At 67.6% G+C, this 54,880-nt stretch carries 51 protein-coding genes and 1 tRNA gene (1 of these 52 cut by a window edge); 27 read left to right on the plus strand and 25 right to left on the minus strand.

Going from position 1 to position 54,880, the window contains the following annotated elements:
- Together mgtE and JLDANKMP_RS16420 are read left to right on the plus strand one after the other, a co-directional pair.
- Nucleotides 1-40: the end of a magnesium transporter gene (mgtE, locus tag JLDANKMP_RS16415; protein ID WP_005411590.1), read on the plus strand. The gene continues 1,331 nt to the left of window position 1, outside the view; 40 of the gene's 1,371 nt are visible here — the last part of the coding sequence; its start codon lies beyond the left edge, outside the window; the stop codon is at nt 38-40.
- 178 nt (nt 41-218) lie between these two features.
- The gene (locus JLDANKMP_RS16420; protein ID WP_212561654.1) at nt 219-2,939 is read left to right on the plus strand and encodes a bifunctional acetate--CoA ligase family protein/GNAT family N-acetyltransferase; all 2,721 of its coding nucleotides are present in this window, start codon (nt 219-221) and stop codon (nt 2,937-2,939) included.
- A 62-nt stretch (nt 2,940-3,001) separates the two neighbouring features.
- On the opposite strand, the gene JLDANKMP_RS16425 is transcribed toward JLDANKMP_RS16420, so the two are convergent.
- Nucleotides 3,002-3,382, minus strand: a complete 381-nt coding sequence (locus JLDANKMP_RS16425; RefSeq protein WP_033833807.1) for a YbjQ family protein — start codon at nt 3,380-3,382, stop codon at nt 3,002-3,004.
- 131 nt (nt 3,383-3,513) lie between these two features.
- On the opposite strand from JLDANKMP_RS16425, the gene JLDANKMP_RS16430 reads away from it, so the two are divergent.
- Nucleotides 3,514-4,215, plus strand: coding sequence for an alpha/beta hydrolase (locus tag JLDANKMP_RS16430; protein ID WP_212561655.1), 702 nt, complete (start codon nt 3,514-3,516; stop codon nt 4,213-4,215).
- 119 nt (nt 4,216-4,334) lie between these two features.
- Here JLDANKMP_RS16430 and dkgB read toward each other — a convergent pair whose 3' ends face one another.
- Nucleotides 4,335-5,144, minus strand: a complete 810-nt coding sequence (dkgB, locus tag JLDANKMP_RS16435) for a 2,5-didehydrogluconate reductase DkgB (protein WP_012481584.1) — start codon at nt 5,142-5,144, stop codon at nt 4,335-4,337.
- Between the two features lie 114 nt (nt 5,145-5,258).
- Entirely contained in the window at nt 5,259-6,473 is a 1,215-nt protein-coding gene (locus JLDANKMP_RS16440) for an MFS transporter (RefSeq protein WP_212561656.1), read from the minus strand.
- Nucleotides 6,474-6,578: 105 nt separating this feature from the next.
- On the opposite strand from JLDANKMP_RS16440, the gene JLDANKMP_RS16445 reads away from it, so the two are divergent.
- The gene (locus JLDANKMP_RS16445; RefSeq protein ID WP_212561657.1) at nt 6,579-7,481 is read left to right on the plus strand and encodes a LysR family transcriptional regulator; all 903 of its coding nucleotides are present in this window, start codon (nt 6,579-6,581) and stop codon (nt 7,479-7,481) included.
- 270 nt (nt 7,482-7,751) lie between these two features.
- Here JLDANKMP_RS16445 and JLDANKMP_RS16450 read toward each other — a convergent pair whose 3' ends face one another.
- A complete protein-coding gene (locus tag JLDANKMP_RS16450) occupies nt 7,752-9,872 on the minus strand; it encodes a methyl-accepting chemotaxis protein (protein WP_043034463.1) in 2,121 nt (706 codons plus the stop codon).
- Nucleotides 9,873-10,054: 182 nt separating this feature from the next.
- Between JLDANKMP_RS16450 and JLDANKMP_RS16455 the strand changes: the two genes are divergently transcribed.
- Together JLDANKMP_RS16455 and JLDANKMP_RS16460 are read left to right on the plus strand one after the other, a co-directional pair.
- A complete protein-coding gene (locus JLDANKMP_RS16455) occupies nt 10,055-10,510 on the plus strand; it encodes an Rrf2 family transcriptional regulator (protein WP_024958520.1) in 456 nt (151 codons plus the stop codon).
- Nucleotides 10,500-11,405, plus strand: a complete 906-nt coding sequence (locus JLDANKMP_RS16460) for an NAD(P)/FAD-dependent oxidoreductase (protein ID WP_088429918.1) — start codon at nt 10,500-10,502, stop codon at nt 11,403-11,405. The genes JLDANKMP_RS16455 and JLDANKMP_RS16460 overlap by 11 nt, the downstream gene beginning before the upstream one ends.
- Nucleotides 11,406-11,499: 94 nt before the next feature.
- Here JLDANKMP_RS16460 and JLDANKMP_RS16465 read toward each other — a convergent pair whose 3' ends face one another.
- The 4 genes from JLDANKMP_RS16465 to JLDANKMP_RS16485 form a co-directional block, all read right to left on the minus strand.
- On the minus strand, nt 11,500-12,720 hold the full coding sequence (locus JLDANKMP_RS16465) for an RtcB family protein (RefSeq protein WP_062605382.1): 1,221 nt from the start codon (nt 12,718-12,720) through the stop codon (nt 11,500-11,502).
- Between the two features lie 56 nt (nt 12,721-12,776).
- Nucleotides 12,777-13,901 carry a slipin family protein gene (locus tag JLDANKMP_RS16470; protein ID WP_149501394.1) on the minus strand — a complete coding sequence of 375 codons (1,125 nt, stop codon included), beginning with the start codon at nt 13,899-13,901 and terminating at the stop codon, nt 12,777-12,779.
- A 357-nt stretch (nt 13,902-14,258) separates the two neighbouring features.
- Nucleotides 14,259-14,332 (minus strand) — tRNA-Thr (locus tag JLDANKMP_RS16475).
- Between the two features lie 649 nt (nt 14,333-14,981).
- Complete coding sequence (locus tag JLDANKMP_RS16485) at nt 14,982-15,938, minus strand: aldo/keto reductase (RefSeq protein ID WP_212561658.1); 957 nt, start codon at nt 15,936-15,938, stop codon at nt 14,982-14,984.
- Nucleotides 15,939-16,107: 169 nt separating this feature from the next.
- Here JLDANKMP_RS16485 and JLDANKMP_RS16490 point away from each other — a divergent pair, with 169 nt between their 5' ends.
- The 3 genes from JLDANKMP_RS16490 (at nt 16,108) to JLDANKMP_RS16500 (ending at nt 17,930) form a co-directional block, all read left to right on the plus strand.
- The gene (locus JLDANKMP_RS16490) at nt 16,108-16,965 is read left to right on the plus strand and encodes a class I SAM-dependent methyltransferase (protein ID WP_012481578.1); all 858 of its coding nucleotides are present in this window, start codon (nt 16,108-16,110) and stop codon (nt 16,963-16,965) included.
- A 94-nt stretch (nt 16,966-17,059) separates the two neighbouring features.
- Nucleotides 17,060-17,326, plus strand: coding sequence for a hypothetical protein (locus JLDANKMP_RS16495; RefSeq protein ID WP_012481577.1), 267 nt, complete (start codon nt 17,060-17,062; stop codon nt 17,324-17,326).
- A 64-nt stretch (nt 17,327-17,390) separates the two neighbouring features.
- Nucleotides 17,391-17,930, plus strand: a complete 540-nt coding sequence (locus JLDANKMP_RS16500) for a pseudouridine synthase (protein ID WP_212561689.1) — start codon at nt 17,391-17,393, stop codon at nt 17,928-17,930.
- An 89-nt stretch (nt 17,931-18,019) separates the two neighbouring features.
- On the opposite strand, the gene JLDANKMP_RS16505 is transcribed toward JLDANKMP_RS16500, so the two are convergent.
- The gene (locus JLDANKMP_RS16505) at nt 18,020-18,394 is read right to left on the minus strand and encodes a hypothetical protein (RefSeq protein ID WP_005411574.1); all 375 of its coding nucleotides are present in this window, start codon (nt 18,392-18,394) and stop codon (nt 18,020-18,022) included.
- Between the two features lie 211 nt (nt 18,395-18,605).
- Nucleotides 18,606-21,110 (minus strand): ATP-dependent helicase HrpB, encoded by a 2,505-nt coding sequence (gene hrpB / locus JLDANKMP_RS16510; RefSeq protein ID WP_212561659.1) that lies wholly within the window; start codon nt 21,108-21,110, stop codon nt 18,606-18,608.
- Nucleotides 21,111-21,177: 67 nt separating this feature from the next.
- On the opposite strand from hrpB, the gene JLDANKMP_RS16515 reads away from it, so the two are divergent.
- Nucleotides 21,178-21,975 carry a TatD family hydrolase gene (locus JLDANKMP_RS16515; protein ID WP_212561690.1) on the plus strand — a complete coding sequence of 266 codons (798 nt, stop codon included), beginning with the start codon at nt 21,178-21,180 and terminating at the stop codon, nt 21,973-21,975.
- Nucleotides 21,976-22,030: 55 nt separating this feature from the next.
- Here the strand turns inward: JLDANKMP_RS16515 and JLDANKMP_RS16520 are convergent, their stop codons facing one another.
- From JLDANKMP_RS16520 to JLDANKMP_RS16540, 5 genes are all read right to left on the minus strand, one after another.
- Nucleotides 22,031-22,882: an epimerase gene (locus tag JLDANKMP_RS16520; protein ID WP_212561691.1), complete on the minus strand. Its 852-nt coding sequence runs from the start codon at nt 22,880-22,882 to the stop codon at nt 22,031-22,033.
- A gap of 29 nt (nt 22,883-22,911) precedes the next feature.
- Entirely contained in the window at nt 22,912-23,850 is a 939-nt protein-coding gene (gene panE, locus JLDANKMP_RS16525) for a 2-dehydropantoate 2-reductase (protein WP_212561660.1), read from the minus strand.
- Between the two features lie 294 nt (nt 23,851-24,144).
- A complete protein-coding gene (locus JLDANKMP_RS16530; RefSeq protein ID WP_212561661.1) occupies nt 24,145-24,912 on the minus strand; it encodes a hypothetical protein in 768 nt (255 codons plus the stop codon).
- Nucleotides 24,913-25,235: 323 nt separating this feature from the next.
- Nucleotides 25,236-26,027, minus strand: coding sequence for an ABC transporter permease (locus JLDANKMP_RS16535; protein WP_005411568.1), 792 nt, complete (start codon nt 26,025-26,027; stop codon nt 25,236-25,238).
- The gene (locus JLDANKMP_RS16540) at nt 26,024-26,992 is read right to left on the minus strand and encodes an ABC transporter ATP-binding protein (RefSeq protein WP_005411567.1); all 969 of its coding nucleotides are present in this window, start codon (nt 26,990-26,992) and stop codon (nt 26,024-26,026) included. Before JLDANKMP_RS16540 ends, JLDANKMP_RS16535 begins: the two co-directional genes overlap by 4 nt.
- An 84-nt stretch (nt 26,993-27,076) precedes the next feature.
- Here JLDANKMP_RS16540 and JLDANKMP_RS16545 point away from each other — a divergent pair, with 84 nt between their 5' ends.
- Nucleotides 27,077-27,826, plus strand: a complete 750-nt coding sequence (locus tag JLDANKMP_RS16545) for a ferredoxin--NADP reductase (protein WP_024958208.1) — start codon at nt 27,077-27,079, stop codon at nt 27,824-27,826.
- A 75-nt stretch (nt 27,827-27,901) separates the two neighbouring features.
- On the opposite strand, the gene JLDANKMP_RS16550 is transcribed toward JLDANKMP_RS16545, so the two are convergent.
- The 3 genes from JLDANKMP_RS16550 to JLDANKMP_RS16560 all read right to left on the minus strand — a co-directional run bounded on the left by JLDANKMP_RS16550 (nt 27,902) and on the right by JLDANKMP_RS16560 (nt 31,140).
- Complete coding sequence (locus JLDANKMP_RS16550; RefSeq protein WP_005411565.1) at nt 27,902-29,071, minus strand: lytic polysaccharide monooxygenase; 1,170 nt, start codon at nt 29,069-29,071, stop codon at nt 27,902-27,904.
- A gap of 178 nt (nt 29,072-29,249) precedes the next feature.
- Nucleotides 29,250-30,422, minus strand: a complete 1,173-nt coding sequence (locus JLDANKMP_RS16555; RefSeq protein ID WP_212561662.1) for a lytic polysaccharide monooxygenase — start codon at nt 30,420-30,422, stop codon at nt 29,250-29,252.
- A gap of 232 nt (nt 30,423-30,654) precedes the next feature.
- A complete protein-coding gene (locus tag JLDANKMP_RS16560; RefSeq protein ID WP_049397677.1) occupies nt 30,655-31,140 on the minus strand; it encodes a DUF1203 domain-containing protein in 486 nt (161 codons plus the stop codon).
- Between the two features lie 216 nt (nt 31,141-31,356).
- Between JLDANKMP_RS16560 and JLDANKMP_RS16565 the strand changes: the two genes are divergently transcribed.
- From JLDANKMP_RS16565 to JLDANKMP_RS16580, 4 genes are all read left to right on the plus strand, one after another.
- Nucleotides 31,357-31,740 carry a diguanylate cyclase gene (locus JLDANKMP_RS16565; protein ID WP_283246312.1) on the plus strand — a complete coding sequence of 128 codons (384 nt, stop codon included), beginning with the start codon at nt 31,357-31,359 and terminating at the stop codon, nt 31,738-31,740.
- 68 nt (nt 31,741-31,808) lie between these two features.
- On the plus strand, nt 31,809-33,335 hold the full coding sequence (locus tag JLDANKMP_RS16570) for an alpha/beta fold hydrolase (protein ID WP_212561663.1): 1,527 nt from the start codon (nt 31,809-31,811) through the stop codon (nt 33,333-33,335).
- A complete protein-coding gene (locus JLDANKMP_RS16575; protein ID WP_212561664.1) occupies nt 33,332-34,078 on the plus strand; it encodes an ATP-binding cassette domain-containing protein in 747 nt (248 codons plus the stop codon). The genes JLDANKMP_RS16570 and JLDANKMP_RS16575 overlap by 4 nt, the downstream gene beginning before the upstream one ends.
- Nucleotides 34,075-35,259 (plus strand): ABC transporter permease, encoded by a 1,185-nt coding sequence (locus tag JLDANKMP_RS16580; protein WP_212561665.1) that lies wholly within the window; start codon nt 34,075-34,077, stop codon nt 35,257-35,259. Before JLDANKMP_RS16575 ends, JLDANKMP_RS16580 begins: the two co-directional genes overlap by 4 nt.
- Before the next feature lie 71 nt (nt 35,260-35,330).
- Here the strand turns inward: JLDANKMP_RS16580 and JLDANKMP_RS16585 are convergent, their stop codons facing one another.
- Together JLDANKMP_RS16585 and JLDANKMP_RS16590 are read right to left on the minus strand one after the other, a co-directional pair.
- Entirely contained in the window at nt 35,331-35,759 is a 429-nt protein-coding gene (locus JLDANKMP_RS16585; protein WP_062605400.1) for a hypothetical protein, read from the minus strand.
- Between the two features lie 67 nt (nt 35,760-35,826).
- Nucleotides 35,827-36,612, minus strand: a complete 786-nt coding sequence (locus tag JLDANKMP_RS16590; protein ID WP_212561666.1) for a helix-turn-helix transcriptional regulator — start codon at nt 36,610-36,612, stop codon at nt 35,827-35,829.
- Between the two features lie 77 nt (nt 36,613-36,689).
- On the opposite strand from JLDANKMP_RS16590, the gene JLDANKMP_RS16595 reads away from it, so the two are divergent.
- Nucleotides 36,690-36,944 carry a hypothetical protein gene (locus tag JLDANKMP_RS16595; protein ID WP_059035827.1) on the plus strand — a complete coding sequence of 85 codons (255 nt, stop codon included), beginning with the start codon at nt 36,690-36,692 and terminating at the stop codon, nt 36,942-36,944.
- Between the two features lie 82 nt (nt 36,945-37,026).
- Here the strand turns inward: JLDANKMP_RS16595 and JLDANKMP_RS16600 are convergent, their stop codons facing one another.
- Both JLDANKMP_RS16600 and JLDANKMP_RS16605 read right to left on the minus strand, forming a co-directional pair.
- A complete protein-coding gene (locus tag JLDANKMP_RS16600; RefSeq protein WP_005414830.1) occupies nt 37,027-38,031 on the minus strand; it encodes an energy transducer TonB in 1,005 nt (334 codons plus the stop codon).
- Between the two features lie 202 nt (nt 38,032-38,233).
- A complete protein-coding gene (locus JLDANKMP_RS16605) occupies nt 38,234-38,854 on the minus strand; it encodes a TIGR00645 family protein (RefSeq protein ID WP_012481561.1) in 621 nt (206 codons plus the stop codon).
- A 112-nt stretch (nt 38,855-38,966) separates the two neighbouring features.
- On the opposite strand from JLDANKMP_RS16605, the gene JLDANKMP_RS16610 reads away from it, so the two are divergent.
- From JLDANKMP_RS16610 to JLDANKMP_RS16625, 4 genes are all read left to right on the plus strand, one after another.
- Nucleotides 38,967-39,656 carry a glutathione binding-like protein gene (locus JLDANKMP_RS16610; protein ID WP_005411553.1) on the plus strand — a complete coding sequence of 230 codons (690 nt, stop codon included), beginning with the start codon at nt 38,967-38,969 and terminating at the stop codon, nt 39,654-39,656.
- A 161-nt stretch (nt 39,657-39,817) separates the two neighbouring features.
- Complete coding sequence (locus JLDANKMP_RS16615; protein ID WP_212561667.1) at nt 39,818-42,043, plus strand: S9 family peptidase; 2,226 nt, start codon at nt 39,818-39,820, stop codon at nt 42,041-42,043.
- A 25-nt stretch (nt 42,044-42,068) separates the two neighbouring features.
- Complete coding sequence (locus tag JLDANKMP_RS16620) at nt 42,069-42,584, plus strand: cytochrome c oxidase assembly factor Coa1 family protein (RefSeq protein WP_049403671.1); 516 nt, start codon at nt 42,069-42,071, stop codon at nt 42,582-42,584.
- Between the two features lie 255 nt (nt 42,585-42,839).
- Entirely contained in the window at nt 42,840-44,639 is a 1,800-nt protein-coding gene (locus JLDANKMP_RS16625; RefSeq protein ID WP_212561668.1) for a DUF885 domain-containing protein, read from the plus strand.
- Nucleotides 44,640-44,811: 172 nt separating this feature from the next.
- On the opposite strand, the gene JLDANKMP_RS16630 is transcribed toward JLDANKMP_RS16625, so the two are convergent.
- Entirely contained in the window at nt 44,812-45,270 is a 459-nt protein-coding gene (locus JLDANKMP_RS16630) for a hypothetical protein (RefSeq protein ID WP_005411549.1), read from the minus strand.
- 184 nt (nt 45,271-45,454) lie between these two features.
- Here JLDANKMP_RS16630 and JLDANKMP_RS16635 point away from each other — a divergent pair, with 184 nt between their 5' ends.
- The 4 genes from JLDANKMP_RS16635 to JLDANKMP_RS16650 all read left to right on the plus strand — a co-directional run bounded on the left by JLDANKMP_RS16635 (nt 45,455) and on the right by JLDANKMP_RS16650 (nt 48,054).
- Nucleotides 45,455-45,703 carry a hypothetical protein gene (locus JLDANKMP_RS16635; protein WP_005411548.1) on the plus strand — a complete coding sequence of 83 codons (249 nt, stop codon included), beginning with the start codon at nt 45,455-45,457 and terminating at the stop codon, nt 45,701-45,703.
- Between the two features lie 122 nt (nt 45,704-45,825).
- Nucleotides 45,826-46,743 (plus strand): bestrophin family protein, encoded by a 918-nt coding sequence (locus JLDANKMP_RS16640; RefSeq protein ID WP_212561669.1) that lies wholly within the window; start codon nt 45,826-45,828, stop codon nt 46,741-46,743.
- 19 nt (nt 46,744-46,762) lie between these two features.
- Nucleotides 46,763-47,752, plus strand: a complete 990-nt coding sequence (gene hemB / locus JLDANKMP_RS16645) for a porphobilinogen synthase (RefSeq protein WP_005414824.1) — start codon at nt 46,763-46,765, stop codon at nt 47,750-47,752.
- A gap of 32 nt (nt 47,753-47,784) precedes the next feature.
- Nucleotides 47,785-48,054, plus strand: a complete 270-nt coding sequence (locus tag JLDANKMP_RS16650; protein ID WP_005411545.1) for a hypothetical protein — start codon at nt 47,785-47,787, stop codon at nt 48,052-48,054.
- 103 nt (nt 48,055-48,157) lie between these two features.
- Here the strand turns inward: JLDANKMP_RS16650 and JLDANKMP_RS16655 are convergent, their stop codons facing one another.
- Nucleotides 48,158-49,021, minus strand: coding sequence for a PD40 domain-containing protein (locus JLDANKMP_RS16655; RefSeq protein ID WP_212561670.1), 864 nt, complete (start codon nt 49,019-49,021; stop codon nt 48,158-48,160).
- Nucleotides 49,022-49,069: 48 nt separating this feature from the next.
- Between JLDANKMP_RS16655 and aroE the strand changes: the two genes are divergently transcribed.
- The 3 genes from aroE (at nt 49,070) to dinG (ending at nt 52,542) form a co-directional block, all read left to right on the plus strand.
- Nucleotides 49,070-49,915 (plus strand): shikimate dehydrogenase, encoded by an 846-nt coding sequence (gene aroE / locus JLDANKMP_RS16660; protein ID WP_212561671.1) that lies wholly within the window; start codon nt 49,070-49,072, stop codon nt 49,913-49,915.
- A 3-nt stretch (nt 49,916-49,918) separates the two neighbouring features.
- On the plus strand, nt 49,919-50,272 hold the full coding sequence (locus tag JLDANKMP_RS16665) for a hypothetical protein (RefSeq protein ID WP_005411542.1): 354 nt from the start codon (nt 49,919-49,921) through the stop codon (nt 50,270-50,272).
- Nucleotides 50,273-50,439: 167 nt separating this feature from the next.
- On the plus strand, nt 50,440-52,542 hold the full coding sequence (dinG, locus tag JLDANKMP_RS16670; RefSeq protein WP_005411541.1) for an ATP-dependent DNA helicase DinG: 2,103 nt from the start codon (nt 50,440-50,442) through the stop codon (nt 52,540-52,542).
- Between the two features lie 130 nt (nt 52,543-52,672).
- On the opposite strand, the gene ilvD is transcribed toward dinG, so the two are convergent.
- A complete protein-coding gene (gene ilvD, locus JLDANKMP_RS16675; protein ID WP_076739706.1) occupies nt 52,673-54,511 on the minus strand; it encodes a dihydroxy-acid dehydratase in 1,839 nt (612 codons plus the stop codon).
- Nucleotides 54,512-54,880 lie beyond the last annotated feature (369 nt).

Here is a 54,880-nt window from a genome sequence, read left to right on the forward strand (position 1 = left end):
CAGCATCGCCGCGATGATCCTGCACGGCACACTGTTGTAAACCGGGGTCGGTTACGGGGTCGGATCCCTTCGCGCAGCGAAGGGCTCTGACCCCTGAAGCACCGTGCTCCGGTAGTTGCCGACCTTGGTCGGCACGCAAGGGTCACGCAAGGGTCAGAGCCCTTCCTTGGCGAAAGGGATCTAACCCCATCGTCATGGAATTTGGTTACCGTAGGCGTATGAGTACCTACCACCTGCAGTCCGTGTTCCGTCCGCAGTCGGTCGCGGTGATCGGCGGCAGCCCGCGTCAGCGCTCGGCCGGACGTGCGGTGATGCGCAACCTGCGCGGCACCGGCTTCCCCGGCAAGGTGGCGTGGATCAACCCGCGGCATGCCGAAATCGATGGCATCCGCACCGTGAAGCGGCTGAAGGACCTGGACTGGGTGCCGGATCTGGTGGTGATCACCGCGCCGGCGTCGATCGTGCCGCAGGTGGTGCGCACCGCTGCCGAACGCGGCGTGCAGGCGGCAATCATCCTCACCGCGCACCTGGGTGAAGGCCCGGGCTCGCTGTCGGCGCAGGTGGAGGCGGTGGCGCGCAAGCATGGCCTGCGCATCCTCGGCCCACACTGCCTGGGTGTGATTGCACCGCACGCACGGCTTAATGCCAGCATCGCCGCGCACTTCCCGCAGGCCGGTGATCTTGCGTTGATCTCCGAATCCTCGGCCATTGCCGCCGCGCTGGTGGAGTGGGGCGTGGCGCGCTCGGTCGGGTTTTCCGCGGTGGTCTCGCTGGGCGACACGATGGACGTCGACTTCGGTGACCTGCTCGACTACTTCGCCACCGACTACCGCACCCGCGCCATCCTGCTCTACGTCGAGCAGATCAAGGATGCGCGCAAGTTCATGTCGGCCGCGCGTGCCGCCGCCCGCGCCAAGCCGGTGGTGGTGGTGAAGTCCGGCCGCGCCGAGCGCGTGCAGCCGGGCAGCCGCGATACCCATGTGCAGGCCCTGGCCCGCGCCGACGATGTGTACGGTGCAGCCTTCAACCGCGCCGGCCTGCTGCGCGTGGGCGCGCTGGACGAACTGTTCACGGCTGCCGAATCGCTGGGCCGGTTGGGGACGTTCCCCGGTCGTCGCCTGGCCATTCTCAGCAATGGTGGCGGTGTCGGCCGCCTTGCCGTGGACCAGCTCATTGCATTGCGTGGCACGCTGGCCAAGCTGTCCGACAGCACGGTCGAGAAACTCGACGCCGTGCTGCCGCAGGGCTGGTCGCGCAGCAATCCGGTCGACATCGTGGTCGACGCCGATGGTGATCGCTATGCCGCCGCCATCGAGGCGCTGCTGGCCGACAACGAGAATGATGCGGTGATGGTGGTCAATGTGCCCACCGCATTCACCTCGTCCGCAGACGCTGCGCAGGCGCTGACCCGCACGCTCGGCCTGCGCCCGCGCCATCACCGCGACAAGCCGGTATTCGCGGTGTGGCTGGGCAACGATGACCAGGCCACCGCCACGCTCAACGCGGCACGGGTGCCGACCTATCCGACCGAGGCCGAAGCGGTGCGCGGCTTCCAGCATCTGGTGCGTTACCGCGAAGCGCAGAACGCGCTGATGGAAACGCCACCCAGCCTGCCGCAGGACTTCAGTGTCGACGCGGCGGCCGCACGCGCGCTGGTCGATGCGGCATTGGCCAACGGCCAGCAATGGCTGGACCCGTTGGCCACCCACGAACTGCTCAAGGCCTACGGCGTTCCCTCCGCGCCGGTGATGCACGCGCGCGATGCGCACGAGGCAATGGACCTGGCGCAGCCGTTGCTGGAGCGTGGCGCCAGCGTGGCGCTGAAGATCCTGTCGCCGGACATTCCGCACAAGTCGGAAGTGGACGGCGTGCGCCTCAACCTGTCCACGCTGCCGGCGGTGCAGAGCGCGGCCAACGCGATCCTGTCGCGCGCACGCCAGCTGCGGCCGGATGCGCGCATCGATGGCCTGCTGGTGCAGCCGACCATCGTTCGCCCGAAGGCGCGCGAGTTGATCGTCGGCATTGCCGATGACGCGACGTTCGGCCCGGTGATCGTGGTCGGCCGTGGCGGTACCGCGGTTGAAGTGATCAATGACAAGGCGTTGGCGCTGCCGCCGCTGGACCTGCGCCTGGCCCACGAGCTGATCGGCCAGACCCGCGCCTCGCGCATCCTCAAGGCCTATGGCGATGTGCCTGCCGCCGACGAGCGCGCACTGGCGTTGGCGCTGGTCAAGCTGGCACAACTGGCTGCCGACATCCCCGAAGTGCGTACGCTGGACATCAATCCGTTGCTGGTCGACGGCAAGGGCATCCTCGCCCTCGACGCACGCGTGGCGGTGGCGCCATCGCGCATCCTGCACAAGGGCCGTGGCCATCCGCGTTTTTCGGTGTTCCCGTACCCGAAGGAGTGGGAGCGCACCATCGAACTGTCCGATGGCGGCCGGGCCTTCGTGCGCCCGGTGCGGCCCGAAGACGACGCGCTGTTCCGTGCGTTCTTCGCCCGCGTCAGCGACGAGGACCTGCGCCTGCGCTTCTTCCAGTCGGTGAAGCACTTCAGCCACGAGTTCATCGCGCGCCTGACCCAGCTCGACTACGCACGCTCGATCGCACTGGTGGCGATCGAACCGCGCAGTGGCGAAATGCTCGGCGCGGTGCGCCTGCACGCCGATGCCGATTACCACCGTGGCGAGTACGGCATCCTGATCCGCTCGGACCTGAAGGGGCACGGCATCGGCTGGCGGCTGATGGCGATCATGATCGAATACGCCAAGTGGCTGGGCCTGGACGTGGTCGAAGGCCAGGTACTGCGCGAGAACAGCACCATGCTGGCGATGTGCCAGAGCCTGGGCTTCAAGACGAAGCTGGACCCGGATGACCCGACGGTGATGATGGTGACCCTGCCGGTGCAGCAGGTAGAGGTGCCGGCGGCACCGCTGTAGAGTCGAGCTCGCTCGACTGTTGCCATCGAAAGCAGTCGAGCAAGCTCGACTCTACGACCAGGCTACCGCATCGGTTCCACCACCACTGCCGTGCCGTAGCACAGCACTTCGGTCAGCCCGGTCATCACATCGGTGGCGTCGTAGCGCATGCCGATGATCGCGTTGGCGCCCAGCTGCCGCGCGTGCTTGACCATGTCGCGGTAGGTTTCCTCGCGGGCCTGTTCGCACAGCTCGGTGTAGATGGTGATGTTGCCACCGAACAGGGTCTGGATGCCGCCGAGGAAATTGCCGACGATCGAGCGCGAGCGCACGGTGATGCCGCGCACCACGCCCAGGTTGCGCACCACGCGATGGCCGGGCAACTCGAAGGCGGTGGTGACCAGTGAATCGTCGAAACGTGTCAGCGAGGTCGTCGGGTTGCCGCTGTTGTAGGGGTCTGCCATGGCCGCATCCTTGGAACGGGTAGGGTCGAGGGCTGCATCCTAGCGTGTCGTCGCGCTGCTGGGCCGGTTCTGCAACGCACAGGGCCAGCCACGGCATGTCCTTGCCACCGCACCGGCGCGACAATACCCGCATGACCGACCGTATCCCCCTGCTGCTGCTGCCTGGCCTGCTCAACGATGCCGAACTGTGGCGCGCGCAGTTGGCCGATCTGGCCGACATCGCCGATTGCACGGTAGGCGACCAGACTCGCGGCGAGACCCTGCAGGCGGTGGCCGAGGACGTGCTGGCGCAGGCGCCGGAACGCTTCGCCCTCGCCGGTTTCTCGCTGGGTGGCTTCGTCGCCCAGCAGATCCTGCGCATCGCGCCGGAACGCGTGCTGCAGCTGGCGCTGGTCGATACCTCGATCCACGCCGATTCACCGGAACGTGCCGAACAGCGCCTCAGCCAGCGCGCCAGCGTGCGCCTGCCCGGCAAGTTCCATGGCTTCGGCGATGTGCTGATGCGCAGCTACATCGATGCCTCGCGGCTGGATGATTACGTGCTGGTGCAACGTGTGCGTGACATGACCGCCCGCCTGGGCGCGGACGTGTTCCTGCGCCAGAGTGCGCTGGAACGCCGTGACGGCCATGACGTGCTGGCTGGCTACCGCGATCCGCTGTTGATCATCTGCGGGGCCAACGACCGCATTACGCCACTCGCGGTCAGCGAGGAAATGCACGCCCTGGTGCCGCACTCGCAGCTGGTGGTGGTGCCGGACTGCGGGCACCTGGCCCCGATGGAGAAGCCGGACGAGGTCAGTGTGGCGATGCGCGGGTGGTTGCTGCAGGGCTAGGCCAAAGCCGCTTCTGGTGGGTGCGGACCTTGGTCCGCACGGTGTTTCAATGATCCATCAGAGGTCAGTGCCGACCAAGGGCGGCACCTACCGATTCCGATCCGCAACCGCGGTCGGGATCAATCCCAGGCGGGTGCAATCCCTTCCGGATTCGCCAGGCGATGGCCACGGTCCAGCTTGGCGATCTGCGCCATGTCTTCGTCGGTCAGGCGGATCGCTGCCGCTTCCAGGTTGCTCGACAGGTTCTCGCGCTTGGTCGACGACGGGATCACCGAGAAGCCCTGCTGCAGCGCCCAGGCCAGCGCGATCTGCGCCGGAGTGGCCTGGTGGCGGCCGGCAATGGCCTGGATCACCGGGTCCTTGATCACCTCGCCATAGGCCAGGCTCATGTAGGCGGTGACGTGGATGCCGTTGTCCTGCAGGAACTTCACCAGCAGGCGGTTCTGCAGGTAGGGATGGATCTCGATCTGGTTGGTGGCGATGGCATCGGCGCCAAGGATCTCGATGGCCTTGCGGGTCTGGGCGATGGTGAAGTTGGAGATGCCGATCGCCTTCGTCAGGCCCTGTGCCTTGGCCTCGGCCAGCGCCGGCAGGTACTCCTCCATCGGCACGTCGACCTTGTCGTTCGGCGACGGCCAGTGGATCAGCGTCAGGTCCACATGATCGGTACGCAGCTTTTCCAGACTGGTACGCAGGCTGGCCAGCAGCGCTTCGCGCTTGAACGCGGTGATCCAGACCTTGGTGGTCAGGTAGATCTCTTCGCGCGGCACGCCGGAATCGGCGATGGCCTGGCCGACCTCGGCTTCATTGCCGTAGATCTGCGCGGTATCGATGGCGCGGTAGCCGACATCCAGCGCATTGCGCACCGAGTCGATCACGGTCTGGTCTTTCAGGCGGAAGGTGCCGAGACCGAAGGCGGGGACAGTCATGGGGAGCTCCAGCAGAGGGGAGGGATGCGAATATCCAGCAAAGGGTAGGCCAGTGGCCGCATGCGTGCCGGCAACGGTGCATTGCACCACCGTACCGGCAGGGCATGACCTATCTCAATGCGTGGCCACGGCGATGCCATCGGCGCGGTCATCGATGCCGTCGCTGCGGTCCAGGCGGCCGCTGAGCACGGTCAATGCATACGCACCCACCACCACCAGCGCGCCCAGCCACGGCGTGTGCATCAGGCCGATGTTCTCCACCACCAGGCCGCCGAGCGAGGCGCCCAGCGCGATGCCGATGTTGAAGGCGGCGATGTTCAGCCCCGATGCGACGTCGGTGGCCTGCGGCGCATAGCGCTGAGCCTGCTTGACCACATACACCTGCAGGCCGGGCACGTTGCCGAACGCCACCGCACCCAGTGCCAGTACCGTCAGCAGCATCAGCCAGGTGTTGTAGGCGGTGAAGGTGAGCACGAACAGCACGACGGCCAACAGGGCGAAGATGCGCTTCAATGCGGGCACCGGGCCCATGCGGTCGGCCATGCGCCCGCCCCACAGGTTGCCGATCGCCACCGACACGCCGTACACCAGCAGCACCAGGCTGACTGCGTTTGCCGAGAAACCAGTGACGTCCTGCAGGATCGGCGCCAGATAGGTGAAGGCCAGGAAGGTGCCGCCGTAGCCCAGCGCGGTCATCGCATAGACCAGCAGCAGGCGGGGTTGGGCGAGTACGGCCAGCTGCTGGCGGAAGCTGGCCGGCGCACTCTGCGGCACGCTGCGCGGCACGAACAGCAGCGCGCCGAGCAGGGCGATCACGCCCAGCGCGGCCACCGCCAGGAAGGTGGCGCGCCAGCCCAGGTGCTGGCCGATGAAGGTGCCCAGCGGCACACCGGTCACCAGCGCCACGGTGAGGCCGGTGAACATGATGGCGATCGCGCTGGCGGCCTTCTCCTTCGGCACCACCGCAGTGGCGATGATCGAACCGATCGAGAAGAACACACCGTGGGCGAGGCCGGTGAGGATTCGGGCGACGATCAGCGAGGTGTAGCCCGGCGCCAGGAAGGCGATGACGTTGCCGAGGGTGAACAGCACCATCAGCGCCACCAGCAGCGACTTGCGCGGCACGCGGCCGGTGAGCGCGGTCAGCACCGGCGCACCGATGGCCACGCCGAGGGCATACAGCGAGACCAGCAGGCCGGCCGAGGGCAGGCTGACCTGCAGGTCGGCGGCAATGGTGGGAATCAGGCCGACGATGACGAACTCGGTGGTACCGATGGCGAAGGCACCGAGGGTCAGCGCCAGCAGGGCGAGGGGAATGCCACGGATCATGGCCGGCTCCGGAGGGAAGGAAGGCGCGCAGTGTGCGCGGCGCACCTTTGCCGAAAAACCGGTCTTCACGCCAATCACTATTGTTGCCCAGTCAATAATGGAGGCATGAAGACCACTCTCGATGAAATGCAGGCCTTCCTCGCGGTGATCGACAGCGGGTCGATCAGTGCTGCCGCCGAACAGCTGGGGCAGACGCCGTCGGGCGTGAGCCGGGCGCTGGGGCGGCTGGAAGACAAGCTCGGCACCACCCTGTTGACCCGTACCACCCGCCGCCTGCACCTGACCGCAGAGGGCGAGGCCTACCTGCGCCATGCACGGGCGATCATCGATGCGGTGGAGTCCGCCGAGGAACAGATGGCCGCCCGCCGCGAGCGCCCGGCCGGACGCCTGCGCGTGGATGCGGCGATGCCGTTCGTGCTGCACGTGATCGCGCCGCTGGTGGCCGGGTACCGCGCGCGCTACCCGGAGGTGCAGCTGGAGTTGAACAGCTCCGAGCGCTACATCGACCTGCTGGAACGGCGCACCGACCTGGCGATCCGGATCGGGCCGCTGGCCGACTCCACCCTGCATGCGCGGCCGTTGGGTCGCTGCCAGCTGCGGCTGGTGGCCAGTCCGGCCTACCTGGCGGCACACGGCGAACCGGCCAGCGTCGCCGCGCTGGGCCAGCACACCCTGCTCAGCTTCAACGAACCGGAATCGTTGAATCACTGGCCGCTGCCGGGCGATGCAGATGGCCTGCTGCGGGTGCGTCCGGATATCGCGGTGTCCAGCGGCGAAACACTACGCCGACTGGCGGTGGAAGGCGTGGGCATCACCTGCCTGTCCGACTTCGTGACCGACCGCGACCGCGGCGCCGGCACGTTGGTGCCGGTGCTGGCGACGCAGACGCTGGATGTGTACCAGCCGATCCACGCGGTGTATTACCGCAACACGGCGGTGTCGGCGCGGATCAGCTCGTTCCTGGATTACCTGGGTGAAGCGATGGCGCGGAGCGATTACCTGCGCTGAGGTCGTGGTGGGGTTGCCGGCCAGCGGCCGGCACTACCGCAGGTTACGGTGGGTGCGGACCGTTGGTCCGCACGGCCCCTGCCATCGCCCGACCAACGGTCGGGCGCTACCCATGTGGTGNNGGGGTTGCCGGCCAGCGGCCGGCACTACCGCAGGTTACGGTGGGTGCGGACCGTTGGTCCGCACGGCCCCTGCCATCGCCCGACCAACGGTCGGGCGCTACCCATGTGGTGGCGGGGGTTGCCGGCCGCTGGCCGGCAACCGGATCAATCAGGCCGCGCGCGCCAGCGCGTCCTTCGCTGCGGCGGTGGTCGACAGATCGAACACATCCACCGCGTCGATCAACCGGTTCGCCTGCTGCTCCAGGCTGCGCGCGGCGGCGCTGGCTTCCTCCACCAACGCGGCATTCTGCTGGGTGGTGCCGTCCATCTGGATCACGGTCTGGCTGACCTGTTCGATGCCCGCGCTCTGCTCCTGCGATGCGGCGGAGATCTCGGCCATGATGTCGGTGACGCGCTGCACCGACGCCACGATCTCGGCCATGGTGTCACCGGCCTCGCGCACGCGCCGTGCACCGTGGCCGACCTGTTCCACCGACGCTTCGATCAACGCCTTGATCTCCTTCGCGGCCGCCGCCGAACGCTGTGCCAGGGTGCGCACTTCGCTGGCAACCACCGCGAAGCCGCGGCCCTGCTCGCCGGCGCGTGCCGCTTCCACCGCGGCGTTCAGCGCCAGGATGTTGGTCTGGAACGCGATGCCGTCGATCACGCTGATGATCTCGGCGATCTGCCGCGACGAGGTTTCGATCGCGCCCATCGTCGTCACCACCTGGCCGACCACGCTGCCGCCGTGAGAGGCAACGGTGTGCGCGCCGATCGCCAGCTGGTTGGCCTGGCGCGCATGCTCGGCGTTCTGGCGCACGGTGGAGGTCAGTTCCTCCATCGATGCCGCCGTCTCTTCCAGGTTGGCGGCCTGCTGTTCGGTACGGCGCGACAGATCGTTGTTGCCGGCGGCGATCTCCGCCGCCGCCGTGTGGATGTTGCCGGAGGCGTGCTTGATGTCGGTGACGATGGTTGCCAGCTGCGTAGCGGTGGTGTTGGCGTCGCCGGCGATACGCGCGAACACGCCCTGGAAATCACCGTGCATGCGCGCGCCGAGGCGGCCATCGGCAATCGCGCGCAGCATGCTGGAGACCTCGCCGAGGTTCAGTTCGGTGGTCTGCATCAATCGGTTCAAGCCGTCGACCATTGCGCGGAAATCATGCTCGAAGCGTGCGCTGTCGCCGCGCTGGCCGAAGTCACCGGCGGCGGCGGCTTCGGCCAGGCGGCGGATCTCGCCGTTGATCATGCCGAGATTGGCCTTGGCCGTATCCAACGCGTTGGTGATCACGGCCTTTTCGCCGGGCAGGCGTTCCATGTCCTGGCTGAGGTCACCGACGGCATAGCGGCCCATGATCGAGATCGCGCGCATCTTCACCTGGATGTGCGCGTCAACCAGCGTGTTGCAGTCGGCCACCATGGTGCCGAACGCGCCCGGGAATGCACTGGCATCCATGCGATGGCTGATGGTGCCGGCGTCATGCGCCTGCGCCATCGTCGCCTGTGCGTCCAGTACGCCGCGCAGCGTGGACTGCACCGCCTGCATCGCCTGCGCGAGGCGACCGATCTCGTCGCGGCTGCGCACCTGCACCACGTGCTGCAGATCACCGGCGGCCACGGCACGCGCAGCGGCTTCCACCGCCAGCACCGGCTGCACCACCGCGCGCCGCAGCCACCAGGCCAGGCCCATCAGCAGCAACACGGCGGCCAGCACGGTCAGCGCCGCGCACAGCAGCAGGGTCTGCCGCGCCTGCTGCGACCGCGCCGCTACGGTCGCTTCGGCCACCTGCGTGGCATGCGTGCTCAGCGCATCCAGTGCGGTCGCCACCGGGCGGTCCTTGCCACGCACCAGGTTGTCGCCGGCGGCGGGATCGTAGCCGGCTTCCGCAAACGCCTGCAGGGCGGCGTGGTAGTCCTTCTGCAGCTGCGTGTGCAGGCCGATGAAGGACTGTGCCAGTTCGCGCGTGCGTATGTCCGGGCTGGCTACGAGGCCCCTGGCCAGCTGCTCGACCAGGCGGCCCTCGCTGTCGAAGGCGTCCAGATGGCGCTGGCGCAGCGCGTCGTCGTGGCCGCGCAGCAGCACGTTCTTCCATTCCTGCACCTGGCCGCGGAACTCGCGCTGCAGGCGTTCGGCGTCGCGGCTGTGCGCGACTTCGGGTGGAACCTCGGTGGACAGCTTCAACCAGGCGGAGGCCAGGCCCGCCAATGCGCACAGCAGGACCACGGCCAGACCAACGGAAACCGCGCCGAGCAGCTTGGACTGCAGGCGCGGAGCACGGACAGACGCTTTCATGGAAGGGACTCTCGGGAAGGGGCAATGCGGTATCGACCTGTCCCCACGCGTCTGAAGTGCGACGCTCATCACATTACCGTTTCGTTTAGTGATGTGAAGGGGATGTTTCATAGGACAAATGTGTCCATATGGAACGAAAGAAGACCCTCGACAGAGAATTTAAATGTAACTATCGTTGTTACATGAAATCCGCGAATCCACTGTCCGACGCCCTGCATGTGATGGCGCACCTGGTCGGCCATGCCGCCCCGCGCACGTCCGAGCAGCTGGCGTCCTGCCTGCCGACGCATCCGGTGGTGATCCGTCGCCTGCTGGCGCAGCTGCACAAGGCCGGTCTGGTGCGCAGCACCCGCGGCCACGGCGGCGGCAGCCTGCTGGCACGCGATGCCGCGGCGATCACCCTGCATGACATCTACCTGGCGGTGGGCGCACCACCGCTGGTCCAGGTCGGCGCACGCGACTCCGGCGGTGGCTGCCCGATCCAGCGGCTGGTCAACAGCGCCCTGCTCGAAGGGGCGCGCGAAGCGCAGCGCCTGCTCGAAGCGCGGCTGCAGGCGACCACGCTGGACCAGCTCGGCGCCGACTTCGCCCGCCATCTTGCCCATCACCGTTCCCTGGAAGGTCACCATGAATCCTGATGTGCTCATCGTCGGCGGCAGCTATGCCGGCATTGCCGCCGGACTGATCCTTGCCCGTGCCCGTCGCCCGGTCACCGTCATCGACGCCGGTTCGCCGCGCAACCGTTTTGCCAGTCATTCGCACGGGGTGCTCGGGCTGGATGGCATCAGTGGCGCCGAGCTGCTGAAGACCGCGCGCCAGCAGCTGCTGGACTACCCCACGGTGCGTTGGGTGCATGCCGAAGCCGTGCAGGCCACCGCCCGCGCCGAAGGCGTGGAAGTGCGTACCGCAGATGGCCAGGTGCTGGCCGCGCGCAAGCTGCTGCTGGCCAGCGGCATCGCCGACCAGTTGCCGGCGTTGCCGGGCCTCGCCGAGCGCTGGGGCAGCACCGTGCTGCACTGCCCCTACTGTCATGGCTATGAAGTGGGTGGTGGTGCCATTGGCCTGCTTGGCGGTCATCCGATGTCCGCCAGCAAGGCGCCGCTGTTCGCCGACTGGGGCAATGTCACGTTCTTCAGCATGGGACTGGACATCACGGATGAGGAACGCGCTGCCATGCAGCAGCGCGGCGTGCAGATCGAGACGTCACCCGTGCTGGGCGTGCAGGGCGACCAGCCGACCTGGCTGGAAGTGGAGCTGGCCGACGGCCGCCGAATCGCCCAGCGTGCGTTGTTCGTGCCGGCCACCCAGGCGATGGCCACGCCATTGGTGCAGCAGCTGGGCTGCACGTTGGTCGAGAGCCCGCTGGGCGTGCTGATCGAGGTCGATGCGATGAAGCAGACCTCGGTGCCGAACGTGTATGCCGCAGGCGATGCGACCACGGTGGGCAACATCACCCTGGCCATGGCCGAAGGCGTGCGCGCGGGCATCGGCGTGCACCATGCGCTGGTGGCCGAGGACAGCGTGCCGCGCTGAATGTGCCGGGGTCAGATCCCTTTCGCAGAAGGGATCTGACCCCCGACGCGACGTGCTGCTCTGGTAGAGGCCGGCCTTGGCCGGCACCGCTCCGTTACCCCTTCACGCACAGCACCTGCCGCAGCGTGTGCACCACGTCGACCAGGTCGAGCTGCGCGGCCATCACATCGTCGATCGACTTGTACGCGGCCGGTGACTCGTCCAGCACGCCGCTGTCCTTGCGGCATTCCACGTGCGCGGTGGCCTCGCGGTGCTGGGCCAGCGTGATCTGCTGGCGCGCCGTGCCACGGCTCATCACCCGGCCGGCGCCGTGGCTGCAGCTGTGGAAGCTGTCCGCGTTGCCCTTGCCGCGCACGATATAGCTGCGCGTGCCCATGCTGCCGGGAATGATGCCCAGCTCGCCCTCACGCGCGCTGACCGCGCCCTTGCGTGTTACCAGCAACTCCTGGCCGTTGTGCGTCTCCTTCTGCACGTAGTTGTGGTGGCAGTTCACCGCCATCGCCGCCAGCTGGAACTTCGGCAGCCGGTGGCGCATCTCGGCCAGCACGCGCGACATCATCGCCTCGCGGTTCTGCCGGGCGTAGTCCTGCGCCCACGACACCGCTTCGACGTAGTCATCGAACAGCGGCTCGCCTTCCATGAAGAACGCCAGGTCCTTGTCCGGCAGGTGGAAGCCCAGCACGCGCCGGGCCAGTTCCTCGCGCGCCTTCTCGATGAAGTAGGTGCCGATCAGGTTGCCGGTACCGCGTGAGCCGCTGTGCAGCATCACCCACACCGTGTCCGTCTCGTCCAGGCACAGTTCGATGAAGTGATTGCCGCCGCCAAGCGTACCCAGCTGGCGGTCGAGCTTGTCGGTGCGGATCCTGCGGTGCTTGTCCTTGATCTTCTCCAGGCCGGCGGCCAGCCCGGACTGCACCAGCCGGGTGTGGATGCTGTCGGGCATGCGGTGATGTTCGCCGCCGCGCCCATTGCCGACCGGGATGCTGCGCTCGATGCTGTTGCGCAGCTGCCGCAGGTCATCGGGCAGGTCGTTGGCGCGCAGCGTGGTACGCACCGCCGCCATGCCGCAGCCGATGTCGACGCCGACTGCAGCCGGGATGATCGCCCCGCGGGTCGGGATCACCGAGCCGACGGTCGCGCCCTTGCCCAGGTGCACGTCCGGCATCACGGCCACCCATGGCCCGACGAACGGGATCGCGGCGATGTTGCGCAGCTGCTCATGTGCCTGCGCTTCCAGCGGCACTCCGTTGACCCAGCCCTTGATCGGCGTGGTGCCCTCGGCATGCAGCCATTGATAGTTCTGTTGAGTGTCCATGTCTTCTTTAATGTCCTTGATGGGCCGGCGGCGCGTCCCTGCGCCACCGCTACCCCCTACCTGATCGTCACCAGCTGCTTCAGCACGCCATCCAGGCCGCCGAAAACGGTGAGCGTGTCGATCTTCTCGGTGACCTTCTCCAGTGCCTCCAGCTCCTTCAAGCGCATCAGCACCGGGTTGTCCTCGATCAGCTTTGCGGTGTTGAGCTGCGAACGCGTGGCGTTGGCCTCCTCGCGGCGACGGATCACGCTGGCCTGGGCCTGCTTTTCGGCCAGCACCACGCCGTTGAGGATCTCCTTCATCTCGCCCGGCAGGATCACGTCCTTGATGCCGACGCCGAGCAAGCGCACGCCGTGGCCTTCGATCGCCGCCTGCACATGCGCAGCGATCTCGCCGTCCAGTGCCGCCTTGTCACCCAGCAGCTCGTCCAGACTGCGCGCGGCAATTGCCTGGCGCAGGCCGAACTGCAGCTGCCGGTAGACGAACTCATCGGCATTGCTGAGCGTGCGGTGCGCACGCACCGGGTCGACCACCTGCACGGTCGCGGCCAGGTTCACCCGCAGGGTCACCTTGTCGCGGCTGAGCAGCTCCTGGCCGGACACGTCCAGTGAACGTGCACGCAGTTCCACACGCTCCACCGACACGTTGCCGTTGAAGTTCCAGAACGCGTGCAGGCCGGCGTCCAGCGTCTGCCGCAGCGTGCCATCGATGAACAGCAGGCCGACCGACTCGCTCGGCACCGTGCTGATCACCGCCACACGCGGCAGCACGCCCAGCTGGCCCAGCCGCTGCTGCACGTCGGCCGGAATGCGCGGCTCGTCACCCAACGCCATTACCTGCACCTGGGTATCGACCGAACCGCGCCAGTACAGACGGCGGCTGCCCGGTGGCAGCACTTCATCGATGCGGCCGTTGCGCAGCAACAGGCCGACCTCGCTGGCGCCGACGTTGGCCAGCACGAAGTGCGTGTCCAGCTGTGCGCCCAGCGCTTCGATCAGGCTGTCCTGGTCGCTGCCAGTGTAGGCCGCGCCCTTCGATGCAGTGTGGATGTCCACGTGCGGCTGGCCGCCGAACGGCGACAGGCGGTGCACGCCCGGCAGCAGGATCTGCTGGAAACGACGGTTGCGATACACCAGGCCGCGCTCGCCGTCGCCGATCACGACCTTGATGGTCCAGAACATGGGAGTCTCTCCTTGTATGGCTCTGGTGGTTCGACCCGTTGCGGATGAATCGCCATGACCCGGGTCGATCCGGTCATGGCGAGGCTGCCTGCACATCACGTGCAGGCAGCGGAAGAGGGCGGCCATCGGCGGACGGTCCGCGCGCGGAGCCTTCGGTGCGCCGGCAGTGCTGCCATCGTCGTTCCCGGCAGGCAGCACCGGTGCGGAACGTGGCTGGCAGTGGCGGCGGGCCGGGGCCCGGCGTGCGGTCCGTTGCCTTCCACGTTCCTGCCCGAAGGCGATGTCCGTGGATGGCGCCGATGGCCGCTGGGGCTTGCGCCCCGGGTGTTGCTTCAAGTCATGACGTGACAGGTCATGTGGTTTGGAGTGGGAATCGAACCCACGACAGACGGATTACGGATCCGTTGCTCTGACCAAGCTGAGCTATCCAGTTGGGGACCGCGCGGAATCGAACCGCGTACCGGCGAACCGGCGCCTGCCTCCAGCAGGCGATCCAGGCGATGGCATGTCCGCGACCTCCGGCATACGCCACGGCAACGCCGCGCGCACCAGCCCGTGGTTGAAACGGGACCGTTGGATAATCGAGGGTGCAGGCCACCGACATTATCGGCGAGCGATAATGTTCTGATGCGATGCAGATAATGTCCAGGCGCTGCCAGTCGCGCGAAGTAAATCCTTCGGCGGGGCGGGAAAAGCCTGGGTCAGTGAGCGGCGGGTCGCCGCGCGGGGTGCAGTTCTGGCATCGCGGGTCCTTGTGCCGACGCAAACGAAAACGCCCCCGGGACTTGCGTTCCGAGGGCGTCGTCAGGCCTCGGAGATCGGGGTGGCCGATCTCCGCAGGGCGGGTATCAGGCCGTTGTCAGCTGGTCTTCCTTGCCGAACGCGCGCGCCGGCCCGTCCATGCGCAGGCATGGCAGCAGTTTGGCGATGGCGACGGAATGCGCGTTCAAGGGAAGTTTCCAGTGGTTGTTGAAACGAGGTGCGCACGATAAACCACGATTTAGTCGTGCGCAACCATTTTGTTCAATTATTTTCTTCGGTATGTGTGCAAAGCCGGCCAGCGGCCGGCACTACCGGCCCTCACGCTTCCGCGCTGGCGGCATCCAGCTGCGCGACATCCTGCACGCTCAGCGACACATTGGCCGCCGCCAGCAGATCATGCAGCTGCTCGACGCTGGTGGCGCTGACGATCGGCGCGGTGATCGACGGCCGTGCGATCTGCCATGCCAGTGCGATCTGTGCGGCGCTGGCACTGTGCTTGCTGGCCACGTCATCCAGCGCCTGCAGGATGCGCAGGCCACGCGGATTCAGATAGCGCTTCACCACGTTCTCGCCACGCGCCGGGCTCTTGGCCGCATCGGTCGGCGTGCGGTACTTGCCGCTGAGGAAGCCACTGGCCAGCGCGTAGTAGCCGATCACGCCGATCTGTTCGCGCTGCACCAGCGGTTCCAGTTCCTTTTCGTAGCCGGCGCGGTCATACAGGTTGTACTCCGGCTGCAGGGTTTCGTAACGCGGCAGCTTGTAGTCGGTGGACACCTTCAGCGCATTGGCCAGGCGCGTGGCGCTGTAGTTGGAAGCACCGATCGCACGCACCTTGCCAGCTTCGATCAACCGGCCGAATGCAGCCAGGGTCGCTTCCAGCGGCGTCGACTCGTCATCCTCGTGGGCCTGGTACAGATCGATCACGTCGGTCTGCAGGCGGCGCAGCGAATCCTCGACCGCCGCATTGATGTTGCCCGGGGTCAGGCCGGGGCGTTCGGCCCACTTGGCCACCTTGGTCGCCAGCACCACCTTGTCGCGCTTGCCGCTGCGGGCAAACCACTTGCCGATCAGCGTTTCCGATTCGCCGCCGGCATTGCCCGGCACCCAGGCCGAATACACATCGGCGGTGTCGACCAGGTTGAAGCCGGCGTCGACGAAGGCATCGAGCAGGGCGAAGCTGGCCTTCTCATCGGCGCTCCAGCCGAACACATTGCCACCGAAGGCGAGCGGACGTACATGCAGGCCGGAACGGCCCAGTTCGCGGGTTGCCGTCATGGGCACGGACTCCTTGGGGGAAGTGCTCCAGAATAAAACGCGTAGTGTGACCGTGCTGCGGCGGCGACCACAAAACAGTGTTCCGCGATAGGCACGCAGCTAACGTTTTGTGAACACCTGGGACGCCGCGGCTGCTAGTCTCGCCGCATCTTCCGCTGGAGTCGCTCCGATGATGCCTGCTTCGTCCCTGCGTGGTTGCCGCCTGCTGCTTGCTTCGGCCCTGTTTGCCGCTGTTCCCGCGTTCGCCGCACCGGCCACGGTGGCGCCGGCGAAGATCCAGGTGTCGCCGGCCATCGACGCGGCGGTGAAGGCACCCACCCGTGATGCCAACAACGTCAAGCGCGACGGCTTCCGCCACCCGGCGCAGACGCTGTCGTTCTTCAAGGTGACGCCGGAAAAGACCGTCATCGAGATCACCCCCGGCAACGGCTGGTACTCGGAGATCCTGGCGCCCCTGCTGCACGACAAGGGCCACTACGTTGCCGCCGTTGTCGATCCGATGGCGGTGCCCGAAGGCCGTGGACGCGACTACCAGCAGCGCAGCCGCGACAGCCTGGAAAAGAAGTACGCCGCTGCACCGGCACAGTTCGGCAAGACTGCCGTGGTGGCCTACGATCCGGCCAAGCCGGTGTTCGGCCCGGCCGGTTCAGCCGATGTGGTGCTGACCTTCCGCAACGTGCACAACTGGCGCAAGGCCGGCCAGGCGCAGGGCATGTTCCAGGGCTTCTTCAACGTGCTCAAGCCGGGCGGCGTGCTGGGCGTGGTCGAGCACCGCGCCAAGGCCGACGTGGCCGACGACGATGACACCGGCTATGTCGGCCAGCAGCAGGTGATCGCGATGGCCGAGGCCGCCGGCTTCAGGTTGGACGCGCGCAGCGAGGTCAACGCCAACCCGCGCGACACCAAGGACCACCCGAACGGCGTGTGGACGCTGCCGCCGACCAACCAGCACGACAAGGCCGACGATGCGAAGTACCAGGCGATCGGCGAAAGCGACCGCATGACCCTGCGCTTCATCAAGCCGTAAAGGGGGCGCCGGGCCGTGCCTGGTGAGCGCGCAGCGCGGTGTCGGGCGGAATGGGTAGCGGCCGGGCAATGCCCGGCGCTGCCACCAATGGAGTGTGCTGTTGAAGAAAGTGCTGTACTTCGCCTTCGCATTGATGGCGCTGCCGCGGTTGTACGACTTCGTGTTCCATGCGGGTCACGTGCATGATCTCGTGGCGGCGGCAGGTTTTGCGGTGCTGCTCGTGGGTTGCCTGTGGGACGAACGTGCGCGCAGGGCCTGCCCACCGGTAGCGCGGCTACGGTATCGCGCCAACGCTGCCGCCACGTGCGGCGCCGTGGTGGTGCTCGTTGCGCTGTTGATGGAAAGGAAGGTCTTCGGCTGAGTGGTGATCGCGGCGGCGATGCGGGAATGGGACAATGCCCCACCCGCCGACTGCCGTGCCCGCAATGCTGATCGCCTTCAACAAGCCCTTCAACGTGCTCTGCCAGTTCACCGACCGCAGCGTACCGCCGCGGCCGACGCTGGCCGGGTTCGGCCTGCCGCCGCGCGTGTATGCCGCCGGTCGCCTGGACCATGACAGCGAAGGCCTGCTGCTGCTGACGGATAACGGTACGCTGGCGCACAAGCTGACCGACCCCAGGCACAAGGCCGACAAGACCTACTGGGTGCAGGTGGAAGGCACGCCCAGCGATGAGCAGCTGCAACGGCTGCGCGATGGGGTGGAGCTGAATGACGGGCCGACCTTGCCGGCGAAGGTCGAGCGCCTCGATCCGGCGCCGTCGCTGTGGACACGCGATCCGCCGGTGCGCTTCCGCAAGACCGTTCCTGACAGCTGGCTGGCGATCACGATCCGCGAGGGGCGCAACCGCCAGGTGCGGCGGATGACCGCCGCGGTGAACCTGCCGACGCTGCGGCTGGTGCGGGTGGCGATGGGGCCCTACCGGCTGGACGACCTGCAGCCGGGGCAGTGGCGGCAGATCGGTTGAAACAGAAAGGCCGGATACCTCGCGGCATCCGGCCCTGGCTCGGGGTCAGATCCCTTCCGCAGGAAGGGCTCTGACCCGGTCGGTCACACTCAGGCGTCGCTGCCGATATCGCTGTGCTCGTCCACCACGGTGTCGTTGCGGCGGTCGCGTGCGTTGATGCGCTGCGCCTGCCCATTCACCACGTGGCCATTGGCAGCCTTCTTCTTCTGCTGCTTGCGGTACAGTGCATAGCCGAGCAGGCCGACGCCGACGGCAGCCGCGGCAATGGTCACGGCCGGGTTGCGGCGGGCGAACTTGGTGGCGACCTTGCCGCCGGTCTTCACTGCGCCGAGGGCGGCGCCGGTCTTGATCCAGTCCGCGTTGCGCAGGCTGCCACCGGCGCTCTTCAGGCCATCGCCGGCGGTGTGGGCCAGCTCCAGGGCGCGCTCCAGAGCGCGGTCGGTGATTACGGTCAGCTTGCTCATGCGGGGGTCCTTTGCCTCGGGTCGAAGTCCAGTGTCGCGTGTTGCCCGTAAACGGTATGTCAGTCGGGGACGCAGGCGGTGTGACTTTAGCGTAGCCATTCAGGATCAGGCAGGGTGGGTCGGATCCCTTTCCGTTGGGAAACGGCTCTGACCCCAGCGCCACGCCTGGGGTCAGAGCCTATCGCGATGCAATGGGATCCGACCCCGCCCTTCAGGTTCCGCGCGGCTTGGCCCGGTGCGTGGCCGTCGCCGTCCACGGATCATCCGGCCATGGGTGGCGCGGGTAACGGCCCTTCATCTCCTTTTTCACTTCGGCGTAGGTGCTTTCCCAGAAGTTGCGCAGGTCTTGGGTGACCTGCAGCGGGCGGCCACCGGGGGAGAGCAGGTGCAGGGTCAGCGGCACGCGGCCATCGGCGATGCGCGGCGTGTCGGCCAGGCCGAACAGTTCCTGCAGCTTCACCGCCAGCACCGGCGGCAGCGGATCGCCGCTCTCGCTGTCCAGCGCATAGGTGATCGGCCGCTCCAGTCCGGACGGCACGGTGATGCGGGTCGGCGCATGACGCTCGACCAGCTGCCGTTGTGACCATTCCAGTGGCGATTTCAGCGCTTCGCCAAAGCTGGATTCGTCCAGCGCATCCAGTCGCGTCTTGCCGGCGAACGCGGGCTGCAGCCACTGCGCACGGTTGGCCAGCAGGGCGTCGTCGCTGCAGTCGGGCAGGCCAAGCTCGGGCATCCAGCGGCGCAGTGATTCCACCCGTGCCTGCCACTGGCGCAGGCCTTCGGTCCACGGCAGCGCCTGCAGGCCGAGCTCGGCCACCGCATCGGTCAGCGCCTGCGCGGCGTGCTGCGGATCGACCCGGCCGGCCGAGCGGCTGTCCAACACGATCCGGTCGAAACGGGTCTCGCGCAGGGCCACCAGGGCGCGGCGCTCGCTGTCCCAGCGCACCACGTCTTCAGTGACGAAGCGCTCCGGCCACGCCCTGCGCAGTTGGCCTTCGTCCACCGGTGCGGCACGCAGCAGCAGCGCATCGCGTGCCTCGAAGCGAAGCTCGCTGGCCACCAGCCACGGTTCGCCACGCAGGTCGCTCAGCTCGTGCAGGCGCGCGCTGCGCCCATTGGCCAGCAGGTAACGCAGTGGATCGCCGGGATGCTGGAAGCCGATCCGATCAGGGAAGGCGTGCGCGAGCAGGTCGCCCAGCTCATGGGCCTCGATGCTGGCCGGCGGCGTGGCTTCGCAGCGCAGGCGGCGACGCCACTGCTTGGCGGCGGCATCGATGGCGGCCAGCCCGCTGCGGTTGGCATCGCCCGGTGTGCGGCCATTGCGGAACGCAGCCAGTGCGCGCCAGCGGCTCGCCAGCGCGTCACCGCCCTGGCGCAGCGGATCGCGCGCTTCCAGCAGCGCGGCCAGATCGGCGGCCAGCGCCTGCGAACGTGCATCGGGCGCGGCCAGCAGCATCGCCGCCATCCGTGGGTGCGTACCCAGCGCCAGTACGTGGCGGCCGAGTGCGGTGATCGCACCACTGCTGGACAATGCGCCCAACCGCTGCAGCAGTTCGCGGGCGGCGCCCATCGGGCCGGCAGGTGGCGGATCGAGGAAGCGCAGGTCGCTGCTGCCCCAGGCGGCCAGTTCCAGTGCCAGTCCGGCCAGTTCCACCTGGTCGATCTCGGCACGGCGCTGCGGCTCCAATCGCTGCGACTGCGGCCACAGCCGCCAGGCCACGCCTTCGGCCACGCGACCGGCGCGACCGGCGCGCTGGTCGGCCGACGCCTGGGCGATGGACACCACGTCCAGCCGGGTGAAGCCGCTGTTGGGGTCGTAGCGCGGTTCGCGTGCCTGGCCGCTGTCGATCACCACGCGCACGCCGGGCAGGGTCACCGACGACTCGGCCACGTTGGTGGCCAGCACCACGCGGCGGCGGCCATCGCTGGCGGCCTGCAGCACGCGCGCCTGCTGTTCCACCGGCAGCTCACCATGCAGGGCCAGTACTTCGACGCCGGCATCCAGCGATTCCTGCAGGCCAGCCTGCACCCGCGCGATCTCGCGCTGGCCGGGCAGGAACACCAGCAGGTCACCGGGGTGATCGGCCAGGGCCTGCTGCACCGCGCGGCGCACCTGCAGCTCCAGCGTCTCATCGCGGCGCGCCGGGAAATGGCTGACCGTCACCGGGTAGCTGCGGCCCTCGCTGCTCAGCCGCGGCGCATCGAGGAAGCGTGCCAGGCGCTCGCCATCCAGCGTGGCCGACATCACTACCAGTCGCAGGTCATCGCGCAGCTGCGCCTGCACGTCCAGCGCCAGCGCCAGGCCGAGGTCACCGCTGAGATGGCGCTCGTGGAATTCGTCGAACAGGATCGCACCGACTTCTTCCAGCATCGGGTCGTCCTGCAGCATGCGGGTCAGGATGCCTTCGGTGACGACTTCAATGCGGGTGCGTGCCGAGACCTTGTTCTCGAAGCGGATGCGGTAGCCGACCGTGCCGCCGACCTCTTCGCCCAGCTGCCGTGCCATGAACAGCGCGGCGCTGCGTGCGGCGACCCGGCGCGGCTCCAGCAGGATGATTTTCCGGCCTTGCAGCCATGGTGCTTCGAGCAGGGCCAGTGGTACCTGGGTGGTCTTGCCGGCGCCGGGCGGGGCTTCCAGCACCAGCCGTGGCTGCACGGCCAGGTGCTGCTGGATCTGCGGCAGCAGCGGGGAAATCGGGAAGAGCGGGGCATTCATGGGCAAAGGATAAGGGGCCATGGCGGCCGCAGGTACAATGCGCGGGCACTTTTCCCCCGCGATGACCATGCACCTGATCGATATCGGCGCCAACCTGACCCACGACTCCTTCGACCGCGACCGCGATGCCGTGCTGGACCGCGCACGGCAGGCCGGCGTGGTGCAGATGGTCATCACCGGTGCCAGCCGCGAGCACTCGCCGCTGGCCGTGCAGCTGGCGCAGCAGCACCCGGGCTTCCTGTATGCGACCGCCGGCGTGCACCCGCATCATGCGGTGGAGTACACCGAGGAATGTGATGCCGAGATGCGCGTGCTGCATGACCACCCGGAAGTGGTGGCGGTGGGTGAGTGCGGGCTGGACTACTTCCGTGACTTCTCGCCGCGCCCGGCCCAGCACCGTGCCTTCGAGCGCCAGTTGCAGCTGGCCGCGGACAATGGCAAGCCGCTGTTCCTGCACCAGCGCGACGCGCATGCCGATTTCATGGCACAGATGAAGAACTTCGAAGGTCGCATCGGCCCGGCGGTGGTGCATTGCTTCACCGGCGAACGCGACGAGCTGTTCGACTACCTGGACCAGGACTGGTACATCGGCATCACCGGCTGGCTGTGCGACGAGCGCCGTGGCGCGCACCTGCGCGAACTGGTGAAGAACATCCCGGCCAACCGCCTGATGATCGAGACCGATGCGCCCTACCTGTTGCCACGCACGCTGAAGCCGATGCCGAAGGACCGCCGCAACGAACCGATGTTCCTCTCGCACATCGTGGAAGAACTGGCGCGTGACCGTGGCGAGGACGTTGCAGTGACGGCGGCCAATGCGACTGCGGCGACGCGTGCGTTCTTCCGCCTGCCCGACGCGGGTTGATGGGAGTGCCGGTCGCTGGCCGGCAATCAACCGTGGTGCCGGCCAGCGGCCGGCACTACCGGAGCAGGTCGCGCAGGCCCTCACGGTAGCTGGGGAAGCGCGGCTGCCACGCCAGCGCTTCACGCGTGCCACGACTGTCGATGCGCTTGTTGCTCTCGTAGAAGCGGCGTAGCGTCGGGCTGAGTGCAGGGTCGTCCCATGCCACGGCAGGTGGCATCGCAAACCCGCCCAGCTTCGCGGCGAAGGCCAGCACATCCTGCGGTGGTGCCGGCTCGTCATCGCTGGGCAGGTATATCCCCTGCGCAACCGGTCGCTGCATCGCCGCGACGATCACTGCCGCAAGATCCTCTACGTGCAGGCGGTTGAACGCCAGGCCCGGCCGAATCACATGGCGGGCACGGCCCTGTGACAGCTGTAGCAACGCATTGCGCCCCGGCCCGTACAGGCCGGGCAGGCGGAACACCGCTGAAGCGATGCCACGTTCCTCTGCAAGCGCACGCCATTGCGCTTCGGCACGCAGGCGCCGCACGCCGGCTGCTTCGGTGGCATCGGCTGCGCTGTGCTCGTCAACCCAGCCGCCGGCCCGATCGGCATACACCGACGTGGACGACAGATAGCCCACCCAGCGCAGTGCCGGGCTGGCCCGCAGAGCCGGCAGCAGCAGGCGCAGTGCCGGGTCGCCCGCAGCATCTGGCGGCACGCTGCACAGCACGGCCTCGGCCTGCGCGACCTCATCGAGCAGGGCGGGCGACGGTGGGGAGTCAGCGTGCAGCTGATGCCGCAGCAGGCCATCGTCCGGCGCCGACGAGGGGTTACGCACCGTGCCGACGACGTGCACGCCCCGCGCCTGCAGATGCGGGGCCAGCGCGCATCCGCTCCAGCCCATACCGAGGATCAGCACCCGCATAGGCAGCGCGCCGGCCTGCAACGGGAGGCTCACGCGCCGCGCAGTGCCTGGTAGGCCTGCAGGCTGCTGTAGGCGACCTGCAGCAGCAGGGCTTCCTGGTCGGCCTTGCGTGCACGCGCCAGCATGTCGCCGACGATCTGTTCGGCCTCTACCTGCTGGCCGGCTTCCAGATCCCGCAGCATCGACGCCTTCAGTGCCGAGCCCGCCTGGGTGAGGGTGCCGCGTGCGGTGTCCTGCGCGGCATCGGGAATCGGCTCACCGGCAGCTTCGGCCACGGCCAGGCATTCGTCGTACAGGCCGCGCACGATCGCCTCGCCATCATCGGTGGCGACGATGGTGCCGATATCCGCGCGAAGCAGGCAGGTAGCAGCGGCCAGCGCGGTCAGGAAGGTGTACTTGATCCACTGTTCCTGGCCGATGTGTTCGCTCGCCAGGTGATCAAGATGGGCCTGCGCGCAGACAGCGGCGAAGGCACGCACGCGTGCGGACGCCGCGCCGCCATCGCGTTCGCCGAAGGTGAGCTTGGCCGGCTTGCCCAGGTGCAGCACCGCACCGTCGGGGGCCTTGGTGGCGCTGATGAAGCACAGGCCGCCGAGCACGGCGTCGCGGCCGAAGCGCAGGTCCAGCGCGTTGTAGTGGTGCAGGCCGTTGAGGATCGGCAGCACGGTGGTGTTCGCGCCCACGGCTGGAGCAATGGCGTCGATCGAGCTGTCGAGGTCGTAGGCCTTGCAGCTGAGGATGACCAGATCGAACGGCTTCTGCGCGGCCAATGCGGGCAGCGCATCGGCGGTGACGTGCTGCACCGGGAAGCTGGCATCGCCGAGCGGGCTGCGGATGACCAGGCCATCGCGGTCCAGCTGTGCGGCGCGCGCGGGGCGCACGAGGAAGGTCACGTCCACGCCGGCCTGGGCCAGGCGACCACCGAAGTAACCGCCGGTACCGCCGGCGCCGAGGATCAGGATGCGCATTGCACGTCACCGCTTTCTGGGGAATCAGATCTGCGATTGTGCCGGAGATTGCGGCCAACGGCGGAGCCCCTCGTGGTGGTTCGCGCAGTTGGTTTCATGAGCTGGGTCGTGTGCGATGGGTTCGCGGGGGACGCCGTGAACCCATCCTTGGGGGTATCCGCGCCATCCATGGCGCGGATACCCCCGCGAGCCCATCGCACACGACCCCTGACAGTTTCCGGGTGCGGCCACCACGGAAAGCAGATCAAGAGCGAAAGCGGGTCGCTCGCTGCGCTCGCTCGTGTAGAGCGGTGCTCAGGGCAGTTGTTCGCTGAAGTCTTCGGTGTAGCCCAACAGCAGTGTGGTGCGGGTGGCCAGGGTTGCAGCCAGTTTTGACCACATGTCATGCGTTCCGGCCGCGTAGACGCGCTGCAGGTCCGCGACCAACGCATTTGCCTGTGCAGGCGGCGGCGCGCTGTCGCGCTGGAAGCCGAGCCACGATGCGCCGAGCCCGAACAAGCGGTAGTCATGGTGTTCCTGCAGGTGCCGGATCAGGGCGTGATTCTGGAAGATGTCCCAGTCCGCGCTGAAGTAACCGTTGGGCAGGGCGGCGATCAGCAGGTCATCGCGGTCCACCGGCACCTGTTGCACGCAGACCACCTCGTCGACGATGAGGTCCGGCGTTGCATTGGCGGCGACCAGCGCCTCGATGTCCTCGTCGCTGCACATCAGCGTGCCCGGCAGCGCGCTCCATTCCAGCCGATGAGAGGAATGCTCGAGCTGCGCGACCACATGCGCCAGCAACCGCTCGCGTGCCGCCAATGCATCTTCGGGGGTTTCCGGATCTTCGTCCTCGTACAGCGCGATGCGCGCGTCGTCGGACGCATGCATGCTGGTGTAGCGGCATTGGCCGACATCATCGAGCGTGCACAGGTAGCGATACCGGGGATCAGCCGTTTGTAGTGACGCCAGGTATTCCAGCATCTCATCCAACGAGGGTGAATCGCCCAGCAACGCATGGCTGAAGGCATCGATGGGGCCGTCCGACACGGCCTTGTCCAATGGAATGGAAGTGATCTTCATCGCCACAGCCTAGCCGCAATCCCGAACGAAAAGATCCGGGCGTCGGCCTTACCGTGAACGCTCCATCCACGCATGGCGTGGATCCATCGTGTCGACCAAGGTCGACACCCACCAACAGCAGCGGCAATCTGTCGAAGGCGGGGTGGGTCCGGTTGCGGGGGTGTCCGCGGCATGGATGCCGCGGCCAAGCCCCCAGGATGGGTTTACGGCGTCCCCCGCAACCGGACCCACCCCGCCATCCCCCGGCTAGTCAGCTTTTGCCGTTGAAGTTGACGTTGACGTTGATTCAGCGGGTGCAGGGCCGCAGACCCTGCAGGCAAAACTCAGCTGCGCATGCCCACGCCGCGACGCAGCAGCCACAGCGCCAACGCCGTCAGCACCACCACGAAACCGATCATCAGGCCGTAGGCCACCGGCAGCGGTACATCGCTGCTGCCCAGCAGGCCATAGCGGAACGCGTTGACCATGTAGAAGATCGGGTTGGCGTGCGTGGCCGCTTCGGCCCAGCCCGGCAGCAGCTTCACCGAATAGAACACGCCACCCAGGTAGGTCAGCGGGGTCAGGATGAAGGTCGGCACGATCGCCACGTCATCGAACTTCTTCGCATACACCGCGTTGATGAAGCCGGCCAGCGAGAAGATCGTCGCGCCCAGGATCACCGTGGTCAGCATCACCAGCGGGTGCGGGATGCGCACAGGGGTGAAGAACATCGCGATGATCAGCACGATCACGCCCACCATCAGGCCGCGCAGCACCGCACCGGCCACGTAGCCCCACAGGATCACCCAGTTCGGCATCGGGCTGACCAGCAGTTCTTCCACGTGACGGCCGAACTTGGCGCCAAAGAACGAGGAACTGATGTTGCCGTAGCTGTTCTGGATCACGCTCATCATCACCAGGCCCGGCACGATGAACTGCATGTAGGTGTAGCCGCCCATGTCACCCACGCGCGACCCGATCAGGTTGCCGAAGATCAGGAAGTACAGGGTCATGGTGATCGCCGGCGGCACCAGGGTCTGGCCCCAGATGCGCATGATGCGGGCGACTTCGCGGCGCACGATGGTCATCAGCGCGATGCGGTTGCGCTGGCCGTCGGTCAGCTCGGTAGTGCTCATGCAGGCTTCTCCAGGTTGCCGGTGAGGCGCACGAACAGCTCCTCCAGGCGGTTGCTCTTGGTACGCATCGAACGCACGCGGATACCGGCCTCGTTGAGCGTGGCGAACACGCGGTTGAGGTCCATTGCGCGCGGCATGTCGATGTCCAGCGTGTGCGGGTCCGGCGCGGTCAGCGTCGCACCTTCGATCACCGGCAGCTGTGCCGGCAGGTCACCGTCGATGTCCAGCAGGAAGCCCTCCACGTCCAGCTTGGCCAGCAGGGTGCGCATCGGCCCCTGCTCGACGATCTGGCCATGGTTGATGATCGCCAGGTGGCGGCACAGGTACTCGGCTTCTTCCAGGTAGTGCGTGGTAAGGATGATCGTGGTGCCTGCGGCATTGATCTCCTTCAGCACGCGCCACATGTCGCGGCGGATCTCGATGTCCACGCCGGCGGTCGGTTCGTCCAGGATCAGCAGGCGCGGGCGGGTCATCATCGCGCGGGCGATCATCAGCCGGCGCTTCATGCCGCCGGACAGCGTGCGGCTCATCACCTGTGCCTTTTCCCACAGGTGCGCGCGCTTCAGTTCCTCTTCGGCGCGCTGCTCGGCTTCCTCGCGCGGTACGCCATAGAAGCCGGCGTAGTTCACCAGGATGTCGAAGGGCTTCTCGAACAGGTTGAAGTTGATTTCCTGGGGCACCAGCCCGATCAGGCGCATGGTGGCGCTGCGGTTGCGCACCAGGTCGCTGCCGAACACTTCCACCTGGCCCTCGCTGAGGTTGACCAGGGAGCTGATGATACCGATCAGGGTCGACTTGCCGGCGCCATTGGGGCCGAGCAGGGCGAAGAAGTCGCCCGGGGCCACTTCCAGGGAAACCCCCTTCAGGGCCTGGGTGCCGTTGTCGTAGGTCTTGCGCAGGTCGCGCACGCGCAGGGCGGGCGCCGTATCGTTCTGGGATGCCAAGCTCGAAGCCTTCGCGCCCATGGGCTGGCGCTGGAGAGGGGCGGGGAGGGGCTATTATAGAAGACCCCGAGGGCTTGCCCCGGCTACACACTGTCCCGAAAAGTCGTGCCTGTTCAATTCCCCCTCAAGCTGGTCGGCTGCCGCATGCTGGCCCCGACCGTCGGCCACTACCAGTTCGTGCGTGACGATGGGCAGCCGCTGGATTTCCAGCCCGGCCAGTTCATCCAGGTCCATTTCAGCTACGCCGACGGCACCGAAACCAAGCGCAGCTACTCGCTGGCGACCATCCACGACCACGCGCTGGGCCCAGGCGAGGCGGTGGATATCGCCGTCAGTTTCGTGCCCGGTGGCGCCGCCACGGCCCTGTTCGAGGCACTGGAGCAGGGCGGCCAGATCAGTGCGTCCGGCCCCTATGGCCGGTTCTGCCTGAATCCCGGTGACCACAACGCCCGTTACCTGCTGATCGCCACCGGTACCGGCGTTACCCCGTACCGCTCGATGCTGCCGCTGCTGGAAAAGGCCATGGCCGAACGCGGTGTGCAGATCGTGCTGTTGCAGGGCGCGCGCAGCCCGGGCGAACTGCTGTACAGCGAAGATTTTTACAGCTTCGCCGAAAAACACCCGAACTTCCGTTATGTTCCGTGCCTGTCGCGTGAACTCCCGGCTGATCCGCACCCGGACGTACAGCACGGCTATGTGCAGCAGGCGCTGGCCGGCTTCACGCCGGACCCGGCCACCGACATCGCTTACCTGTGCGGCAACCCGGACATGGTCGATGCCTGTGCCGAGCTGCTGAAGGCCGCCGGCCTGGGCAACCCGCAGATCCGCCGCGAGAAGTACGTCAGCAGCAAGTAAGTCAGGGTAGTGGCGGCCGCTGGCCGGCAGCCCCACGAACCGGAGGCGGCGCCACGCCGCCCCCGGTCGCCTGCCTCAGTACGCGACCCAGGCATCGCGCCAGGCGAAACCGGTGCCCGGGCGATAGGCATCGGCGTTGATGTTGCACCACGCACCCTCCGGGAACGGCCGGCAGGCGTAGAGCTTGCCGTCGGTGCCCTTGACCACGGTTTCGCCCGGCGTGTAGCTGCCGATACCGGCCGGATACACGAAGTCGTAGTCGTCACCCGGCGGCGGATCGACCGGATCCACCGGGCCCGGCAGGCGGGTATCGATCTGGAACAGGTTGCCCGGCTTCAGGTAGACGCGGTTCTCGGTGGCCGAGGCGACCGGCGTGATCACGCCGTTCCTCATCACGCCCACACGCGCCTGCTGTGCACTGGCGTTGACCTTGCGGGCCAGCGCCAGCGGCCACTGGTTCGCAGCGGTCTGGCCTGCGGCCAGGGTGATCTCCGGACGCTCCAGATCATTGCCCTGGGCGTTGAACACGCGCAGCGTCAGGGTGGTGCCTTCTTCCAACGCACCGCGGGCGGTGACCGGGCCGGCGTCCTGCCACTGCGGCGGCGGTTCAACGCCACCACCGCCTTCGAAGCGCACGTCCGCGCAGGTATAGAACGCTTCACCGGAATCCGAGCGTTGCCAGGTGTTGTAGATGATGTGCTGGCCGCTGCGCTTGGGCAGCGGGCAATCCAGCTTGTAGACGTCGCCGGAGACCGGCACGTTGCCCAGCGTGCAGAATTCCTGCAGGTCGGCCCAGCGCAGCGGGCTGCCCGGCTGCCAGCCGTCGCGGGTGACGTAGAACTTCCACTCGCGGGTAGCATGCGGGGCCGGTGCCTTGAACTCGAAGGTGTAGCGCCCGCGCGAATCGGCGCGGATCGGCGAGGTCGGCCAGTCACTGCGGTTCAGATCGAGGCCGCGGTACTTGCTGTTGCCGCCGCTGCACAACTCGCCATCTGGAACCACCGCTTGATGGTTGCCGTTGGCGTTGGCCTGGTTGACGCCGGCCCAGTCGTAGAACGGCTGGGCGCCGCCGATGGCTTTGGCGGCGGCGCAGGCCGGGTTGGTCGGATTCTCCGGATTGCCCTCGTGGCACTGCTTCACGCGGCTGAGCGGCTTGGACAGGGTGCCGTGGGCGAAGGCGTTGCCGGACAGTGCCAGGCCGACAACGGCGGACAGTGCGAGGACGGCCCGATGGGACAGGTGCATGCAGGAACTCCTTTGCGAAGTGTTGGAAACCTCGCGGAGTCTTCCCATGTAGCCACCATATGCCCATCAGACAAGTTTGAAAGGCTGCTGCGTTCCTTTGTTTCTGCAACGCGCGCCCCACTGCGCGGCAGGGGAGCCAGGAGGCGGTGTGATGTGCACCGCCTCCCACATCACCGCGTCAGTACGCGATCCACGCATCGCGCCAGGCCGCGCCCACGCCCGGCCGGTAGGCCTCGGCATTGACGTTGCACCATGCACCCTCCGGGAACGGGCGGCAGGCATACAGCTTGCCGTCGCTGCTCTTCACCACGGTCTGGCCCGGCACATAGCTGCCGATGCCCGCCGGGTACACGTGGTCGAAATCACCACCCGGCGATGGCGTACCCGGGTCCGGCACCTGGGTATCGAGCTGGAAGCGGTTGCCGTCCTTCAGGTACACGCGATTGTCGGTGGCCGACGCCGACGGCGTGATCACGCCATTGGCAAGCACGCCCACGCGCGCATGCCGGGCACTGGCATTGACCTTGCGGGCCAGCGCCAAGGGCCATTGCGCGGCCGAGGTCTGGCCGCTGGCCAGCGTCGCTTCCACACGTTCGACATCGTTGCCGCTGGCATTGAACACGCGCAGTGCCAGCGTCGTACCGACCGGCAATTCACCGCGGGCAGTGACCGGGCCGGCATCCTGCCATTGCGGTGCCGGCGTCGTACCACCGCCGCCGCCTTCAAAGCGTACGTCCATGCAGGTGTAGAACGCTTCGGTCGAATCCGAGCGCTGCCAGGTGTTGTAGATCACATGCTGGCCGGTGCGCTGCGGCAGCGTGCACTGCAGCTTGTAGGTGCCATCGGCAGAGAGCGGTGTATTGCCCAGCGTGCAGAACTCCTGCAGGTCGGCCCAACGCAACGGGCTGCCCGGTTGCCAGCCGTCGCGGGTGACGAAGAAGCGCCAGTCGCGCGTGGCGTGCGGCGCGGTTGCCTTGAACACGAAGGTGAACTTGCCATTGGCATCGGCGTGGATCGGCGTGGTCTGCCAGTCACTGCGGTTCACGTCCAGGCCGCGGAAGGTGGCATTGTTGCCGCTGCACAGCTTGCCGTCGGGCACCACCGCCTGATGGTTGCCGTTGGCGTTGGCCTGGTTGATGCCGTTCCAGTCGTAGAACGCCTGCGATCCGCCCACCGCCTTCGCGGCGGCGCAGGCCGGGTTGGTCGGGTTCTCCGGATTGCCTTGGAAACAGGCATAGACGCGGCTGACCGGCGTGGTCATGGTGCCGTGGGCGAACGCGTTGCCGGCCAGGCACAGGCCTGCAGCGGCGAACGAGGTGGCCAGCAGCAGCGGTGTGGATCGGAATGACATGGCGCTTCCTTGTGGTCGTCGAAAGAGAGCGGTGACCGCAGAGTTGCGCTGCGCGGCGGACTTTCGGCGGCACCATGGCGAGTATCGAGTTGCGGTGCCGGGTGCGGAACCATGGAAATGCTGATCCGTGACTGTGGGTGTGAAGCCCTTCCCGCGGGCTTCACGTGGGCCTGAACGGATGCGCTGGCGATCACGTGTCCGGCGTGGCAACGATCACGTCGTGGAGATCCGGTCATGTCGGCGCCATGCCGACGCGATCCGCCTGGCACGAGAAGCAGCCGTGGGCCGCGTTGTGCAGCTGCACGAAGGCCACGTCAGGGTCGGCAAACAGCGCGTCCAGCCGAGCGCCGACATCCGTGCCTGCGCTGATCTCGGCGGCCAGCATCAATGCAGCCTGGTCATAGGCGCGCAACGAGATCATCCGGCGCTGCACGTACGGGGGTACTTCGCCCGGCGGCAGCACGCAGCGGGTCACGCCACGCTGCACGAAGATCGGGCCCGAGGCGTGATAGGGCGAGTGCAGGGGCAGGTGCACGTGGGACAACAGCAGCAGCTCGCTGCCACCGGGCGGATCGCTCAGGCTGATCCGGCAGGGGTGTCCTCCTGATTCGCCGGCCCAGCGACGCCGGATGCCCAGCGCAGCCAGCGCGGTGTCGCTCTTTTCGAACAGGTGCAGGAACGGGCGGTGGTCGATGCCACCGAGGTACCACGCATGCATGGGCGTCTCCTTGGTTTTCCGCGGATTCTGCGCAGGCACCGGCCGCCGTGCTCGCCGTTTTCAGACCCCGCATCTCCATCGGGCCAGGCAGCGCCGCGGGGAACGCAGCACAAGGCGCCAAGATGCGCGCGCCACCCCGGCCGATGAGCGCCGCATGTCGCTGGATGTCCCCACCCTCACCGTGCTTGGCTTCCTGCTCTGCATCGCTGGGGCCATCTGGCCGGAGACGAGGTACTGCGCCACTTCGCTGCGTTGATGCAGCACGGTTTGCAGGGCCATGAGACGCTGCTGGGCCGCTACGGTGGCGAGGAGTTCGTGCTGGTGCTGGCCGGCAGCACGCAGGCGGAAGCGATGGCGCGGGCTGCGGCGATCCGTACCGCTCTGCAGCAGAAGCTGGCGCGACTGGCCACCGGGGCGGTGACGTTCACTGCCAGCATCGGCCCGGCGATGGACCACGGCCAGGGCGAGCTGTCCACGCTGCTGGCAGCGGCAGACGCGGCGCTGTACCGGGCCAAGGCCGCCGGCCGCGATCGCCTGGCCCGCGCCACGCCGGCGGAGATTTCGCGTCTGCCCATCGCCGACGACGCCGTGCCCGTGTAAGTTGAGTCACATCTTCCGCGGCAGCCCGTCGTGGTTGCCAGGAACGTCCTCCAGGGGAAACGAGCACGATGCAAAGACACCACCTCGCGTTGGCCGCAGTGTTGGCCAGCCTGATGCTTGCCGGTTGCAGCCAGTCACCGTCACCCGGCGCCGAAAGCGCCAGCGATGCACCCAGCCGCCGTTTCGGCACGATCGACTTCCAGCCCTGCACGCTGTCCACGGTAGGTGCCAGTGCCAACGTGGAAGCGCAGTGCGCCACCCTGCAGGTGCCGGAGGACCGGGCCCAGCCCGCTGGCCGGCGCATCGGCCTGCGCATCGCCTGGCTGGAATCGGGCAGCAGCGGCTCCAGCCAGCCCGACCCGGTGTTCTTCCTGGCCGGTGGCCCCGGCCAGGCCGCCAGCGAAGTGGCCGTCATCGTCGATACCGCGCTGCGCCAGGTGCGCAAGCAGCGGGACATCTTCCTGGTCGACCAGCGCGGCACCGGCGGCTCCAACCCGCTCAGCTGCCTCGGCGCAGACGGAAAGGAACTGCCGATGGACGAGGACGCGGCGCCCTCCGAGGCCTTGCTGCGCGACTATGCCCAGCGATGCGCGGCTTCCCTGCAGGGACGTGCGGACGCACGTTTCTACACCACCACCGAAGCCATTGCCGACCTGGACGCGGTCCGCCAGGCCTTGGGCGTGGACCGGGTCAATCTGATCGGTGCGTCCTACGGCACCCGCGTGGCCCAGCGCTATGCGGGTACCTATCCACAGCACACCCGCAGCATCGTCATCGATGGCGTGGTGCCGAATGAGCTGGTGGTGGGCGGCGATTTCGCCAGGACGTTCGAAGACGCGATCGCCCTGCAGTCGGCGCAGTGCCGCAAGGACGCTGCCTGCAGCCGGCGCTTCCCGACCGATACCCGTGCGCAGCTGCGCAGCGTGGTCGAGACCCTGCGCCGTGCACCGGTTCCGGTCGAGTATCGCGATCCCGGCACCTACGACACCCGGAAGGATGTGCTGACACCGGACAGCGTGGTGGGCCTGGCGTTTGCGTTTTCCTACGTACCCCAGTACGCCTCATTGCTGCCGCTGGTTCTTGATGAAGCCGCGCACGGCCGCTACGCGCCGCTCGCCTCGCTGGCGCGCGGTGCGAACCGCAGCATGGATTTCCAGATCAACCGTGGCATGCACTGGTCGGTGATCTGCAGCGAAGACGCGCCGCGCTACCAGGCGCCGGCCGAGGATCCCGGGCGCCTGTTCGGCAACGACGTGGCAAGTTCCTTCTTTGCCGCCTGCCCGGCATGGCCGCACCGGCCGGCTCCGGCAGCCAATGCCGTGCCGCTGCGCAGTGACGTACCGGTGCTGCTGTTGTCTGGTGAACTGGACCCGGTGACCCCGCCGCGCTATGCCGAGCAGGTCCTCAAGGGCCTGCCCAATGGACGCGCGCTGGTCGCCCGTGGCCAGGGCCACGGCACGCTGACCGCCGGCTGCATGCCGCGCCTGCTCGGCCAGTTCATCGACACGACCGATGCCAAGGCGCTGGATGCCGGCTGCCTGGACACGCTGAGCTACGTGCCGGCGTTCACCTCGTTCAACGGATGGGAACCATGATCGTCGCCGACAACCTGCACAAGGCCTTCGACACCCGCACCGGCCGTATCCAGGCAGTGTCCAGCGTCGGCTTCCGCGCCGAGGATGGCCGCATCACCGGCCTGCTGGGGCCCAATGGTGCTGGCAAGACCACCACCATGCGCATGCTGTACACGCTGATGACCCCCGACCAGGGCAGCATCAGCGTCGATGGTGTCGATGCTGCGCGCAATCCGGTGGAAGTGCGTCGCCATCTCGGCGTGCTGCCCGACGCGCGTGGCGTCTACAAGCGCCTGACCGCGCGTGAGAACATCGCCTACTTCGGCGAACTGCATGGCCTGTCGGCCGAGCGCATCCGCGAGCGCATCGAGGTGCTGTCGCACGCGCTGGACATGGGGGACATCCTCGACCGCCAGACCGATGGCTTCTCGCAGGGCCAGCGCACCAAGACCGCGATCGCCCGCGCACTGGTGCACGACCCGCGCAACGTCATTCTCGATGAACCGACCAACGGCCTGGACGTGATGACCACCCGCGCACTGCGCCGCTTCCTGCTGGGCCTGCGCGAAGAAGGCCGCTGCGTGATCCTGTCCAGCCACATCATGCAGGAGGTGGCTGCGCTGTGCGATCACATCGTGATCATCGCCAAGGGCACGGTGATGGCCGCCGGCAGCGCCGATGAACTGCGCGCGCAGTCCGGCGAATCCAACCTGGAGGATGCGTTCGTGAAACTGATCGGCAGCGAAGAGGGCCTGCACGCATGAGCATGATGTCGACCCTGATGACGGTGATGCGCAAGGAGCTGCGTGACCTGTCGCGCGACCGCCGTACGCTGGCGCTGACCCTGCTGTTCGGGCCGCTGCTGTACCCGCTGCTGATCCTGGGCATGGGCAAGCTGTCCGAAAGCCGCGTGCGCACGCAGATCGAGCAGCCGCTGCAGATTCCCACCATCGGCGCCGAACATGCGCCGAACCTGGTGCGCTTCCTGGCTGCCCAGGGCCTGAATGCCGCTGCTGCGCCGAAGGACCTGGCCGAGGCCATCCGCTCGCAGGACATCGACGTGGCGCTGCGCATCAGCCCGGACTTCGGCAGGGACTGGGCCGATGGCAAGCCGGCGCTGGTGGAGGTGATCAGTGACAGCACACGACGTGCCGCCGAGGTGCCCACTGCGCGCCTGCAGGCGGCGTTGGCCACGTACAACGGGCAGGTAGGGGCGCTGCGGCTGATGGCGCGGGGCATCGACGCCCAGGTCGCACGGCCGCTGGACGTGGCCAGCCAGGACATGGCCAGTGCCGAAGCCAAGCGTGGCCTGATGCTGTCGGCGTTGTTGCCGATCCTGCTGACCCTCACCTCGTTCCTCGGTGGTGCCTACCTGGTGATGGACACCACCGCCGGCGAGCGTGAGCGGCAGTCGCTGGAGCCGCTGCTGGCCACGCCGGGGTCGCGCAGTGCCATTGTCAGCGGCAAGATCGCCGCCGCCTGCATGGTCGGCTTTGCGTCGCTGCTGTTGACCCTGGCCGCGTTCAAGGTGAGCGCGCAGATCGCCCCCGGCAACATCGGCCGCCAGCTCAACATGAACATCATGGCGATGGTGCAGATGCTGCTGGTGATGCTGCCGATGCTGCTGATCGGCACCTCGCTGCTGACCTTCCTGGCCGCAGCGGCCAAGAGCATGAAGGAAGCGCAGAGCCACATGACCTGGTTGATGCTTCTGCCGATGCTGCCGGGCTATGCGCTGATTGCCTACCCGGTGAAGAGCCAGCTGTGGCAGTACGCCGTGCCGTTCCTGTCGCAGAACCAGATGCTGCTGAAGGTGATCCGCCACGAGGCCATCACACCCGCGGTCTGGGCCATCTACCTCGGCGCCAGCCTCGGCCTGGCCGCCGTGCTGTGGTTCGCCGCCGTGCGCCGTTATCACAACGAGCGCCTGGCCATCTCCGGCTGACCGCAGAGATAGCGCTGGGCTGTGCCCGGCGGATATGAAACGAGGCCCGGTCATGCCGGGCCTCGTTGTTTTCAGGATTGGGTTGCCTGCCAAGTGGCGAAGCGCTGGGCAATCACCGGCGCCAGGCGGTCGAAGTTCTCCCAGGTATCGGCGACGTGGTACAGATCCGGGACATTGGCGCCCAGCTGTTCCTCATAGTCGTCCAGGTACTGGCCATTCTCGAGGTCGTAGTACGCAGCGGTGAACGTGTTGGCTTCATCACTGATCAGATCGTCGACGAATTTGCCGTCGCTGCACTCCAGCAGGAACAGGCCTGGCGTCGTTCTGCGTTCCAGCAGCGCTTGCAGGTCTTCTTCTGCGTCTTCCGCGAGTTCCGCGCTTGCCATTCCCTGTAGCAGCAGCCACGCCAGGTACATGCCAATGTGAGTAGCCCCAGCCTCTGCAGGAAGATCGGTGGGGAAATCACCGCCGGAATGCCAGCTGGCGTCGTCGTACTTCATCTGTTCTTCCCTTGAGATCGACAGCGAGCTTAGGAGGTGCGGAAAGGCGGCGGTAGTGCCGAATGCGTCAGTCCTTTCCATACCGCGCAGGCGTCACCCCCATCTCGCGCTTGAACACGGCGATGAAGGCGCTGGGCGTGTCGTACCCCATCGACAGCGCGACGCTGATCACCGGCTCGCCGGACAGCAGGCGTGGCAGCGCCAGCAGCACCCGCAGGCGTTGCCGCCACTGGCTCGGCGTCATGCCGGTCTCGGCCAGCCAGTGGCGGGCCAGGCTGCGGCCGGACAGGCCACTGCTGGCGGCCCAGTCCTCGACGCTGCGGTTGTCGTGCGGCGCGCGAGACAGCGCGGCGGCGATCCGGCCCAGGCGCCGGTCACGCGGTTGTGGCAGGGCCAGCGGCAGCGGCGTGCTGGCGGCAATCTCATCGGCGATCACGCCGGCCAGGCGTGCCTGCGCAGCATCCAGTGGCGCATGGGGCCATTGCAGCGCACGTGCTGTCGCCGCCTGCAGCAGCGCATTGGGCTGGAAGATGCGTGGTGTGGCGGGCAGACCCAGGCAGGCCTCCGCGTTGAAGTACAGGCTCCAGCCATTGAACCCGTCTGCGCCCAGCAGCGCGTGGGGCAGCAAGGGCGGTATCCAGGCGACGTGACCTGCGGGCAGCAGCCAGTGCAGGTCGTCGGCGGCGATCCGCAGCAGCCCTTGGTGCGCACCCAGCAGCTGCCCACGCGCATGCCGGTGGCGGGCCGTGCGACGCTTGCCGAGCTGGTGCAGCCGGGCCGCCAGCACCGACGGTCCATCGGTGGCATCGGCCAGCGCGGGGGCAATCAATGCGGCGGTTGTCTGATCTGCCATATCGATTGGCAGTTATACGGCAGAAACGTCGCCTCCGGGCCCCGACACTGGGGCCCACTTCAACGGAGCGCTTCCCCATGCAGCCACACGACATCCTCCCCGACCATCAGAACGACGTGCAGGTGAACGGCCTCACCGTGCGCAAGGGCAGTGTCGGCGCCTTCCTGGCCAGCGTCCGTGACTGGCAGGATCCCGCCAGCGATGTTGCCACCCGTTCCGCGGCCGAAGCCGACCTGCGTGCGCTGCTGCCGGGCCTGCACGCGCTGGGCCTGTTCCAGGTGCTGACGGCGCGCGATCCGGCACTGCAACACCTGATCGATGGAGTGGCCTGAAACGGACAAGGCCCGGACATGCCGGGCCTTGGCGTCATTGCAGGGGCAGAAACGACTTAATCCCCTCCGTCCCCTTTTTCGTTCAGTTGTTGCCCGGCGCGAACACCAGCGTACGGCGGGTGGTCACCGGCGCGCTGACCGGCTCGAAGCGCCAACGCTTGACCGCGTTCAGGGCTTCACGGTCGAACACGCGTCCCGGCGTCGCGCGCAGCACGCGAGCGTTCACCACCGAGCCGTCAGTGCCGACGGTGATCTCCACCAGCACTTCGCCGGAGGTTCCCGAACGCAGCGCTTCGCCCGGATAGCGCGGCGCCGGTGTGCTGACCGGGCGCAGGGTGGGCGCTGCCGGTGCGGCGGCCTGGCGTGCGGCGCTGGCCTGCTGGGCGGCAGCCTGCTGCTGCTTCTGCTCGGCCTCGCGGCGGGCGGCGGCCTGGCGCTCGGCTTCCTGGCGCTCGTTGTCGCGGCGCGCGGCATCCTGCTGCGCGGCAATCTGCTTGGCGGCGTCGGCTTCCTTGGCGCGCTGCTCGCTCAGGCGCTGCTGCTCGGTCTGCTGCTTGCTGCGGTCCTCGGCGTCCTTCTTGGCCTTCTCGGCTTCCGCTTCGGTGCGCTTGGCTGCGTTCTGCACGCCCTTGGCCAGGCCGTCCTTCAGGCGCGGCAGGGCCGGCGCGGATGCATCCACCTTCTCGATCAGTGCCACCAGGCGCTGCGCTTCGGTGTAGTCCTCGCGGCCCAGGTGTTGCTCGGCGGCGATCAGGGTGTACGGCAGCAGGTCGGTCAGTGCGCTCTTCACCGAGGCGTCGTCCGGCGTCTTGTCACGCAGGGCGAGGTAGTACTCGATGGCGTTGTCGCCGGCCGGTGCATACATGCGGTTCTCGCGCAGCGCCTGGCTGGCCGACTCGCGCAGCTGCTCGGTGCCCATGGACTGCACCTTGGCAGCAACCGCCGGTGCAGCGGGTGCGGCAGCGGCAGGCGCCGTGGCGGCAGCAGGCGCTGCGGATTCTTCCTTGCCCGAGCAGGCGGCCAGTGCCAGTGCCAGGGCAACCGGCAGCCACCGGCGCGCGGCGGTGATCGTTGAGACGTGCGACATCCTGCTCCCCTCTAGAAGACGACGTGACGTAAATCATTGATACGCATGGCCGGGACCTGCGGTCCGGGCGCGGCAGGGTGACGTTTCCCGACGCCACCGCCGGCAACGGCGAGGGTGCAATCTAGCATCCCGGCCACCGCCGCGCACAAGGGACGGTGGCCGGAATGGGGCAGCGGCGGTCAAGCCGCTGGCGGCGGCGACCTCAGTGGTCGTGTGCCTTGTCGTGCGACCTGCTGTGGCTGTTGGACATCAGCTTGTCGGTCCAGGCGATGCCGATCGCCGACAGGATGAACACGCAGTGGATGATGGTCTGCCACAGCACGCCATCCTGGGTCAGCATCGAGCAGCGGGCGACACCGATGTTGGCAGCGGCCACGCTCATCTGCTCCGGCGTGCACAGCGGGATGCCGCCCAGCGCACCGCTGGCGATGAAGGTCTTCAGCAGGTGGATCGAGGAGATGCCGATGATCGCCATCGCCAGCTTCACCTTCAGCACGCTGGCATTGACGTGGCTCAGCCATTCCGGCTGGTCCGGGTGGCCTTCCAAGCGCAGGCGCGAGACGAAGGTCTCGTAGCCGCCGACGATCACCATCACCAGCAGGTTGGAGATCATCACCACGTCGATCAGGCCCAGCACGATCAGCATGATCTGCTGCTCACCCATCGACACCGAGTGCGAGATCAGGTGCCACAGTTCCTTGCCGAACAGGAACACGTAGACGCACTGCGCCACGATCAGGCCCAGGTACAGCGGCAGCTGCAGCCAGCGCGAGGCGAAGATCAGCGTGGACAAGGGGGAGAGCGGCGGGCGGTTTGCACTCATGCGAGGGATGCTGCGTTGCGGGGGAGAGGCGAGGTTACCGGCCCGCCATGACGGTGCCAACCCAACTCACGCACTAGACTTCAGGTTCCTTTCCGCACCCCGAGCCGCCGCCATGATCGACCTGTATTACTGGCCCACCCCGAACGGCCACAAAGTGACCCTGCTGCTGGAAGAAACCGGCCTGGAATACCGCATCCACCCGGTCAACATCGGCTCGGGCGACCAGTTCAAGCCGGAATTCCTGGCGATCTCGCCGAACAACAAGATGCCGGCCATCGTCGACCAGGCCCCGGCCGATGGCGGTGCTCCCCAGAGCGTGTTCGAGTCCGGCGCGATCCTGCTGTACCTGGCCGAGAAGACCGGCCGCTTCCTGCCCAGCGATCCCCGCGGCCGCGTCACCACCCTGGAGTGGCTGTTCTGGCAGATGGCCGGCCTGGGCCCGATGAGCGGCCAGATGGGCCACTTCAACGTATACGCGCCTGAAAAGATCCCGTATGCCATCGAGCGCTATGACAACGAAGTGCGCCGCCTGCACGGGGTGATGGACAAGCGCCTGGCCCAGCACGCCTTCCTGGCCGGCGACGAGTACACCATCGCCGACATGGCCAGCTACCCGTGGATCGGCGCCTACGACAAGCTGCCGGTGGATTTCACCGCGTTCCCGAACCTCAAGCGCTGGCATGAAGCCATTGCCGCACGCCCGGCCACCCAGCGGGCCTATGCCCTGCGCCAGCAGGTGAACCCCAACGCCGGCAAGCCGCTCAGCGACGAAGAGCGCAAGCACCTGTTCGGCCAGCGCTGACCGCCCCGGGTCGGATCCCTTTGCAGCGCAAAGGGCTCCGACCCCAGCACCAGGCCATGGGCAGAAGGTCATGCTGCCTTCCCGCACGGGCTTGGTTAGGATGGGGGACGACCGCTCCGCGTCCATCGCGGGGGCGGACCTGCCGTTTGCCGGGATCTTCCATGCGCCACCTGTTCGCTTCGCTCGCCCTCATGCTCGCCACCAGTACCGCCGCCCACGCTGAAAAGCTGACCCTGGAAGCCATCACCGGCCCGTTGCCGTTGTCCGGCCCGACCCTGATGAAGCCGAAGGTGGCGCCCGACGGTTCGCAGGTCAGCTTCCTGCGCGGCAAGGACAGCGACCGCAACCAGCTGGACCTGTGGACCTACGACATCGACAGTGGCCAGACCCGGTTGCTGGTTGATTCCAAGGTGGTGCTGCCCGGCACCGAGACCCTCAGCGACGAGGAGAAGGCCCGCCGCGAGCGCCAGCGCATCGCCGCGATGACCGGCATCGTCGATTACCAGTGGTCGCCGGACGCGCAGCGCCTGCTGTTCCCGCTGGGCGGCGAGCTGTACCTGTACGACCTCAAGCAGCAGGGCCAGGCGGCGGTGCGCCAGCTGACCCATGGTGAAGGCTTCGCCACCGACGCCAAGCTGTCGCCCAAGGGCGGCTTCGTCAGCTTCATCCGCGGCCGCAACCTGTGGGTGATCGACCTGGCCAGCGGCAGGCAGCAGCAGCTGACCCGCGACGGCAGCACCACCATCGGCAACGGCGTTGCCGAGTTCGTCGCCGACGAAGAAATGGATCGCCACACCGGTTACTGGTGGGCGCCGGACGATTCGGCGATTGCCTTTGCCCGCATCGACGAATCCCCGGTACCGGTGCAGAAGCGCTACGAGGTCTATGCCGACCGCACCGACGTGATCGAGCAGCGTTATCCGGCCGCCGGCGATGCCAACGTGCGCGTGCAGCTGGGCGTGATCGCACCGGCCGCCGATGCGCAGCCGCGCTGGGTCGACCTCGGCAAGGAACAGGACATCTACCTGGCCCGCGTGGACTGGCGCGATGCGCAGCACCTGAGCTTCCAGCGCCAGTCGCGTGACCAGAAGCAGCTGGACCTGGTGGAAGTGGCACTCGACTCCAACCGCCAGCGCGTGCTCGCCCACGAGACCAGCCCGACCTGGGTGCCGCTGCACAACAGCCTGCGTTTCCTCGACGATGGCAGCGTGCTGTGGTCGTCCGAACGCACCGGCTTCCAGCACCTGTACCGCATCGACAGCAAGGGCAAGGCCACCGCGCTGACCCACGGCAACTGGCCAGTGGACGAGCTGCTGGCGGTCGATGAAAAGGCTGGCAAGGCCTACTTCCGCGCCGGCATCGAGACCTCGCGCGAAAGCCAGATCTACGCGGTGTCGCTGCAGGGCGGTGAGCCGCAGCGCCTGTCGAAGGCGCCGGGCATGCACAGCGCCAGCTTCGCCCGCAACGCCAGCGTCTACGTGGACAGCTGGTCCAACAGCACCACGCCGCCGCAGATCGAACTGTTCCGCGCCAATGGCGAGAAGATCGCCACCCTGCTCGAGAACGACCTGGCTGATCCCAAGCATCCGTATGCGCGCTACCGCGATGCGCAGCGCCCGGTTGAGTTCGGCACGTTGATGGCTGCCGACGGCAAGACCCCGCTGAACTACAGCCTGATCAAGCCGGCCGGCTTCGATCCGTCCAAGCGCTACCCGGTGGCCGTGTACGTCTATGGTGGCCCGGCCAGCCAGACCGTCACCGACAGCTGGCCCGGCCGTGGCGACCACCTGTTCAACCAGTACCTGGCCCAGCAGGGCTACGTGGTGTTCTCGCTGGACAACCGTGGCACCCCGCGCCGTGGCCGCGACTTCGGTGGTGCGCTGTATGGCAAGCAGGGCACGGTGGAAGTGACCGACCAGCTGCGCGGCGTGGCCTGGCTGAAGCAGCAGCCATGGGTGGACCCGGCGCGCATCGGCGTGCAGGGCTGGTCCAACGGCGGCTACATGACCCTGATGCTGCTGGCCAAGGCTTCGAACCAGTACGCCTGTGGCGTGGCCGGTGCGCCGGTGACCGACTGGGGCCTGTACGACAGCCATTACACCGAACGCTACATGGACCTGCCGGCGCGCAATGAAGCGGGTTACCGCGAAGCGCGCGTGCTGACCCATATCGATGGCCTGCGCTCGCCGCTGCTGCTGATCCACGGCATGGCTGACGACAACGTGTTGTTCACCAATTCGACCAGCCTGATGAGCGCGTTGCAGAAGCGTGCACAGCCGTTCGAGCTGATGACCTACCCGGGTGCCAAGCATGGCCTGTCCGGCGCCGATGCCCTGCATCGCTACCGCGTGGCCGAAGCCTTCCTGGGACGTTGCCTCAAGCCCTGATCCAGCAACGGGAAGGAGCCCGCCGATGACCCTGCCACCGCCGATTCCTGCCCATGACCCGGCATCCGCCGGTTGGTGGTGCCGCCACTGGCGCTGGGCGATGCCGTTGATGGTGGTGCTGGTGCTGGGCGGTGCAGGGGGTGTGGTGACCTGGAGCGTGCTGCGCTGGAGCGAGGCGGCACGCGAGAGCCCGCCGATGCGCGAGGCGCTGCGGCGCGCGGGCTGCAGTATTGAACTGGTCGAAGCGTTCGGTGAGCCGTTGAACATCGAGTCGATGCCGCTGGGCAGCATGCAGACTGCGATCAACGGCCAGCGTGATGTCGGCCTGACCGTAGCCCTGGAAGGACCGCATGCGCACGGGCGGTTGTTCGTGCAGGGTACCCGTCGCGATGACGTGTGGGACTACCCGGTGATGTACGTGTTGGGCGAGGACAAGCAGACCTTCGACCTGACGGCGCTGGATGACGACGAGGCCGCGCAGGAGTGCGAGCTGAAGGCCTGCCGTGATCGCGGCGAATGCCCGCTGACCGCCGCGCTGTGACCTCCGGGAGCAGGCGACTGCGGGACGTCGACTGGATAGAGTCGACCGGGTAGGGTCGACCGGGTAGAGTCGACTGTCAGTCGACTGCTCTTCGATCAGACAGCGAAAACCCCCGCGCTGCGCGCGACAGTCGACTCTACCCCCGCCAGCTTTCCGCGGAGCCCGGCTGCACAACCAGCCCGCCATGACTTCCCGCCGATTGTCGCCATCGCCGTGAGCGCGTAGGGTGCGGGCAACCCTTTGCTGGAGTGTCCCATGAAGCCGATTGCGCTCGCCGTTGCCCTGGCCCTGACTGCCGCACCGCTGCTGTCCGCACCACCGGCGCTGGCGGCACCCTCCGCCAAGGCCGCCACCCCGGCAAGCCCGGCCTGGGTCGCCCGCAGCAATGCGCTGGCGCAGATTCTGCTGGACGCCCAGGGCCCGTTCCAGCCGGAGGAAACCGGCTTCTTCGGCGTGCCCGGCTACGACGACAAGGTGGCCGATCTCGGCCCGGACAACGGCAAGCGCTACCGCGCTGCTATGACCAAGGCACGCGACGAACTGAAGGCAAAGCTGGCCGTCGAGAAGGATCCCAATGTCCGCCAGGACCTGGAAATCATGATCCACGCCGCCAGCCAGAACATCGAAGGCAGCGAGCTCAACGAGAAGTACCTGCTGCCGTGGAGCGATGCGCCGCAGACCGTGTTCAGCGGCCTCAACCTGCTGCTGTCCGACCAGGTGCCGGTCGAGCGCCGGGCCAAGGCGGTCGACCGCCTCAATGCCTATGCCGGCCTGCAGCCGGGCGGCACCGCCTTCACCACGCTGGCGCGCCAGCGCTACGAGGAACGGCTGAAGGACAGCAGCCTGTTGCAGCCAACCAGGATCGAAGTGCAGCAGTCGCTGGACAACGTCGAGACCTACATCACCGGTATCGAGTCGCTGCTGAAGAAGTACCAGATTGCCGGCGCCGATGAAGCAATGAAGGCGCTGGCCGGGCAGATGAAGGACTACGCCGCCTGGACCCGCAAGGAGGTACTGCCGAAGGCACGTGCCGACGCACGCCTGCCGGCGCCGTTGTACGCCTACCAGCTCAAGCAGGTCGGCATCGACATCGATCCGAAGCTGCTGATGCAGCGCGCGCAGCTGGAGTTCATGGAAACCCGCTCGGCGATGCAGCAGCTGGCACCGCTGGTGGTGAAGGACAAGGGGCTGAAGGTCGCCGACCCGAGCGATCCGGTGGCGGTGATCCGTGCGCTGAAGGCCGACAAGATCGCCGACGATCATCTGGAAGGCCACTACCGCAAGGTGATCGATGCGATCGATCCGCTGATCCGCGAGCACGCCATCGTCGACGTGCCCAAGCGCGCCATGCAGATGCGCCTGGGCTCGGCCGCCGAGAGTGCGGCCAGCCCGGCTCCGCACTTCCTGCCGGCCCCGCTGGTCAACAACACCGGGCAGCAGGGCACCTTCGTGCTGCCGCTGGGCAACCCGGCAGCGGGCCCGGGCGCGCAGTACGACGACTTCAACTTCGGTGCGGCAGCATGGACGCTGAGCGCGCATGAAGGCCGCCCCGGCCACGAGCTGCAGTTCACCGCGATGGTCGAGCGTGGTGTGTCGCTGGCACGCACCATGTTCGCGTTCAATTCGGTGAACGTGGAAGGCTGGGCGCTGTACGCCGAAGCCGAGATGGTGCCGTACGAGCCGTTGGACGGGCAGATGATCGCCCTGCAGTTCCGCCTGCTGCGCGCCGCGCGCGCGATGCTCGACCCGATGCTCAACCTCGGCCTGACCGACCGTGCCAACGGCGAGCGCGTGCTGATGGAGCAGGTCGGCCTGTCCAAGGCGATGGCCACCCAGGAACTGGACCGCTACATGGTGCGGATGCCGGGCCAGGCAGGTAGCTACTTCTACGGCTACACCCGCATCCTGGAACTGCGCATGCAGACGGAACTGGCGCTGGGTGCGAACTTCGACCGCCTGGCGTTCAACAACTTCCTGCTCGACCAGGGCCTGCTGCCGCCGGACCAGTTGGCCGACGCGGTGAACAAGGTGTTCGTACCGAAGCACAAGCGCTGAACACCCTCCGGTAGTGCCGGCCGCTGGCCGGCAACCGGTGTTGGTAGATGCCGACCTTGGTCGGCGCTGTGGGTTCGTGCCAACCAAGGTTGGCACCCACCAGAGCGATGTGTTGGCTGTTGCAGGGATGTGCCGGCCAGCGGCCGGCACTACCCGCGGTGACGCTGCTGCGTCACCGCTGCGGGGTAATCACCTGTGTCGGCAACCGCGCCGGCGGTGCCGGATTCGGCACCCAGATCGCGACGCCCGCGGCGCGCTTCTGCGTGGTCGGAATCCCGATGCCGACGCCGCCACCGACGTGCGAGCCGAACGTGCCCGCGCCCACCGACATGCCTACCGGCGACCCGCTGCTGCCCACGCCCATCAGCACCACGCCGTTGGCGCCCAGCGCTGCGGCTTCACGCTTCAGGCGGGCCACGGCGGCGTCGGTCTGGCCCTGGGTGCCGAAGCCAACGGCGGAAGACGATTCCAGCTGGGCGATTTCCTGGGAGCCGGCCGGTGGCGTCGAATAGATCTGCACCAGCGCCGGATCGATCGGTGCGCGCGCGCGGCCCAGCATCACCTTGGAGGTGCTGGCACAGCCGGCGGCGACCAGCAGCGTGGCCGCCAACGCGGCCCAACGGATGTTCATGGCACTTCCCCTGCAGGACTGGTTGCGATGATCGGCGGGCCACTCTGAATCGGCGCCAACACCCGGGCCGGGGCACGCACGACAGCACGCTAGCACGGGCCGGGTGACAGCCCCGCCAATGGCAGTAGGCGGCGGCAACGGGAACGATTATGGTGGGGCCAGGAACCAACTGCGGGAGAGCGGCATGGGTGTGATCAGTCTGTTGTGGGGCGTATTGGCGCTGTTGTGGATGATCCTGGCGTTGATTCCGCTGCTGGGCTGGGGCAACTGGTTCCTGATCCCGTTCGCCGCGGTCGGTGCGGTCATCGCCGCGCTGGGCATCCTGTTCACCCACCCGAGCAAGCGTGGTCGGGCGTGGGCCGGGTTGGTCCTGAACGGTATCGTGGTGGTGGTCGGCATCCTGCGTCTTGGCCTGGGCGGCGGCGTGGTCTGAGCCGGGTCCCGGGTGCGACAGGGCGTCGCAGGCACACGGCCGATGGCCGGGCGGGGGCGTACAATGAATGGCTGCGCGAGCCCCCCGCGTGCCTGTGAATCCGCGCCCCGCGCGGCTGCCCCATGATCATCCGACCCCGTCCCCACGGCTGGCAACTGCTGTACATCCTGCGCGGTTCGATCGTCAAAGCGATCGCGCCGAAGGTGCTGGCCATCCTGATCCTGTCCATCGCCGTGGCTGCGGTGGTCGAACTGGCGCCCCCCACCGGCATCGAACGCGTGTCGGTGACCCCGTTCACCCTGCTTGGCCTGGTGCTGTCGATCTTCCTCAGCTTCCGCAACAGCGCCTGCTACGACCGCTGGTGGGAAGGACGCAAGCTGTGGGGCCAGCTGGTCTACGAATCGCGTTCGCTGGCGCGCCAGGTAAACCTGCTGCTGGCCGACGACGCGGGCCGTCGTCGTCGCGTCGCCTACCTCACCACCGCGTTCGCCCATGCGCTGGCGGCGCGACTGCGTGGTCGCATCGTCGCCCTGGCAGCACTGCCGTGGCTGGACAAGCGCCAGCGCGAACAGCTGGGCCAGCGCGAGAACGTGCCCGATGCACTGCTGGCGATGATCGCGGCCGAACTGGCGCATGCGCTGCGCGCCAGCCAGCTCGAGCCCATCCTCTACACCCAGCTGGAAGAGCGCCTGCACGCGATGTCGTCGATCCAGGCCGGCTGCGAGCGCATCCTCACCACGCCGCTGCCGTTCGCCTACACCCTGCTGCTGCACCGCTGCGCGTGGATGTTCTGCGTGCTGCTGCCGTTCGGCCTGGCCAGTTCGCTGGGCTGGGGCACGCCGGTGCTGTCGGCGGTGCTGGCCTATGCCTTCTTCGGCCTGGACCAGCTGGGCGAAGAAATGGAAGACCCCTTCGGCCTTGAGCCGAACGATCTGCCGCTGGACGCGCTGGTGCGCACGATCGAGATCGACCAGCTCGATGCGCTCGGCGAACGCCCGTTGCCCGAACCCCTGCTGCCGCAGGGCTACCTGTTGCAATAGCCACTCCTCGGAGCCTGCCATGTCCCACCCGCTGTACCGCCCGCGCCGCATGCGCCACGACGAGTTCTCGCGCCGCCTGATGCGCGAGAACACGCTGACCACCGACGACCTGATCTACCCGGTGTTCGTGCACGAACTGGCCGGCCGCACCGCAGTGCCGTCGATGCCGGGCGTGGAGCGGCTGTCGATCGAAGAACTGCTGAAGGTGGCCGAAGAGGCGCTGGAGCTGGGCATTCCGGTAATCGACCTGTTCCCGGTGATCGACCCGTCGCTGAAATCGCTGGATGCATCGGCGGCGTGGGCCGAGGACGGCCTGGCGCAACGCGCGATCCGCGCGCTGAAGTCGCGCTTCCCGGAACTGGGGGTGATGACCGACGTGGCGCTGGACCCGTACACCACCCACGGCCAGGACGGCATCATCGATGACAAGGGCTATGTGCTGAACGACATCACCGTCGAAGCGCTGGTCAAGCAGTCGGTATCGCATGCCGAAGCCGGCGTCGACATCGTTTCGCCGTCGGACATGATGGATGGCCGCATCGGCGCGATCCGCCGTGCGCTGGATGCCGACAACCACGTCAACGTGCGCATCATGGCTTACTCGGCCAAGTACGCCTCGGCGTTCTACGGTCCGTTCCGTGATGCGGTGGGCAGCGCGGCCAGCCTCGGCAAGGCCGACAAGAAGACCTACCAGATGGACCCGGCCAACGGCGACGAGGCCCTGCGCGAGATCGCGCTGGACCTGGAAGAGGGCGCCGACATGGTGATGGTCAAGCCGGGCATGCCGTACCTGGACCTGGTGCGCCGGGTGAAGGAAAAATTCGGCGTGCCGACCTTCGCCTATCAGGTCAGTGGCGAGTACGCGATGATGAAGGCCGCCTTCGCCAACGGCTGGCTGGACGAGCGCGCCTGCGTGCTGGAGTCGCTGCTGGGCTTCAAGCGGGCCGGTGCCGATGGCGTGCTGACCTATTTCGCGCCGCAGGTGGCGCGATGGCTGCGCGAGCGCTGACAATAGCGCCACGATAGACGGAGGACTGCGCGATGGGACCCGAACTGGGATGGATGCAATGGCTGATCTGGGGCACCGGCACGCTGGTGTTCGGCGCCATCATCGTCGGTGTCTTCATCGCCGCGTGGCGCGCGGGCAAGCGCCCACCGGAGCAGCTCTCCGCCGCCCGCCACGTGGCCCGTGAGCAGGCCCTGCCGGACAGCGTGCAGGCCGAGCTGGCCGCGCTGAACCAGCGCAAGGACAATGGCCAGCTGAGCGAGATGGAGTACGAGCAGTTGCGCGCCAAGGTGTTGTCGCGCTGACCCTGCCGCCTCCACATGGGTGGGTGCCAACCTTGGTTGGCACTTTCCTGCATGCCAACCAAGGTTGGCATCTACCAAACGGCTATCCACGCGCGGCGTGGATCTACCGCATGCACCCGGCCACCGCCGCCACCTTCGGCACCGCCAACCGGTACACGTCCGCGCCACCGGCACGCGGTGCCCTGGCCGCGCTGCTGGCCACCATCATTTCGCCTGGCTTGGCGTTGTCGATCACCGGCGCGCCGGTCCAGCCGCCGGTCTGGTTGAACGACAGTCCCAACGGTTGCAGGGCCGCGCCACTCCACGCGCAGCCGCTGCTCCACACCTGTGCGGTCGTGCCGTTGCCGCGGCTGAACACCACCGCGCCATCGTTGCCCAGCCAGTCGCCGTCGGTCTCGTCATCGGCGCTGTTCAACGCTGTCAATGCGGTGGCAGGGCCGCGCATGCCCTGCGCATCCAGCGTCGCCACGAACAGGTTCCAGCCGGCGCCACGGCCCTGTTGGCGGGCAAACAGCAGCCGCGTGCCGTCCGCGCTCAGGGCCGGCCCGCGCTCTTCTTGGCGTCCACCGTCGCCGGCCATGGGGTGCGCCTTGCCCAGCCGGCCATCGGCTTCCACCGCAGCCCGGTACAGCGCCAGCGCGCCTTCGCGGCCGGCGGCGAACAACAGCCAGCGGCCGTCGCGGCTGAAGTACGGATCGCGGGCCTCGCCGGCCACGCCCACCGGCAGGGCCTGCGCCTGCTGCCAGCGGCCATCGGCCACGCGCGCCTCCCACAGGCCCCAGCCGGCTTCGCCGCGGCGGGCGAAGACGATGCGCTGGCCATCGGCGCTGATCGTGGCGCGGCCCTCGTCGGCACGGGTCGAGACCACGCCCATGCCTTCGATGCCGTACTCGTTCAACGCCATCGCCACGGGGGCAGAGAGTAGACTGGCGGCAAGCACCAGCAGGGGCGGGGTGATGCGCATCATCCGGGTCCGTGCACGAAAGAGCATCAGTCTAGCCAGCTTGAGGATTCCATGACCGACCGTTACGCCGTCTTCGGACACCCCGTTGCCCACTCGAAGTCGCCGCAGATCCACGCGACGTTCGGTCGCCAGGAAGGCATCGCGGTGGATTACCGCGCGATCGACCTGGCCCCGGAGGCGTTCCTGGCCGGCCTGGAGGCCTTCGCCGCCGACGGCGGTGTCGGCGCCAACGTCACCTCGCCGCACAAGGAGGCCGCGTTCTCGGTGTGCACCACCCTGACCGCACGCGCGCGCCGCGCCGGTTCGGTCAACACGCTGCTGCGCAAGGGCGACCGCTGGCATGGCGACACCACCGACGGCATCGGCCTGGTGCGTGACCTGACCGACCGCCATGGCCTGGACCTGCGTGGCCGCCGCATGTTGCTGATCGGTGCCGGTGGCTCCGCGCGCAGCGTCGCCCCGGCGCTGCTTGATGCCGGCATCACCGAGCTGGTGGTGGTCAACCGCACGCCGGAACGCGCCGATGAACTGATCGATGCGATGGGTGAGCCGGGTCGCGCGATCAGCCGCTACTGGGAAGACCTGCGTGATCTGGGTGACTTCGAACTGATCGTCAACGCCACCTCGGCCGGCCGCGACCGTGACGTCGAGTTCAAGCTGCCGCTGTCGCTGGTCAACTCGATGACCACCGCCGTCGACCTCAACTACGGCGAGGCCGCCATCGCTTTTCTGGCCTGGGCGCGCGCGGCGAACTGCCGCAATACCGTGGATGGCCTGGGCATGCTGGTCGAGCAGGCCGCTGAGAGTTTCCTGCAGTGGCACGGCGTGCGCCCGCAGACCGACGAGGTCTACCAGTCGCTGCGTGAGGGCTCGGCCGTGCTGGCCGGCGAGGACTGATCGATGGACGGCACAACCCTGCTGGTCACGGTGCTGAGCATGGTCGGCGTGCGCCTGCCGGTGCTGATCGCGCTGTGCGTGGGCCTGGTCTGGGTGGTCGGCGCACCGCGCGACGCCACCCGCACCGGTGCCCTGGTCGGCCTGCTGCTGTTGCTGCTGGCCAGCCTCGGCGGCATGGCGGCGGGCATCCTGCCGATGTGGATGGTCCGCAGCGGTGATTTCAGTGCCGTGTCGAGCTTGAGTGCCATCCTCGGCGTGCTGCATTTCGCGCTGGCGATGGTCGAGGCCATCGGTGTGGTGCTGGTGGTGTGGGCGCTGGTGCGCCTGCTGCGTACCCGTACGCTCCCGGCCGCCTGACCGGTCGCGCCGGGCCATGCCCGGCGTATCTGCCCCTGGGATGGTCCGGCCATTGGACCGGGACCGCCAGCGGGCGTCGTCGCTGGCCCGTTCAGGGTCCCAGCGGCGGTGAATGCGGCCGGCCATGCGACAATGCCCGGCCTGATCCAGCTACGGTAATTCCCGGCGTGACCGAAACCGTCGCCGCTCCGCGCACCCTCGATGACACCTTGAAGGACGCGATCCGCAAGGCGTACACGACGCTGCAGGCCAATACCCCCGGCTTCTCCACCCGTCGCTCGCAGAGCCAGATGATCGGCGTGGTGTCGCGTGCGCTGTCGAAAAGTGGTGGCGTCGGCGTGGTCGAGGCGCCCACCGGCGTCGGCAAGAGCCTGGGCTACCTCACCGCAGGCGTGCCGATCGCATTGGCCAGCAAGAAGAAGCTGGTGATCAGCACCGGCACCGTGGCGCTGCAGTCGCAGCTGGTCGAGCGCGATATCCCGAATTTCCTGAAAGCCACCGGCCTGGAGGCGACCGTGGCGCTGGCCAAGGGCCGTACCCGCTACCTGTGCACGCGCAATGCCGCCGAGGCGCAGGGCGAGGGCTCGCAGGGCGGCATGTTCGAGGATGACGCGCCGCTGTTCGACCGGCCGCTGGCGCCGATCGAAATGGACATCGCCAAGCGCCTGACCGACGCCTTCACCAGCGGCAGCTGGGATGGCGACATCGACAACGCACCGGAGACGATCAGCCCCGGCCTGCGCAGCCGCATCACCACGCCGGCTTCGGGCTGCGCCGGGCGCCGTTGTGCCTATTCGGCGCAGTGTGCGGTGCTGCGTTCGCGCAACACCGTGCGCGATGCGCAGATCGTGGTCACCAACCACGCGCTGCTGCTGTCGGCGCTGTCGATCGGCGACAGCGACAACGGCCAGCCGTTGATCGCACCGCCGTCGGACATGCTGCTGGTGCTGGACGAAGGCCATCACATCGGCAACGTGGCGATCGACCAGGGCGCGGCCAGCCTGGCGCTGGACGAGATGGCCAAACGCACCGGTCGCCTGCAGATCCTGATCGCCGGCGCCTACCGCGCGGTCGACAAGGATCGCCTCGGCAACCTGCTGCCGAACGAAGCGATCGAGGTGGCCAGCAACGTGGCCAAGCAGCTGCGTGCGTTCCGCGATCATATCGAGCGCGTGTGGATGCCGGCGCCGGCGGACGAAGAGCCGATGTGGCGCGCGGCCAACGGGCGACTGCCCGAGGCCTGGCGCGAGCCGATCGAGGCGTTGGCTGACGATACCCGCAGCCTCTACAACTGGGCGCACGCCGCCACCGCGCAGGTGGCCAAGGGCAAGCCGGACGATGCCGCGCGCGAGCGCCTGCAGCGCAACCTGGGCATGGCGCTGGAAATGATCGAGCAGCAGTACAACCTGTGGCAGGCCTGGCGTCGCGAAGACAAGGACGGTGCGCCGCCGATGGCGCGCTGGGTCACCGCCACCCGCGACGGCGACCTGGTGCTGCACGGCTCGCCGGTGTCGGCCGCGCACGTGCTGCGCAAGCTGCTGTGGGATGAAGTGGACTCGGTGGTGATGACCTCGGCGACGCTGACCGGCGGTGGCGACTTCCAGTCGCTGGCGATCGACAACGGCATTCCGGAAGAGGCCGAGATGGTCTCGCTGTCGTCACCGTTCGACCTGCCCAACCAGGCCGAACTGATCGTGCCGAAATTCCCGGTCACTCCGGACGACCGCGAAGGCCATCCGCGCGAAGTGGCGCGCTATCTCGACACCGAACTTGACTGGGCCAAGGGTTCGATGGTGCTGTTCACCTCGCGCTGGAAGATGGAGAAGGTGGCCGGGCTGATGTCGGCCGCGCGCCGCAAGCAGGTGCTGGTGCAGGGCGAGATGTCCAAGACCCGGCTGATCGACGAGCACCTGCGCCGCGTAGCCGCAGGCGAGGGTTCGGTGCTGTTCGGACTGAACTCGTTCGGCGAAGGCCTCGACCTGCCCGGCGAAGCCTGCACCACGGTGGTGATCACCCAGGTGCCATTCGCGGTGCCGACCGATCCGCAGACCGCCACCCTCAGCGAGTGGTTCGAGGGGCGTGGGCTGAATGCCTTCAACCTGATCGCCATTCCGCATGCGTTGCGCACGCTGACCCAGTTCGCAGGCCGCCTGATCCGCACTTCCACCGACACCGGCCGCGTGATCATCCTCGATTCGCGGCTGCTGACCCGCCGCTACGGCAAGCGCATCATCGACGCGCTGCCGCCGTTCAAGCGTGTGATCGGCTGACCGGTAGTGCCGGCCGCTGGCCGGCAAAAAGGGGACGGAGGGAATTAAGTCGTTTATGGCAAAAACGACTTAATTCCCTCCGTCCCCTTTTCCCAGATGCCGGCCAGCGGCCGGCACTACCGTATGGCGGTCAATCGCCCAGAAGCGCGGTGTTGCGTACGGCGCCCTTGTCGGCGCTGGTGGCCAGCAGGGCGTAGGCCTTCAGTGCGCTGGTGACCTTGCGTGGGCGCGGCGCGCGCGGCTTCCAACCACGCGCATCGGCGTCGGCGCGGCGCTGGGCCAGCGTGGTCTCATCCAGCAGCAGGTCGATGCGGCGGGCCGGAATGTCGATGCGGATGCGGTCGCCATCTTCCACCAGGCCGATGACACCGCCGCTGGCGGCTTCCGGCGAGACGTGGCCGATCGACAGGCCCGAGGTGCCGCCGGAGAAGCGGCCATCGGTGAGCAGTGCGCACTGCTTGCCCAGCCCCTTCGATTTCAGGTAGCTGGTCGGGTACAGCATCTCCTGCATGCCGGGGCCGCCCTTCGGGCCTTCATAGCGGATCACCACCACCTCGCCCGGCTGCACTTCGTCGGCGAGGATGCCGGCGACGGCGGCGTCCTGGCTTTCATAGACGCGCGCGGGACCTTCGAACACGTGGATCGATTCGTCCACGCCGGCGGTCTTCACCACGCAGCCATCCACGGCCAGGTTGCCGCGCAGCACGGCCAGCCCGCCTTCCAGCGAATACGCATGCTGCAGCGAGCGGATGCAGCCCTCGGCGCGGTCCACGTCCAGCGTCGGCCAGCGCGTGGCCTGGCTGAAGGCTTCCTGGGTGGGGATGCCGGCCGGGCCAGCCTTGAAGAACGTGTGCAGGGTGTCGTTGTCACTGCGCACCACGTCCCAGCGTTCCAGTGCTTCGGCCAGGCTGGCGCTGTGCACGGTCGGCACCGTGGTTTCGAGCAGGCCGGCGCGGTCCAGCTCACCGAGGATGCCGAACACACCGCCGGCGCGATGCACGTCCTCGATGTGGTACTTCGGCGTATTCGGCGCCACTTTGCACAGCTGCGGTACGCGCCGCGACAGCGCGTCGATGTGGGTCAGGTCGAAGTCGACCTCCGCCTCCTGCGCGGCGGCCAGCAGGTGCAGGATGGTGTTGGTGGAGCCGCCCATGGCGATGTCGAGGGTCATCGCATTGGCAAACGCCGCCTGGGTGGCGATGCCGCGCGGCAGCGCGCTCGGGTCTTCGCCGCCATACCAGCGATGGCAGAGTTCGACGATCAGGCGGCCGGCGCGGCGGAACAGCGCCTCACGGTCGGCGTGGGTGGCCAGCGTGGTGCCGTTGCCCGGCAGCGACAGGCCCAGTGCTTCGGTCAGGCAGTTCATCGAGTTGGCGGTGAACATGCCCGAGCAGGAGCCGCAGGTGGGGCAGGCGCTGCGTTCGAACGCGGCCACCTTCTCGTCGGAAGCGCTGTCATCGGCAGCCACCACCATCGCATCGACCAGGTCCAGCTTGTGCTCGGACAGCTTGGTCTTGCCCGCTTCCATCGGTCCGCCGGAAACGAACACCACCGGGATGTTGAGGCGCAGCGCTGCCATCAGCATGCCGGGGGTGATCTTGTCGCAGTTGCTGATGCACACCAGCGCGTCGGCACAGTGCGCGTTGACCATGTACTCCACGGCGTCGGCGATGATCTCGCGGCTGGGCAGCGAATACAGCATGCCGTCGTGGCCCATCGCGATGCCGTCGTCCACGGCGATGGTGTTGAATTCCTTGGCGACGCCGCCGACCTGCTCGATCTCGCGCGCGACCAGCTGGCCGAGGTCCTTCAGGTGCACGTGGCCGGGCACGAACTGGGTGAAGGAGTTGGCGATGGCGATGATCGGCTTGTGGAAGTCGCCGTCCTTCATGCCGGTGGCACGCCACAGGGCGCGGGCGCCGGCCATGTTGCGGCCGGCGGTGGAGGTGCGGGAACGGTATTCGGGCATGGCTGGCGGAACGGGCGGGCCGTACGACGTGGGGGTCAGCCGATCATGGCCAATTTTTTCGGTTGCTGCTGCAACCACCGGGGAGAGAGCGGCAGGGCTGCGCCCTGCACCCGGGGTAGTGCCGGCCGCTGGCCGGCAACCTCAACAGCAACAGCTGGGCTATCCGTGGGATGGCGGGGTGGGTCCGGCTGCGGGGGACGGCGCAAGTACGTCCATGTAGCCTCGGTCGCGCCATCCATGGCGCTCACGCCCCCGCAACCGGACCCACCCCGCCTTCGACAGTTTCCTGCGATCTGACGGGGTCGGATCCCGTTGCTGCGCGACGGGCTCTGACCCCCGATTCCTGATTGGAGCGACGAAAATGAAAGT

Origin of the sequence: Stenotrophomonas sp. PE591 (assembly GCF_018320795.1) — a bacterium.
In the GTDB taxonomy this organism is placed as follows: domain Bacteria; phylum Pseudomonadota; class Gammaproteobacteria; order Xanthomonadales; family Xanthomonadaceae; genus Stenotrophomonas; species Stenotrophomonas maltophilia.

Bases quoted from the DNA above. Each gene is read 5' to 3' on its own strand.
- JLDANKMP_RS16520 (WP_212561691.1), bottom strand. From the start codon at position 22,882: ATGCGGGTGCTGATCCTCGGTATGGGCTGGAGCGGATGCGCGCTGGCC.
- JLDANKMP_RS16460 (WP_088429918.1), top strand. From the start codon at position 10,500: ATGAATCCTGATGTGCTCATCGTCGGCGGCAGCTATGCCGGCATTGCC.
- JLDANKMP_RS16665 (WP_005411542.1), top strand. From the start codon at position 49,919: ATGGACGGCACAACCCTGCTGGTCACGGTGCTGAGCATGGTCGGCGTG.
- JLDANKMP_RS16615 (WP_212561667.1), top strand. From the start codon at position 39,818: ATGCGCCACCTGTTCGCTTCGCTCGCCCTCATGCTCGCCACCAGTACC.
- JLDANKMP_RS16580 (WP_212561665.1), top strand. From the start codon at position 34,075: ATGAGCATGATGTCGACCCTGATGACGGTGATGCGCAAGGAGCTGCGT.
- hemB (WP_005414824.1), top strand. From the start codon at position 46,763: ATGTCCCACCCGCTGTACCGCCCGCGCCGCATGCGCCACGACGAGTTC.
- dkgB (WP_012481584.1), bottom strand. From the start codon at position 5,144: ATGACTGTCCCCGCCTTCGGTCTCGGCACCTTCCGCCTGAAAGACCAG.
- JLDANKMP_RS16655 (WP_212561670.1), bottom strand. From the start codon at position 49,021: ATGATGCGCATCACCCCGCCCCTGCTGGTGCTTGCCGCCAGTCTACTC.
- JLDANKMP_RS16470 (WP_149501394.1), bottom strand. From the start codon at position 13,901: ATGTTCTGGACCATCAAGGTCGTGATCGGCGACGGCGAGCGCGGCCTG.
- JLDANKMP_RS16630 (WP_005411549.1), bottom strand. From the start codon at position 45,270: ATGAACATCCGTTGGGCCGCGTTGGCGGCCACGCTGCTGGTCGCCGCC.
- JLDANKMP_RS16430 (WP_212561655.1), top strand. From the start codon at position 3,514: ATGACCGACCGTATCCCCCTGCTGCTGCTGCCTGGCCTGCTCAACGAT.
- JLDANKMP_RS16605 (WP_012481561.1), bottom strand. From the start codon at position 38,854: ATGAGTGCAAACCGCCCGCCGCTCTCCCCCTTGTCCACGCTGATCTTC.
- JLDANKMP_RS16530 (WP_212561661.1), bottom strand. From the start codon at position 24,912: ATGAAGATCACTTCCATTCCATTGGACAAGGCCGTGTCGGACGGCCCC.
- JLDANKMP_RS16570 (WP_212561663.1), top strand. From the start codon at position 31,809: ATGCAAAGACACCACCTCGCGTTGGCCGCAGTGTTGGCCAGCCTGATG.
- JLDANKMP_RS16635 (WP_005411548.1), top strand. From the start codon at position 45,455: ATGGGTGTGATCAGTCTGTTGTGGGGCGTATTGGCGCTGTTGTGGATG.
- JLDANKMP_RS16425 (WP_033833807.1), bottom strand. From the start codon at position 3,382: ATGGCAGACCCCTACAACAGCGGCAACCCGACGACCTCGCTGACACGT.
- JLDANKMP_RS16555 (WP_212561662.1), bottom strand. From the start codon at position 30,422: ATGTCATTCCGATCCACACCGCTGCTGCTGGCCACCTCGTTCGCCGCT.
- JLDANKMP_RS16440 (WP_212561656.1), bottom strand. From the start codon at position 6,473: ATGATCCGTGGCATTCCCCTCGCCCTGCTGGCGCTGACCCTCGGTGCC.
- JLDANKMP_RS16650 (WP_005411545.1), top strand. From the start codon at position 47,785: ATGGGACCCGAACTGGGATGGATGCAATGGCTGATCTGGGGCACCGGC.
- JLDANKMP_RS16515 (WP_212561690.1), top strand. From the start codon at position 21,178: ATGCACCTGATCGATATCGGCGCCAACCTGACCCACGACTCCTTCGAC.
- JLDANKMP_RS16620 (WP_049403671.1), top strand. From the start codon at position 42,069: ATGACCCTGCCACCGCCGATTCCTGCCCATGACCCGGCATCCGCCGGT.
- JLDANKMP_RS16625 (WP_212561668.1), top strand. From the start codon at position 42,840: ATGAAGCCGATTGCGCTCGCCGTTGCCCTGGCCCTGACTGCCGCACCG.
- JLDANKMP_RS16450 (WP_043034463.1), bottom strand. From the start codon at position 9,872: ATGAAAGCGTCTGTCCGTGCTCCGCGCCTGCAGTCCAAGCTGCTCGGC.
- JLDANKMP_RS16560 (WP_049397677.1), bottom strand. From the start codon at position 31,140: ATGCATGCGTGGTACCTCGGTGGCATCGACCACCGCCCGTTCCTGCAC.
- JLDANKMP_RS16465 (WP_062605382.1), bottom strand. From the start codon at position 12,720: ATGGACACTCAACAGAACTATCAATGGCTGCATGCCGAGGGCACCACG.
- JLDANKMP_RS16540 (WP_005411567.1), bottom strand. From the start codon at position 26,992: ATGGGCGCGAAGGCTTCGAGCTTGGCATCCCAGAACGATACGGCGCCC.
- JLDANKMP_RS16595 (WP_059035827.1), top strand. From the start codon at position 36,690: ATGCAGCCACACGACATCCTCCCCGACCATCAGAACGACGTGCAGGTG.
- JLDANKMP_RS16535 (WP_005411568.1), bottom strand. From the start codon at position 26,027: ATGAGCACTACCGAGCTGACCGACGGCCAGCGCAACCGCATCGCGCTG.
- JLDANKMP_RS16600 (WP_005414830.1), bottom strand. From the start codon at position 38,031: ATGTCGCACGTCTCAACGATCACCGCCGCGCGCCGGTGGCTGCCGGTT.
- hrpB (WP_212561659.1), bottom strand. From the start codon at position 21,110: ATGAATGCCCCGCTCTTCCCGATTTCCCCGCTGCTGCCGCAGATCCAG.
- panE (WP_212561660.1), bottom strand. From the start codon at position 23,850: ATGCGCATCCTGATCCTCGGCGCCGGCGGTACCGGCGGTTACTTCGGT.
- JLDANKMP_RS16610 (WP_005411553.1), top strand. From the start codon at position 38,967: ATGATCGACCTGTATTACTGGCCCACCCCGAACGGCCACAAAGTGACC.
- ilvD (WP_076739706.1), bottom strand. From the start codon at position 54,511: ATGCCCGAATACCGTTCCCGCACCTCCACCGCCGGCCGCAACATGGCC.
- JLDANKMP_RS16455 (WP_024958520.1), top strand. From the start codon at position 10,055: ATGAAATCCGCGAATCCACTGTCCGACGCCCTGCATGTGATGGCGCAC.
- JLDANKMP_RS16485 (WP_212561658.1), bottom strand. From the start codon at position 15,938: ATGACGGCAACCCGCGAACTGGGCCGTTCCGGCCTGCATGTACGTCCG.
- JLDANKMP_RS16585 (WP_062605400.1), bottom strand. From the start codon at position 35,759: ATGAAGTACGACGACGCCAGCTGGCATTCCGGCGGTGATTTCCCCACC.
- JLDANKMP_RS16490 (WP_012481578.1), top strand. From the start codon at position 16,108: ATGATGCCTGCTTCGTCCCTGCGTGGTTGCCGCCTGCTGCTTGCTTCG.
- JLDANKMP_RS16505 (WP_005411574.1), bottom strand. From the start codon at position 18,394: ATGAGCAAGCTGACCGTAATCACCGACCGCGCTCTGGAGCGCGCCCTG.
- JLDANKMP_RS16500 (WP_212561689.1), top strand. From the start codon at position 17,391: ATGCTGATCGCCTTCAACAAGCCCTTCAACGTGCTCTGCCAGTTCACC.
- JLDANKMP_RS16550 (WP_005411565.1), bottom strand. From the start codon at position 29,071: ATGCACCTGTCCCATCGGGCCGTCCTCGCACTGTCCGCCGTTGTCGGC.
- JLDANKMP_RS16420 (WP_212561654.1), top strand. From the start codon at position 219: ATGAGTACCTACCACCTGCAGTCCGTGTTCCGTCCGCAGTCGGTCGCG.
- JLDANKMP_RS16445 (WP_212561657.1), top strand. From the start codon at position 6,579: ATGAAGACCACTCTCGATGAAATGCAGGCCTTCCTCGCGGTGATCGAC.
- aroE (WP_212561671.1), top strand. From the start codon at position 49,070: ATGACCGACCGTTACGCCGTCTTCGGACACCCCGTTGCCCACTCGAAG.
- JLDANKMP_RS16590 (WP_212561666.1), bottom strand. From the start codon at position 36,612: ATGGCAGATCAGACAACCGCCGCATTGATTGCCCCCGCGCTGGCCGAT.
- JLDANKMP_RS16640 (WP_212561669.1), top strand. From the start codon at position 45,826: ATGATCATCCGACCCCGTCCCCACGGCTGGCAACTGCTGTACATCCTG.
- JLDANKMP_RS16575 (WP_212561664.1), top strand. From the start codon at position 33,332: ATGATCGTCGCCGACAACCTGCACAAGGCCTTCGACACCCGCACCGGC.